Source organism: Porphyromonas levii DSM 23370, from assembly GCF_000379925.1.
Taxonomy (GTDB): Bacteria; Bacteroidota; Bacteroidia; order Bacteroidales; family Porphyromonadaceae; genus Porphyromonas_A; species Porphyromonas_A levii.
Genome location: NZ_KB904203.1, coordinates 1 through 57,671, shown reverse-complemented (window position 1 = coordinate 57,671; position 57,671 = coordinate 1). Strand labels below are relative to the sequence as shown.

Here is a 57,671-nt window from a genome sequence, read left to right as displayed (position 1 = left end):
GTAGACGAGAGAAGGTGGATGGTGGCATACACCAAGATGCACCACGAAAGAAAAGTGGTGGAGCGGCTCAAAGCTCAAGGGATTGAGTGTTTCGCTCCTATTACTCGAGAGGTACGGCAGTGGAGCGACCGTAAGAAGCTGGCAGAGCATTTGGTGGTGTCGATGACCATCTTTACTCGGGTCAATGAGGCAGAACGTCTGCTTGTGCTTCAGGATCCATCGGTGTCCTACTATATGATGGACAGAGCCACCAAAGGGTTGGCAGTGGTGCCGGAGGAACAAATTCGTGCCTTTCGACTGATGCTCGCCGGTAGTGAAGGTCCCGTGACCATAAACCCTAACTTGTTGGCTCCAGGAGACCTAGTGGAGGTGATGGAGGGTCCGCTTAAAGGGGTGGTAGGACAGTTCGCCAACTATAAAGGCAAAGGGGTACTCAGCATACATATTGAAGCACTTGGCTTCGCAAGCGTAGAGATTTCAGCAGAATTAGTAAGGAGTATAGGGAAGTGCCCTATCAGTGACTAAAGGAAAGACTATGGCTAATCAATCAAACAACGAAAAAAAGGGATTTAATAAGGTCTTGGGGAATCATGTTATCAATAGATTATACATTCTCCTAGCGGATGCTCTTCTCGGTCTCCTCGCAGGAGTCGTGTCCCTGTATGCGTTTGAGTTATCGACCTATTTAGTCGATACAACGCTGCACACCGTCTTATTAGTGGCTATATCCGGTTTCATTGCCACGTTGGTGTCCTCTTTCCTTTTTGGAACCTACCGCCAACTTATGAGGTACCAGGTGTTTGCGATTGGCAAAAGGGTGTTGCTGATGCTCCTACTTAATGCTCTGATTTTCGCTCTTATTGTTCTCGCTTACAATGCCGCTATGACGATGGGGTATAACGGGAAGATTCTCTTGACCTTGGCAGTAAATTACTTCGTCGTATTCTTTGTAGCGTATATTCTCTATCGCTCATTCATTATATTGGTAGCTCGTCGGTTGTGGTTCGAAGAAGAGCCGAAGGCAAACTCTAAGGAGCGACTCCTTATCTATGGGGTGGATATGTTGAGTAGTAGACTGGTTGCTCGTTTTGAAGGCGATCCCCACTATCAGCTCCTTGGATTCTGTAAGAAGCATAAGCAAGGGCGCACTAATGCTACTATTGGGGACTTTTCAGTCTACCAAGTAGATGATATGAAGGAGTTCTCTGCCCTAGTCAAGCGACTCAATATTGATGGTATTCTTTTTACTTCCAAGAGAGACCTTTTAAGAGAGCGCGATAGCTTCGTCTATGAACTAGCAGCTCTGGGGGTTAAGAGCTTGTACCTCCCTGAGATTGGCGAGCACTCAGCAACTGATATTGCGCGTGAGGCGGTGCAAAGGATCGAGATGGAGGATCTCCTACAGCGCGACGTGATCCGTCATGAGCAGGAGAAAGTCAATGCTATGTATCGAGGAAAGGTGGTTATGGTGACTGGAGCTGCAGGGAGTATTGGGTCGGAGCTGGTCATGCAGATTGCAGCTCTAGGCGTGAAGCAACTTCTCCTCCTGGACCTCGCCGAGACCCCTTTGCATAATGTGCGACTGAGACTCCAGCGGAAGTTCCCCAAACTTAACTTTGTGCCTATCCTTGGTGATGTACGTAGTCAGAAGCGCTTGGATGCTATATTTACGAAGTATAAACCGGAGATTGTGCTCCATGCTGCAGCCTACAAGCATGTGCCACTACTCGAGGAGAACCCTTGTGAAGGGGTGATGGCGAATGTGCAAGGCTCCAAAAATATGGCTGACTTGTGCCTCAAGTATGGGGTGGAACGTATGGTGATGGTATCTACCGATAAGGCGGTGAATCCTACTAATGTACTCGGCGCTTCTAAGAGAGCTGCGGAGATCTATGTGCAAGCACTGGGCAAGGCGGTGGAAGAAGGGAAGGTAGAAGGGAAGACCACCTTTATCACTACCCGTTTCGGTAATGTGCTTGGCTCTCAAGGCTCGGTGATACCCCTCTTTAGAGAGCAGATAGCTAAGGGCGGACCTATTACGGTTACAGACCCAGAGATTAACCGTTTCTTTATGAGTATACGTGAGGCTTGTTCACTCATCCTAGAGGCATCGTCTGTAGCGAAAGAGACGACCATCTTTGTCTTTGATATGGGCGAACCGCATAAGATTGTTGACTTGGCAGAGAATATGGTGCGCCTAGCGGGTCTGGAACCTTATAAGGATATTGATATTGTCTTTACGGGACTACGCCCTGGAGAGAAGCTCTATGAGGAGAAGTTGGCAGATGGTGAGAATACCATCCCTACCGATATCCCTAAGATACATATCGCTAGGGTGCGAGAGCACAACTATGCCGACCTCTACGATACCTATGAGCAACTGAGAGACCACGCGCGCAAGGTGCAAGTCACAGAGTGTGTCGCCCTCCTCAAAGCCCTTATCCCCGAATACATCTCCGCCCCCAACTCCCCTTTCGCCTCGCTAGATACCCACCGCATAACCTCGCACATTAATTGATTTCTACTTAATGTTTATATGGAATTAAAAATATCAGATTCAAGGGTGACTACTAGGGACTCCAATATGGAGTTGCTACGAATAATAGCAATGTTACTGATTTTATTAGTCCATGCAAGTTATTTTTCATTGGGGGCTCCTAAAGCAGAAAACATTACTCAATACCCTCTTGAGTCATTTGTTCGAATTCTTGTCCAAAGTATTGCAATAATATGTGTCAATTTATTTGTGTTGCTTTCAGGGTGGTTTGGAATTCGGACGAGTATCAAAAGCTTCTCCAATTTTATTTTCCAATGTCTCTTCTTTAGTATTTTAATCTACGCAATAGCACTGGTAACTAATATCTCTACGCTATCAATTAAAGGCGTTGCACAGGTCTTTTATGCAACAAAACTTAATTGGTTTATCAAGGCTTATATCGGACTCTATATTTTAGCCCCTGTACTAAATGCATTTATAGATAGTGCCAATGAGAAACTTTTTCGGCAAGTGCTTATATCATTTTTCCTTTTCCAAACGCTTTACGGATGGGCAACAGGTGCAGCATTTTTCTTTGAACAGGGCTATTCTACCATTTCTTTCTGTGGATTGTATTTATTGGCAAGGTATATAAGACTATATTCGCCCAAGTGGAGTCAGTTTTCTTCTAAAGTAGATTTGTCTATTTTTATTGCTCTAACAATAGTTACAGCGGTGGTACTCTTCTTTATTGGAAAGATTTCTGTCGATTTTCATCCGTTTGGAGATAAGACATTTCCTGGTATTCAATCACGTGTTTTATCCTATATTGCTCCAAATGTAATTGCTTGCTCTACGTTTTTCTTCTTGATATTTACTAAGTTTAGTTTTAAATCCAAATTAATTAATTGGATTGCGGCTTCATCCTTTGCCGCTTTTCTAATCCATGCTAATCCCAATCTCCTTAACTTCTATATTGAGGCATCGAACAAAATTTACAATGATGTATCCATATGGTTATGGTTTCCTGCTGTTATTTCTTTTGTGTTGTTGGTCTTCATTTTTTCAGTCATTGTTGACCAATTAAGGAAAGTGGTATGGACTGCTTTGTGGAATAGAATTAGTAAAACAATTTGATTTTTTCTTGATGCCCTCTAATTTAGGACACCGAAATAGTAAGCGGATAGCTAAGAATACAATCATTCTTTATATTAGGATGATTTTTGTTCTTGGAGTGGCATTGTACACCTCGCGAGTGCTATTGGATGTCTTAGGCGTAGAGGATTATGGTGTCTATAATGTTGTGGGTGGTGTTGTTACCATGCTTGGATTTTTTAATGGAGCTATGGTTTCATCAACTCAGCGCTTCTTCTCTTATGCCATAGGAAAAAATGATTTTCAGCAATTAAGTCAAAATTATTCCACCATCCTTGTGATACAGGGAGGCTTGGCTTTGTTGATTTTATTATTAGCAGAGACAGTAGGACTGTGGTTTGTTAATACACATTTGGTGATTCCATCTGAAAGGATGTATGCTGCTCAGTGGGTATTTCATTTGGCTGTGCTGACCTTTGTCCTCTCTATGATGCAGGTGCCCTTTACGGCAATGATCATTACTCATGAACGCATGAATGCCTATGCCTATATCAGTATTGCTGATGTATTGTTAAAGCTAATTGCGGTAATTGTAATTCCATGGGTGACCTATGATAAACTAATAATTTATGCTCTCTTTCTCTTTGGAATAGCTTTGTTTTCATTTTTAGCTTATGTCCTATATACTCGTATGCAATTTAAGTATGTGCAATACGTGAAAGAGAAAAACAAAGCTCTATTTAAGACCCTACTAAGCTATATGGGTTGGAATCTATGGGGAAATGCAGCTGCAGTTATCATGAATCAGGGTGTTAATATCCTTATTAACCTGTTCTTTGGACCAGCAGTTAATGCTGCTCGAGCAGTAGCCTATCAAGTACAAAGTGCGGTCAATCAGTTGGTCTCCAATTTCCAATTGGCCATGAATCCTCAGATTGTTAAGTCGTATGCCGCAGGTGATATGACTTATATGCATAATTTAGTAATAAGGGGGGCTAAATTGTCATTTTGTTTAGTGTTTGTCTTTGCTGTACCTGTAATAATAGAGTGTGAAACCCTATTGAATATTTGGCTGAGTAAGGTTCCAGAACATGCTGTTTTATTTACGCAGTTGATAATGGTTTTCATTGTTTTGGAAAGTTTATCGGGAACAATGATGATTTCTATACAGGCAACGGGAGATATTGGACTCTATCAAACGGTAGTAGGTGGGCTATTGATATTAAATTTACCAATTTCATATTTGTTCCTAAAGAATGGTGCAAATCCAGAAGTAACAGTTCTTGTTTCAATAATAATAAGTTTTATAGCATTTGTATTGCGTATTTTTATCGTTGCCCCGAAAATAGATATTAGTAGGCGCAAGTTATTTGGAGAATTATTTTTAAGACTAATCCTTGTAGGTATCCTTACTCTTACGATATCATACTTTATCCGTAGTATTGGCTTTGAAAAGTGGATGAGCCTTTTCATTACATTCTTCTCTTCCGTGCTTTTTACTAGTGTGTTTATGTATATCTTTGGTTTTAGTAAAGTAGAAAGGCAATTTATTGTAAGTTATATCCATAAGAATATTAGAAAAAATGAATAAATTTATAGTGATGTCTCAAATAAAGAAGATTGTCGGTCCGGCAGGGGTCAATTTTCTGAAGAAAATACGAGACTTCGTGAATTTTTATCGAGTTTATAGGCGTGATCGGCTAAAGTATCAAAAGCATTCTTCTGTGTATAATGTTGATACTTTTGAGAAGTTAGAAAGTGAAATAACCCTCTTATATCATGGTATTGAAAAGGGATTCTTGCATGATAATATCCGTCCATATTTTGCAAGAGCCAAGGTGATTAGTTTGCTTAAGTTAATTGATGATAGGCGAATAGATAATATAAGTTGGGAACGAAGCCACCTACAATCTGCTGCGGCTAACTTGTGTAATTACTATGAGTGGCATTCCTCTCATGGATACAATTTAGATTATTTCCCAGAGCAGATGTACATAGACTTGTGTCAGCATTTAGTCGAAAAACTTCCGAGCTTTATCCAGAGCAACAAAGAGGATTATTTTGCTCAAATAGAATCACCATTTTCAGAGTTTGCTAAATCAAGATCCAGTGTTCGTGAATTCTCAGATGAGATGGTATCTCGTGAGATTTTAGAGAAAGTTGTAGAATTAGCTAATACAGCACCAAGTGTATGTAACAGACAAGGGGTATCTGTAGTGGTTGTTGAGGATAAGAAGATAATTGAAAAGATACTGGATATTCAAAAAGGATTGGCTGGTTATACTTCTATTAATCAATTGATTGTGTTGACTGCTAATCGTAATTACTTTTATAGTGTTGGATAGAGAAACCAGTTATATGTCGATGGAGGTATCTATTTAATGAATTTATTGTATGCTCTTCATTCTTATGGAATTGCTGCCTGTACAGCACATTGGGGTTTGTTGAGTGATGCAGATAGTGCTATTGAAAAATTAATAGGTCTTCCTCCTGCTGCTCAAGTTATATGTATTGTTTCTTTTGGATATCCAAAAGAAATAGTAAAAAGGACACTCTCTTTGAGGAGAAAGGCAAATGAAAATTTGACTTTTATTGGAAACTAAGATGGCTAAAGTAGGTATACTGACACAACCACTTGGAACTAACTATGGTGGTATCTTACAAACATTTGCACTTCATCAGATTTGAACATTAATTTTAAGGATGTATAGTATGGCTAGGATTGGAATATTGACGATGCAGCTAAAAGAAAATATTGGAGGAATTTTGCAAGCATATGCCCTATATAGTTTAGTTGAGCAAATGGGGCATACACCTTATCTTTTTAGATTAAGTGTAGATGATTCTAAGTTAAAAGGGATAGTGAGGTCTCTTTTTCAGAAAAATCCCTTTTATAAGATATTGGATGTGAAAAAATTGGGGAATCGTTTTCAAAATAGTAGGAGCCTGAGAGATTTCGTAGATAAAGCTTTTCCGAATAAAACCAAAGAAGTAATATCACAAGAGGATTTTGAAATAATAGGTAATCAATTTGATGCAATTATTGTAGGTAGTGATCAAGTGTGGAGGTATGCGTATACTAGAGATGACATAGAGAAATATTTTCTGAAAGGTATAGATGATCATGTGACAAAGATCGCGTATGCTGCATCGTTTGGAGTTTCTGAATGGGAGTCTCAGGATAATATGCTAAATGAGAGGCTAAGTCAATTATTAAGTGACTTTGACTTCGTTTCAGTTAGAGAGCAATCCGGTTTGCATATTTTAGAATCTACGTTTGGATACAGCGAAGGAGTTGTGTGTCTTGACCCAACTCTTCTTCATGATAGTTTATTTTACTCAGACATTATAGTCCAGGATATCTGTAATTCCAAACAATCCATCCGTAACGATTATCTATTTGCTTATATTTTAGATCTTTCAGAAGAGAAAATAGAATGGATTAATGACTATGCAAAAAAGCGAAGTTTAGTACCAATTTTTGCAAGTATTCCAGCTCACCTGAATTCTCTAGCACCATTTGAGTGGATTCAATTTATAAGAGGAGCGAAGTATATTCTGACAGATTCTTTTCATGGAGCAGTTTTTTCGATCCTTTTTAAAAAACCTTTTACAGCAACTTTAAATATGTCGCGAGGTTCAACAAGGTTTGAAAATCTTTTTAGTTATGTTGGAAATAAGCGTTATGTTGAGCATTCATATATTGAAGTGATTCCTTCCGAAGCTGATTTGAAAAATATAAGATTGTTGGCAGTAGAGTCAAAGGAGTTGCTGTCAAAGCATCTTTCAAATATTATAAAAAAATAAAAGATATGAACAAAGCACCTGTAGTATCCGTTATTATTCCTGTTTATAATGCTGAAAAATTCCTTAGGAGATGTGTAAATAGTGTATTAAATCAAGAGTATAAGGATCTAGAGATTATCCTTGTAAATGATTGCTCAAATGACTCATCAAAAGATATTTGTGAGGAGCTACAAAAAGCACACATTAATATTACAACTCTTCATCACCGACAAAATAGAGGAGCTGCTGCTGCACGCAATTCGGGTCTCAAAATAGCAAGAGGCAACTATATAATTTTTGTGGATAGTGATGATTATTGGACAGACCAAGTTTATTTGACAAAATACATTGCTATTCTTGAGGATAATAAAGAGATTAATTTCATAGTTTGTGGATTATTTACATACTATCCTAATACTAATAAATACATAAAGTCTGTCGCCTATCCAGAAGTAGCTGTAGCACCATCGAGTAAATCTATAGACAAACAGAAGGCATTACTAAAGATTGGAAGTTTTCCTAATAGCCCATGTAATAAGATAATCTCGAAAGAGTTTTTATTAAAACATAACCTTTTCTTTAGAGAGGGCTATACAGGTGAGGATATTCTTTGGTATTTGCAAATGACTAAACATGCAAATAATTTTGTTTGTATTAATGATTATTATTATGTATACGATCAAGGAAATGATAACTCTGTTACAAAAAGGAAGGGCTCTATAAGTCTTCTAAAGATTGTGGTAGAGTTATCTGATAAATATAGATACGATACCTCCGAATTTGCAGTGGTTCTACTGGGGTATATGGCTTACGAATACCTCTTACTTTTAACTGATTTAAATTATTTTTCTGAGAAAGAAAAAAATACCATTTTGGAGTACGATTGGTTGCGAAAGTATGATACGAATAAAAAAGTTAGGCTCGCAAATTTATTTATAAGTATTTTCGGTAAGAAAAATGCGGTACGACTTATGAATTATTATAAGAGTAAAGTAAGAAAGAGATTCTATATTGCATAATCTTTTTTCTTATCCAAGAAGCCTATTTTTGAAGTGATAGTTGTTGTTTTTCTTTGCTTGTATTTAATTTTTTGGGGGGCTTTTTTTGACGTCTCGCAAATTGGTGAGATATACTCTATTATTGGAATTATTTTTATTTCCATAGTAGGGTTAGTATACTTGCTTAAGAAATATAGAACAAGTATTGTAATTGTTTTTTTTGTAGCTTATGTGCTACGTTTACTCTTATTGTTCTTAGATTATAGTGGTATTCCTATTATCCATAGTGGAGCAGATACAGAGACCTTCTATAGAATTGCAGTAAATAATATTAGTAGGTCATCGGGAAACCATTTGTATTTAACAAATTATACGGTGTTTCTAACTTATCTATTTAAATTAATTGGCCCTCAAAGGCTTTTTGCTCAGTATATTAATGTGGTTTTAGGAATAACAACGCTTGTATATACCTATAAAAGCATGAGGCTACTTGAAGTAGGAAAAAAGGGAGTTATCGCAGCAATGTGGATTTTAGCATTGATGCCCAACCAAGTGATTTTATCATCCATTCTATTGAGAGAGTCCATTATCATTTCAACCTTTACCATATCTATGTACTATCTTTTGAAATGGTTAAGGGAGGGAGAAACTTTGTCTATGGTACTCTCTCTATTTTTCATCGTACTTTCCTCTGTAATGCACTCGGGCATGCTGGGTGTAGCCCTCGGATTTATGATTGTATTTGCCTCTTATCAGCGATCTAGTGGAAAGTTAAAGTTTAGCAAAAGGCTCATAGTAGCTATCCCCCTTGCATTAGTTTTCTTTGTGGTATTAATCAGCTCTGGCATTGCCACTTCCTACCTCAACTTCCTACTTAATCCAGACAGCGTGAGTTCAACAGAGGCCCTGCTTGATAAAGCATCAATTGAATCATCTGACGCAGGTAGTGCTTATTTAGTTGGCGTCAATACAGATTCTATACCCAAACTACTACTATTCCTACCTCTAAAGATATTGTATTTTTTATTCTCTCCAATGCCATGGAATTGGAGGGGAATGGGAGATATTATTTCTTTCCTGTTGGACAGTGCTATCATTTTATGGATGTTTTGGGCAATATACTACCCAAGTAGTAAGAAGAGACCTAAAGCCAACCCTAGTAGTAGGAGTATTGTTCATATCATAATGCTAGGTGTGTGGATATCCATTGCAATGTATTCATTAGGCACCTCTACTGCTGGCACGGCAATGAGACACCGAGCCAATTTCATTCCTGCTATATTGGTGTGTTCAATACTATCATCCTACGAGAATAAGTCTAAAGCCAAAAAAGCATTAAGCTTTCCAACAAATCAGAAAACATCATAAGTCGATAGTCCAGTAATGGGAACCGAGAATAAAAATAACAAACTATTAAGAGTTGTTACGAGTGCAGGGACTTTTGGTCTCATCAAAGGACAGCTACGCTATTTAAGGGAGCATGGATATGAGGTCATAGGCATTTCAGGGGCACCTATAGAGCGGTCAAAAAAGGCATCCGAGACTGAAGGAATCAGGACAATCGTGGTACCTGACCTAGTTAGACCGATTAGTATTAGCAATGATCTTAAGGCTTTGCTTGAGTTCATCCGAGTGATACGAAAAGAACGGCCTGATATAGTACATGCCAATACTCCGAAAGGGTCACTCCTCGGAATGATGGCTGCGTGGTGGTGCAGGGTACCTCACCGCATCTACACAGTTACGGGGCTGAGATTTGAGACTGCTACTGGCACATTTAGGTGGCTACTCAAAACAATGGAACGCATTACTTGTGCCTGTGCTACTAAGGTGATCCCAGAGGGCGAGGGGGTTAAAAAGACATTGATTCGGGAGCAGATCACTAATAAGTCGCTACAAAAGATACATAATGGCAATATCAATGGAATAGACCTTGAATACTTTAATCGGACTCCAGAGATCCAAGGGACAGCTCAAGAACTAAGGGCTCAGATCGGTGGTGATTTCATATTTGTCTTCATAGGACGTATCGTTAGGGACAAGGGTATGATTGAGTTGGTGGATGCCTTCGAACGATTAAATCAAGAGCATCCCTCCTGTAGACTATTACTGGTTGGTTCTACGGAGCCTGAGCTAGACCCCCTACCCGATGCCACATCAGCAAAACTAGACTCCAACCCCAACATATACCAGGCTGGTTGGCAGACTGATGTTCGACCATGGCTGGTGGCTTCTGACGCCTTTGCCTTTGGTAGCTACCGAGAGGGGTTCCCCAACGTGGTGCTACAAGCTGGGGCAATGGGTCTTCCCTCAGTGGTGACCGACATCAATGGGTGCAATGAGATCATTATTGAAGGGAAAAATGGCTATATAGTACCGAAGCAAGATAGCGAAGCGCTCTACCAAGGGATGAAAAAGCTCTATGAAGATAGAGATAAGACAAAGGAGATGAGCGAAGTAGCCCGCGAGATGATCGCCACTAGGTACAAGCAAGAGGATGTCTGGCAAGCCACCCTTGAAATGTACCAGTCGCTACTAAAAGAAGATGCAAGTGCAGACGTGTAGTTTAGAAAATAACAGCATAGAAGCTCCGAACATAAGATCAGGAACTCCGAACATAAGAACATTCACGAAGAGGCTAATCACCCAAACCAAGCCTATAAGACGACAGAAAAAGGAATAAAACTAATTAAAGAGCGTATAGATGCTATATAGAGATTATATCAAACGGATATTGTCATTCAGTCGTCTCATTGGGAGGGGTTCGGACTTACAGCTGTGGAGGGTATGGCTGCGGGTAAGCCGGTCATCGCATCAAATGTATCCGGACTCGCCGAGATCGTAAAGGGATATGGACTTCTATTCGAAACGGGAGATGCTGACGAACTAGCCTCAAAGGTGTTGTCACTTCAAGATGATGACTTGTTTCAAGAGCTCTCTGAGCATAGTCTCCAAAGATGTCAGGACTTTAGTGTACAATCGATGGTCGATAATATGCTCAAACTCTATATTCATAAGTCGGAATAACAAAAAATGATGAATAAGACTATCGAACTGATACGCTCAGACTATCATCGCTATACGGGGGGAGGGTACAAACATTCATTCTTAAGGATAACCTTAACTGCTCTTATCGGCAGGTACAACGGCTTTACCTATACTTTTTGGATGCGGTTTGCAGCTCGCAGGGATTTCTTGTACCCTTTCTTTTTCTTTATAGTCTGGAGGCTACAGAAGCGCTACCATATTCAGATCAATCCAAAGGCGAGGATAGGTTATGGATTCTATATTGGGCATGGCGTAGGATTAGTTGTCAATTGGTCTGCCACCATTGGCAATAATGTAAATATGAGTCAGTTCTCAACTGTTGGAACAAACCGTGGCAAGGCGGCCACTATTGGAGACAATGTGTATGTCGGTCCATCTGTTTGCATCGTTGGAGGTGTTCACATTGGGAATAATTCTTCCATAGGAGCAGGCGCCGTTGTGGTAAAAGATGTGCCGGAGAATGCAACTGTAGGCGGTGTCCCTGCAAAGGTTCTCTCATATAATAATCCGGGGCAATACATAAACAATAGATGGGAGCATGGCGAAGAGTAAGCTGATTCGGTTGGCGACAGTGTCAGATTCGCTTTCCTTTTTAGAGGGACAACTGGGATTCTACAATAGAGTATATGAGGTGGTGGCTGTAGCCAGTGGCGCAGAGCGACTTCATGATGTAGCCGTGGCTGAGGGAGTGCGTACGCACGAGGTGAAGATGGCTCGTGCTATCTCTCTATGGCAGGACGTCAAGTCGCTTTTCTCTCTCATCACTTTCTTCGAAAAAGAAAAGCCACTCATCGTCCACTCTATGACCCCAAAGGCGGGTTTGCTCTCTATGATAGCAGCTTGGCTGACGGGAGTACCTATTCGCATACATACTTATACGGGGCTTATTTTCCCCACAGCCACAGGCTTTAAGCAGAAGGTGCTTATCCTGATGGATCGTATCCTATGCAGGTGTGCTACGCGCATTATCCCTGAGGGACAAGGTGTAAGAAAAGATCTTATCAATTACAATATCACTAAGAAGCCTCTTAGGGTCTTGCTCAATGGGAGTATAAAGGGATTAGATGAAGAGGTTTTTGATCCTAGTCGTTACAGCGTAGAGGCGCAAGAAACTTTCAGAGAGAGGTTTGGCATTTCTTCGGGTGATTTCGTATTCGTTTTTGTAGGGAGACTTAATCGAGATAAAGGAATCAACGAGCTTGTTCGAGCATTCAGAGCAGTGCAGGAAGTACGTCCTTGCAAGTTGCTCCTAGTGGGGGAAAGAGAAGATGACCAGAATCCGATACTCCCTGAGACCGCATCCGAGATAGAAAGAGGTGAAGGGATTATCTTTGTCGGGGCGCAAAATGATGTCCGACCTTTCTATGCGATGTCTGATGCCTTAGTATTCCCTAGTTATCGAGAAGGCTTCCCTAATGTGCCACTTGAAGCTGGAGCAATGGGGCTGCCAAGCATCGTGACAGACATCAATGGATCAAACGAAATCATTATAGAAGGCGAGAACGGAACCATCATCCCGCCACGCGATGCAGAAGCATTGGCAGGTGCGATGCGTAAGTTGCTGTTAGATCCTGACTATGTGGGACGCTTAGCTGGCAACGCTCGCCATCTGATTACCTCTCGCTACAATGCTCGTGACATCTGGGAGGCTACACTGGCACTCTATCGTGAAGCGGAGAAACGAGTAAATAGAAAATAGATGAATGTGAGTATGTATAGACGGTATATCAAGCAGGTGATGGATTTTGTGGCGGCATTGGTGGGGCTGGTAGTGCTGTCGCCGTTGCTCTTGGTGGTGTGGGTGTGGCTCACGATTGCCAATAAGGAGACTGTTGCACGGTGGCGAACTACTGCGTTACTTTCGACATTCGGCTTCGGTCACGTACGTGAGTACGCTCCCGTCAGCCTCAGTCTCAATGCCTTGTATTTCACCACCGTGCAACGTCTCAGCCGATTTGCTTGCAAATCGGCGAGAATGGCACTTCGTGCAACATTCTCTAAGGGAGCTAGATGCTTTTCCCTTGCTCTTAAATAGGAGTAGAAACGTTTGGAAATGGTATCTTTATATCCAGATTAAAAATCGATTGAATCTTGAAGATATGGCAGATAAGCTAAAATTGAAGCACCTCAACGTTAGTGGGTTTAAGTCGTTTTCTAATGATCAGGGTATTCACCTTGACTTAGGAGATGTCAATATCCTTATGGGAGCCAATGGTGCTGGTAAGAGCAATGTCGTCAGCTTCTTTAAGATGCTAAGCTTTATGATGTCTGGCAGCTTTCAGGAGTATGTGGCAAGAAATGGTTCTGCTCAAGTCTTCTTACATTATGGCTCCAAGGTGACAGATACTATAAAGGGTGACCTTTTTTGGAGTAATAAAGGAATAAGTGATAAGTACTCATTCTCTCTTTCCTATGCCTCTCCAGACAATCTCATTATTGTTTCGGAGGAATTGGAGTACACAAAAAAGGAAAGCGCTACGCCTTACAAAACTTCTCTAAAGGCAAAATTTCAAGAGTCTGCTCTTCTTGACACTACGGATAGGACGGCTATTGTTATCCGGAAGCTTCTTTCTGGCTGTAAGGTATACCAGTTTCACGATACCACCTCTACGGCTCCTATACGTCAAGCTGTACGTAAGGAGTTTTCAGATTATCTTCAGGCTCAAGGGAATAATCTGGCGGCATTCCTCTATAGACTAAAAGAGTTTTTCCCCGAGAACTATAAGAGAATTATCACATATGTGCGGAGTGTGGTACCGCAATTCTCGGATTTCTATTTAGCCCCGAACGATCAAGGCTACGTCCTCCTCAGGTGGCGAGATCAATCAGCAAATGATTACATCTTCTTTCCGGATCAGTTTTCTGACGGTTCTATTCGATTTATCGCATTGGCAACATTGTTGCTCCAGCCTCCGAAGATGATGCCTCCCATCATCATTGTTGATGAGCCTGAGTTAGGCCTGCACCCCTCTGCGATCGTTCAGCTATCAGAGATGATCAAAGATGCTTCGTTGCATGCACAAGTTTTGGTTGCAACGCAATCCCCTCTGCTCATGGATCAGTTCACTGCAGATGAAATTTCTATTGTAGAGTATGATGAGCACTCGCAATCGTCTGTTGTAACCAAGCTGAGTGAGGAGGGGCTCGGTGAGTGGCTGGAGCAATATACCCTGAGTGAGCTATGGGGGAAAAATGTTCTAGGAGGAAAACCGTAATGGGACAGATTGTATTGCATATCCTTTGTGAAGGACAAACTGAGGAACGGTTTGTTCAAACTGTTTTATCCCCATACTTAAGAAGGTTCAACATCGTAACTAAGACGATTGTGTTGACTACAAATCGCCGAAGTGGATGTGTCGGAGGGGCTATCTCTTTTGAGCAACTTAAGAATGAATTGAGGCTTGTTATAGCCCAGAATAGAAAGGATGGGTATCATACACACTACTACTCTATGATGGTAGACTACTATAAGCTACCGACGGATTACCCAGGCTTTGGGAAGTGTGCTCAAATACATGATCCTTATTTAGCGATTCAATGCCTAGAACAAAGCATTAGGGAGGCATTGGACTGCGGGTCCTTCATTCCATACATACAACTTCATGAGTTTGAAGCGTTAGTCTTGTGTGGACTACCTCTGCTTCTCAAAGAATACCCTGAGGCTAGAAGGGGTATTGAACAATTGCAACAGCAGTTAGAACAGTTGAATAATGAACCAGAAAAGGTTAATCAAGGGGAGGATACGGCTCCCTCTAAAAGGCTGATTAAGGCTTTTGAAGGGAAATATAGATACAATAAGCCACAAGTAGGAGCGCAAATTACCAGCTCTGTGGGGATAGACGAACTTAAAAAAAGATGCCCGCATTTCGGTCAATGGATAGAGACTTTAGAGCAGCTACAGTAAGGAGTGAGGGTGATAGGATCTTGCTTTTTCATATGATAGATAACAATAAAAGATGTATAGACGGTATATAAAGCGGGTGTTGGATTTTGTGGCGGCATTGGTGGGACTCGTGGTGCTGTCGCCGTTGCTCTTGGTGGTGTGGGTGTGGCTCACGATTGCCAATAAAGGGGCTGGAGCTATCTTCACACAGGAGCGTCCTGGTAAGGACGAGAAGATATTCAAGCTCTATAAGTTTAAGAGTATGACGGACGAAAGGGATGCAGAGGGCAATCTTCTGCCCGATGCTCAGCGCTTGACCAAGGTGGGACGCTTTGTCCGCAAGACTTCACTGGACGAACTTCCCCAGCTCTGGAATGTGCTTAAAGGAGATATGTCATTTATAGGTCCCCGTCCCCTCACACCTATATATCTTCGTCTATTCAACTCCGAGCAAAAAAGACGGCATGACGTTAGACCTGGTATAACAGGGTGGGCACAGGTACATGGTCGTAATCTCCTTAAGTTAAGTCGTAAGTTTGAACTTGATGTGTGGTATGTAGACCACTATTCTTTGGCTCTTGATGTAAAGATTGTTTGGCTCACCATTATGAAGGTATTCAAGAGAGACAATGTTGGCTCTGGACAAGGAGATATGAAAGATATAGACGATTTGGGCTTTCTGCCGAAAGTTCTCGAGATAATAAAAGAAGAGAAGAGATGAAAAAAGAAATAGGTAGCAACTTTTGGATAAATCCATCTGAGTTGATACAAGAGACTAAGCAGATTACCTTAAGCTCGTTTGGCTTATCTGATAGTGAATATGTTTGGTTATCTTCGGGCAGGAAGGCTATTGAGCTAATCCTTCGATCTAGTGCAATTGATGTGACTGATCGAAAGGTAGCTTTAGTCCCTTCTTTTACCTGTTGGTCTGTATTAGAGCCTTTTATAAAGACTGAATATAAGCTATATGGGTATGACGTAGATGAAAGCTTAACGACTACAGCTGACGACTTGATGGAAACTCTCACAAAGGTCAAGCCGTCTGTTTTTCTATTTCATCGATACTTTGGGTTCAATACCATTCAGGAGATAGATCAAGTGATTGATTTCGCACGAGAGCAAGGTGTCATCACAATAGAAGATTGCACTCAAACTTTGTATTCTAAGGAGAAAAGCAACGCAGACTTTCATATTGCAAGTATTAGAAAGTGGTGTGGTGTGCCAGATGGAGCTTTCTTGTCATATAGATCAAATAAGATACAGATTGAAAGACCTCAAGAAACCATATATGATACTACATTGGAGTCACTAAAAGTGCAAGCATCTCTATTAAAAAATAACTACATAGAGTGTGGAGAAGGTAATAAAAGTGACTTCTTAGAACTTTATCGCCAAGCTGAGGAGCGATTATCCTCTCAGCAATGTTTTTTTTCGATTACGCCAACTTCTCTAAAGATACAGTCCAACTTAGATATACTAGAGCTTATACGACGTAGGAGAAGCAACTATACTACGCTTCTTGAGGGACTAAAGAATATAACCTCTGTTGTCCCGCTATTCCTTATGCTCGCGGAAGGTGTTACACCTCTTTATCTCCCAGTATTATGTATTAAAGAGCGAGAGGCCGTACAAAAAACATTGGCGAATCACAATATCTTTGCCCCTATCGTATGGGCAAAGGCTCAAAATGCGCCAACAACAAGTAAAGCCGTAGACTTACTTTATAGTAATCTCTTGTGTATACCTATCGACCAGAGATATAGTACAGCAGAAATGGAACATATTATTAGCATCTTAGAGAGATTATGATGAACGAACAAAAATTACTTGAAGGCTGGATGAAATGGGACGAGATTGTACCCTATAAGCAACAGCTCATAGAAATGGAACGGGATTTGATGATTACGTATCACTATCCTGATTGGGATATACCTTGGTCTTTTGTTGAGTCAAAAGTCAATGAACTTGAGATACATCTTACTTCTGGTAACACATTCTTCTGGGGGCTCAGAGACGAAACCAAACTATATGGTTACTATTGGGGCTATATTTCTAACTTCATAAATAGGAAGAGATGGAACCTTCGTTCGATATATTTCTTGCAAGAAGCGAAAGGAAAAGGATTCGGAAAAAAATCTTTTGACGTTGCTGAAAGTAAAGCAAGAGAACTCAATTGCATTGAGATGGCTACACACTATGCGGTTTTCAATGAAGTGATGGAGCATACTCTTAAAACCTCGGGTTATACCCCCACAAGAATAGAAATGGTTAAATCACTGTGAGAATGAAAGTCTTTAACAATAAAAATCGAAAAGAGTGGGACGATATTGTTAAGTCCTTTGCTGTCTACGATGTCTATTATCTCTATGGTTACGTGGCTCCATTTGCTTTGCATGGCGATGGAGATCCAATGCTATTGTATTACCAGAGTGAGGGGCTGAGAGGTATATGTGTGCTGATGCTACGAGATATTGCTCAGATCCCTATCTTTGCGGAGCGATTACCCCAAGAGACTTACTTCGATGCCATCACTCCTTATGGTTATGGTGGATTTATTTTTGAGGGGGAGACCTCTAAAGAGCAACTTGATAAGTTTTATGCCGACTACATCGCTTGCCTTAAAGATCTGAAGGTCATATCTGTTTTCTATCGATATCATCCAATACTCCATAATGCCCACATCTTAGAGAATTACTCTACCATTATTGATTTGGGTAAAACGATCCATATAGACCTTACTACCGAGGAGGACATCTGGGATAATTTACTGGGAAAAAATAGGACTACAATCCGTAAAGCCATCAAAAGCGACGTTATCATAGAAGAGGGCAAAGGCAAAGAGCTGTTATCTGAGTTTAGATCCATCTATAGTAAGACGATGGATGGAGATAATGCTGATGAATATTACTACTTTTCGCCCGAGTTTTATGAAGCTCTTAACGATGAGCTAAGTGATAATTACACCATCTTTTATGCACTCAAGGATGGGCAGATTATCTCTATAGCTATCATCCTCTACGCCAATAGTCGGATGCACTACCACCTCTCCGGCTCAGTGTATGAGTATCGCTCTCTCAGTCCCTCCAACTTGCTTCTCTATACAGTAGCGTGTTGTGGCGCAGAGCGAGGCTTTAAGACCTTTCACTTGGGCGGAGGAGTCGGATCGGGTGAAGACCCCCTCTTTAAGTTCAAGCAAGCTTTCAATAAAAACTCAGCCAACCAATTTTCCATCGGTTACGATATTGTTGATCCAGAGATGTATCACAAGTTGGTGCGGCTAAGAAGTGAGGAAGACCCCGATTTTAATCAAAGCAGTACATTCTTTCCACTATATAGAGCTCAGTAGATTATGAAAATAGCAGTTCTTGGAGCAAACTACCAATACCTGACTTTTTACAAACAGGCGGTAGAAGACGGTCACACCATCATTGCCTTTGGTCGCGCAGAAGATGATCACATCGCAGCTGATCGGTACGCAGAGAAGTTTTACCCATATTCTTTTACCGAAAAAGACAAGATTTTGGAAATCTGTCGAAAAGAAGAGGTGCAAGGGGTTACTTCCTTTTTGATAGAGTCTGCACTGCCTTACGTCTACTACATTGCTCGTGGACTTGGCTTGCCCTGCAACTCTCCAGAGAGTGAGGCGTTGACCAAAAATAAATATACAATGCGTCATCGTATGAAAGAGGCAGGGCTCTCTATCCCTAAGTTTCAAATACTCTCAGAAAGTACAGCAACGGGAATTGATATTCCGCTACCAGTAATTGTTAAGCCAGTGGATAATGGCGGTAGTCGTGGAATTAACTTGGTGCATCAGCCCGAGGAGCTTCAAAAAGCACTTAAAGAGGCATACGAATGGTCGCCATCGAAAACGGCTATTGTGGAGCAGTTTATCGAGGGTAGAGAGTTTAGTGTGGAGACAATATCTTTTGAGGGTCAGCATTATCTCCTCCAGATTACCGACAAAGTAACGACCGGGGCTCCACACTTTGTAGAGTTGGAACACCACCAGCCGGCCGATCTAACTTCCACACAATGGGAGGCAATAAAGACGCTCACACTCGACACACTCTCTGCTCTACAGATTGGGTATGGGGCATGCCATACGGAAGTAAAGATGGATTCCGATGGGGTTCCGTATATCATAGAGGTAGGTCCCCGAATGGGAGGAGGTTTTATCAGTGCTGACCTTGTGCGACTTTCTACTGGTTACGACTTTGTCAATGCGGTTGTGGAAGTGGCATGCGGGCAATTTACGCCGCCTGTGGTTTCACAGCGGAAACATTCGGGTGTCTATTTTCTGTGCGAAGAGACCCGAGAAAGGGTCGAACCCATCGTATGCCACCCCTCAGATTATGATTTCGTGGTAGACGCAGATCTCTATGGAGCCATTCAACCTGTCACCAAAAACAGCGATCGAGGCGGTTACTTCATCTATCAGTCAGACCATAAAGTAATCGTCTAAATAGAAGCATTTAGAGACTAATATATCAGAAACCTCAAAAACGTATATACCTTTTCGCCAAAACGTATATAGTATTCGCTCAAAAGGTATATAGTATTTAGAAGCGAGAGGAAAGGGTTCTTTGGAAGTCATATTATACTCTTTTGATTCTCATACGAGATTCAATCGATTCTCATATGAAATTCTTTTGATTCTCATATGAGATTCTTTCGCCCCTCATATATAGCCGTGTGTTCAATTGAATCCAATAGGAGACTATTGCATAATGGCGAATTGTTGCGTTGCTTGCGGGATTCGGCTTGCCTATGGGCGACCTTCGGTTCGGTCACATACATAGGTATGCTCCCTTCAGACCTCACCCTTAGTGCCTTACACTTCATCCATTCTGCCCAGTCAAGACATTCTTGCTTGCTTTCGCTCGCAATCTTGTGAGACTGTTGACTTTTTCAACAGTCTCAATATATTTCGTACATTTGACTTATGATTGATTATATCGAAATATCTGGTTACAAATCGATCCGAGACTGTAAGCTGCAACTCGGTGCAGTCAATGTGCTTATCGGGGCGAATGGCTCAGGGAAAAGTAATTTTCTCTCATTCTTTGAGCTTATCCATTCTATTTACAATCAAAAGTTAGGATCATTCTCTGTTAAAAAGGGAGGAAGCAACCACTTACTTCACAAGAGCTCCAAACAGACGGATGCCATTAGAGGACAAATCGTTTTTAACGCAAGTAATGGTTTTGAATTTTCACTGGTTCCCACCGAACAAGGTAAGCTCAGCATCTCCGAAAGTCGAGTCTCTTGGAATTACGATAAGCCTATTGAAGATTTAAAGAACTGGAAGAGTTGGGAAGTAGACAAGGATGTATTGGAGTCTGACCTGAAAACAGGAAAGGGGCAGGCATCTGGAGTTAGAGATTATGTGAAGCGTTATCTTTCTAATTTCGGAGTCTACCATTTCCACGACACAAGTCCTAATAGTCCATTGCGATCATCAGCGAAAGTTAACGATAACGTCTTCCTTGATGCCGATGGAGGGAACCTCGCGGCATACCTATACCGGATTCAAGAAACAGCACCAAAGGATTTTATAAAAATTGAGGCCATTACTAAGCTCGTAGCTCCTTTTTTTCATTCCTTTCGTCTGATTCCGAATCGGCTCAATAAGGATCAAATATCTCTAGAGTGGGAAGCTCTGAACAGTGACGAGTACTTTGATGTCTCTGATTTTTCAGACGGCACACTCAGGTTTATTGCCTTAAGTACTTTACTTTTGCAGCCTGACCTCCCCGATGTCATTATGATAGATGAGCCAGAGTTAGGGCTACACCCCACAGCAGTAAAGATGCTCTACGAACTCATTCGGAAAGCCTCTTTTTCTTCTCAAATCATCATTGCCACTCAGTCTGTTAATCTCCTTAATCTCTTCGCCCCAGAAGAGATAATCACTGTAGATCAAATAGATGGAGAGAGCACATTCAATAAATTGGATGAGACAAAGCTCTCTAAATGGATTGAAGACTATGCTACGGGTGATCTCTGGGAAAAGCATATAATTGGAGGACAAGTAAGATGAAAAGACTCATGATTATATGCGAAGGGCAAAGTGAACAGTCCTTTGTGGAAAACGTGCTTAGTCTATACTTATATAATCAGGGGAATGTCTTCGATGTTAGAGGGACGCTCATACCCACAAGTAAGGGACACAAGGGAGGAAATGTTAGCTACGATAAGTTCATCAACAAAATAAACGAGGTTCTGAGGAATGAGAGTACAGACACGATAGTCAGTACGATGGTTGATTTCTTCAAGTTTCCCAAGGTTCCTAATCTCACGGCAAGCTATAATCAACTAAATGGAGATTTATCCAAGGTGTTAGCACTGGAGAAACATCTCGAAATGGCAATCAGAAACGATAGGTTTATTCCTTACATCCAACTTCACGAGTATGAGGCTCTTCTCTTTTCCAATAAACGTGGATTTGAGATGTATTTACAGGAGCAAGAAAGCAGAAAGCTTGGAGAATTATCAGACCTTTTTCCTAATCCAGAAGATATCAACTCCTCTCCTCAAAAGGCTCCATCTAAAAGAATATTAGGCATTTATCCTGAATACAGTAAAGTCGTTGACGGGTCTATCATAGCTATTGAGGTAGGAATTCAAGCGATGCTGACAAAGTGTCCTCATTTCAATAGTTGGGTAACCAGACTAAGAGAACGACTTACTCTCTCTAAGTAGAAACATCTCACACGGAAACATTCGGGCGTCTATTTTTCTGTGCGAAGAGACCCGAGAACGGGTCGAATCCATCGTACGCCACCCCTCAGATTATGATTTTGTGGTAGATGCAGACCTCTATGGAGCCATTCAACCTGTAACCAAAACAGTGATCGAGGCGGTTACTTCATCTACCAGTCTGATCATAAAGTGGATTTGTAAGAGTGTGTCTTGTATTTGCCATTACAATTGATAGCAGAACTGAAGTGTCTAATCATATTGGCGATTATGGCTTTGAGAGAATGGTGGGTGGAGAGGTAAGTCAAGGGCAAGGAGTTTACAAGTAGAATGACATAGATGAATTATGGTATATAAGTTTAAGATTCAAATTCTAGGGATTAAGAATCCCCCTGTGTGGCGTGAGGTATATGTCCCCAGCGATTATACTTTCATGGAGCTACACCACGTGATACAAGATGTTTTCGGATGGAGCGGTACACATCTTTATCGTTTTACGGACTCGCTGAAAAAGCCTACGATTGAGATTATGGAGGTCGATGAAGAGCGTGATCGTGAAGAAGACCTATTGATGAGTGAAGTACTACAAAGTATTAGAGTGGAGCTAGGTGGAGCCTTTGCAAAAAGAAGAGAAATGCACGAAGTGGAACCTCATAAGATAATACTTTCGGAGTACTTCAACGATGAAGCTGGAGGCAACATTCTTTATGAGTATGATTTTGGAGATAGCTGGATACATAGGGTGTCTCTCATGGCTATTTGTCCGGATAGTATTCTGAATTCGTCTGGCAAGTGGGTCTGTACGGGGCGGAAGGGGGTTAGCCCCCACACCCCCTAAAGGGGGCTTTCCTACGCTTACTCGCCCTGACACCCTATAGTAAAGGATCTCGTGAATGGTCACAGACATTAATATTTTGGTGTACGTATGGCAAACATAGATATATCAAAAATAATAGCAGAACTCAATTGTACTCAGGAGACTTCTAAACTTGAGGTCAAAAGGGGTAGTGAGGTGTCTAGAGCTACTATGGAGAGTGTATGTTCGTTTTCTAATGAACCTAATCTCAATGGTGGTATTATCCTCTTGGGTATTGACGAAATAGAAATTGATGGGTCTATTAAGTATGATATAGTGGGTATACGAGAGCCTGATAAACTTCAGAAAGATCTCACTACGAGCTGTGCGACAGTATTCAATATTCCTATACGCCCTCGCATTACTATACAAGACGTTCAGGGTAAAGAAGTCATTGCTATTGAGGTTGATGAGTTGCCATTATCAGCTAAGCCACTATATTTCAAAAAGAATGGTTTGCCTAGTGGCGCTTATCGTCGCGTTTCGTCTGCAGATATCAAGTGTACAGAAGAAGACTTGCCCGTCTTTTATGGTAATGAGACTAAGTATGACAGTACTCTTATCCAAGACTCTTCGCTTGCAGATATTAGCGATGAGGCTCTTAATAGATATAGGGTGTATAGGCGGGAAGTAAATCCAGATGCTGAAGAGCTAACCTATTCGGACGAAGATCTATTGTATGCATTAGGTTGTATCAATAAGGATGATCGAGGGGTATGGCGACTGACTGTCGCTGGTTTGATAGTCTTTGGTAGTAGTAAAGCCCTCCGTCGCTTGGCTCCGATGATACGTGTGGACTACATCTCTATCCCAACGACTGAGTGGGTGGAGGATCCAGACAATAGGTTTGAAACGATTGATATCAGACTTTCTGCTATAGAATTGATCTCTCGTGTCGTGAACTATATTATGGAGGGGCTTCCTAAAGCCTTTCAACTTCCAGAGGGAGAGGTGCAGGCTATTGCCAAGCCATCTATGCCACAACAAGTCATCAGAGAGGCTGTGGTAAATGCTATTATGCACCGGTCATACAAGGTAAATAGCCCCACACAAATATTGAGATATCCTAATCGTATTGAGATTAGAAATGCTGGATATTCTCTCAAGCCTGAGGAGGAAATCGGGAGACCTCTATCAATCAATAGAAATCCTCTAATAGCAGCTATCTTTCATGAGACAAATCTAGCCGAGACAAAGGGGTCTGGATTTCGCACGATGCAAAGATTGATGAAAGGGGAACAGATGCTACCGCCCCTCTTTGAGTCAAATAGAGAGAGTAATTCCTTTACATTGCGATTGATGATGCATAACCTATTATCTCCGATAGATATAGAGTGGCTTTCATTATTTATCAACTACGATTTGACGGACGCTCAGAAATTAGGATTGGTAGTGCTGAGAGAGATTGGAGCTTTGGATAACTCTACATACAGACAAGTGAGTGGAGTAAGTGTTGCTAAGGCATCTAGTGATCTGAAGAAGCTTTGTGATATGGGGCTACTCATATCAAAAGGAAAAAGTCGTGGGGTGTATTATCTACCATCTGACCAATTCACATCCGCTTGTGGTGCAAAACAATCTGCTGGGCTAAAGTTTGTAACTAGCATACCAGATAACGAGGCCAGCATACCAGATAACGAGGTCAGCATACCAGATAACGAGGCCAGCATACCAGATAACGGGGTTAGCATACCAGATAACGGGGTTAGCATACCAGATAGTATGGCGATAGATTTACTGCAGAGTCTGCCGATAAAACTTCAGTATCAGATAACAAACTTAAAGAAAAGGACGTCTCCTGACGAAGTGAAACAGATTATCCTGGATATGTGTGCGGAGAGGGCGTTTTCAGCTTATGAACTATCTCTGTTATTGAAAAGAGGAGACAAGTACATTCAGGATCAATATTTGAAGAGGCTTCTTGATTTGGGCTTGCTGGAGTACTCTTATCCTGATATGCCTAGACATCCAAAGCAATCATATAAAACAGTGATAAAGTGATAGAAATATGATGGAAAAGAAGAGAATATGGCTCTCGCTTGCTGAGATGGGCGGTAACGAGCAGAAGTATATAAAGGAGGCGTTTGACACTAATTGGGTGGTGCCATTGGGACCTAATGTGAATGCCTTTGAGGCAGATCTCAAGGCGTATTTAGCAGCCTCAGCCCCCCAGCCCCCTAAAGGGGGAGTATTGCACTCGGCTGATCTTGCGTATTATGATGAGTTAAAAAGGAGGGCTATATATCATAGGAATAACCCTACAGAGGCTGAAAGCATCATGTGGGAGCTATTGTCTGGTAAGCAACTAGGTGGTTATAAGTTTCGCCGTCAGCATATAATTGGTCGGTTTATCGTGGACTTCGTCTGCTTGGATAAAATGCTTATAATCGAGATAGATGGAGGGTACCACGAAGACTTGACCCAGCAGGAGAGTGATAAAACACGGGAAGAATGGCTTATGCAGCAAGGATACAGAGTCATCCGCTTCACTAACAAAGAAGTTCTCTCCAATCCCGCTCACGTATTATATACGATACTGACCGAAACTGGTGATGCCCCCTTTAGGGGGTTAGGGGGCTTGGTAGGGGGCTTATCTGTCGTTGCGCTTTCTGCCGGTACAGCGGCGCTACACTTGGCGCTGGTGATGCTTGGGGTAGGGGCTGGAGATGAGGTGATATGCCAAAGCTTTACCTTCTCGGCTAGCGCCAACCCAATAAAGTACCAGGGGGCCAAGCCCGTCTTTGTGGATAGTGAAGAGGGCACTTGGAATATGTGTCCCCCCGCTCTTCGTAGAGCGATAGAAGATCGTATCAAGGTAACAGGGAAGGTGCCTAAAGCCATTATCCCTGTACACCTCTATGGCATGCCTGCCAAGATGGATGAAATCCTAGCCGTGGCTGCTGAGTACGATATACCTGTTGTAGAAGATGCTGCAGAGGCACTCGGTTCGGTTTATAAGGGGCGCAAGTGCGGTACGCTTGGGAAGTATGGGGCGCTCTCATTTAATGGCAATAAGATTATCACCACTTCTGGTGGTGGAGCACTGGTCACTCATTCGGAAGAAGAGGCAAAGCGCGTGATGTTCTTCGCCACTCAAGCCCGTGAGAATGCTCCACACTATCAGCATGAGCACGTGGGTTATAATTACAGGCTCTCTAATATCAGCGCAGGGATCGGACGAGGTCAGATGGAGGTACTACAGGAGCATGTAGATGCTCGTAGGCATCATCATGCTTATTATCAGGAGCAACTCAAGGGCGTGCCTGGTATTACTGTGATGAGTGCTCCCTCAGAGGACTTTGATAGCAACTACTGGCTCACATGTATAACCATTGACAGCGAAGTGACAGGGTATGACCGTGAGGCATTACGCCTGAAGTTGGATGCCGAAAATATTGAGAGTCGTCCGCTATGGAAGCCCATGCACCTGCAGCCAGTATTCGCCGATTGTCCGTTTTATTCAGCAGATCAAAAAGCCCTCCAGCACCCTAAAGGAGGAGTTTATGGGTCGGTTTGTGAGTCGCTATTTGATCAAGGACTCTGCCTGCCATCGGGCTCCGCACTAACCACAGAGGATTTGGATAGGGTTATAGAGGTGATAAAAGGGAACTAAGCTCCTAATCCCTGAAGGAGGGAGTTGTTATTTTACACGAACGTAATAGTGGATGCTCCTCTGCCGAGAGTCATACGCTCTTCCTTAGGGAAGGGGTTGGCTCTCGGCAGAGGAGCTTTTATTTCTGTGTGAAGGAGGGTTGCTTGGGATCTATTCTATTAAGAGACCGTTGCACGGTGGCGAACTACTGCGTTACTTTTGACATTCGGCTTCGGTCACGTACGTGAGTACGCTCTCGTTAGCCTCAGTCTCAGTGCCTTGTATTTCACCACCGTGCAACGTCTCAGCCGGTTTGCTTGCAAATCGGCGAGAATGGCACTTCGTGCAACATTCTCATTAAAAGCCCCCAGCGCTATCCGTTTCAATCCCTCCCACGAGAGACTTCAGTCTCTCCCCATATAAACTCCAGTCCCTCGCGGGAGAGACTGAAGTCCCTATGGCGAGGGAATAGGGGTACGACTAGGGATTAGTTTGTAGAAACTGTGCTAGGCAATTCTCTTCCGGTAGCAAGGAGACGTGAGTTGATGCGGGAGAAGTTTCGAATTCTTGGTAGCTTTGCTTTTGGGGGAGAGTGAATGTTATTGATTCATAAAGTAAGGTAGATACACGTTGTTATGAGCGAAGAAAGAGTTCAGATTAGTATGTCTAATACTAAGAAGGAGATGCTGGATGCTTATGAGGCACTTCTAAAGGAGGTGACCGCTAAAAATCTAGAGCATCCGAAGGAGGAGCAAAAGAGAGTGGAACAGAAAAAGGTGGTGTCCAAGGCTGAAGCGTTGTCTATTGAGGAACTTGAGGGTTTTGCTCAGGAGGTGATGGGGGAATTTGGGAAGGCTGTTGCGGTGCTTCAGAGACAACTCAAGGAGGGCTTTGATAAGCTAAGTATCTTGAATGATACAATTAAGATAAAAGAGGAGTGGATAGAAGATTTGTATGCCATCCAAAGCAATGCGGACTCTCTATCTACACTCATATTGGCTCAAAAGAGGCGTAAGGAGGAAGTGCAGCAAGAGCTGGATGCGGAAAGAATGAAGCTGGAAGCTGAGATAGCAAATACTCGTGAGATCTGGAAGCGTGAGAAGGATACACATAATGAATCGCTGAAGCAGGAGAAAGCGGATATTGCGCTCCAGCGTAAGCGCGAAGAAGAAGAGTACAACTATACTACAAACCAGAGGAGAAGGGCTGAGGAGGATGAGTTTAGAGCTCGTCTATTGGCAGAGGAGAAGAGCTTGGAAGAGCGGAAGAAGGCTTTCGAGCGAGAGTATGCTGATCGGGAGAAGATACTGAAGGAGGCTGAAGTAGAGTTGTCTCAACTAAGAGAGTTGTCTGAGAGTTTGTCTGGAAAAATAGAGGAGGCTGAGACGAGGGCTATCGCCGTAACGGAGGAGAGGCTTAATAGAGAGCATCGCTTTGAGTTTGATCTTGCTAAGAAAGAGACAGAAGGACAACTTAAACTGAAGGATCAGCAGATAGAGCTGCTCCAACAAAAGATAAGTGAGATGGAGCTTCAGCTAAAAGAGGCTGGCGTGAAGGTGGCTAACTCTGAGGAGACTGTAAAGGATATCGCTTTCCGAGCCATAGAGTCATCGACACTTTCCCATCGGACATTTGCACGAGAGCAACGCCTTGCGACACTCAAAGGCGAAGGGGCTGAAGAGATTTGATAACTACCGAATATTAGTAGATGGGGTCAACCACACGATTAATGGATATTGCGCTCGATTGCTTTGAGCGTGGGATGTATGATGATGCTTCGATAGCAGAGAGCTTCGGCTTGGACGTCGTCCCTACAATGCTTGTCCGTGATAAGGCGCTGAGTAAGGGGAAGCATGGCGAGGGTGTGCTTAGGATTGGTTTTACCATTTCTTCTCGTAGGGGCAATGCTGGCTCTGCTCATAATGCCACAGCCATTGTGGATCTTGTGTTAGGGACGATCTATTTTGATACCATCATGGGCAGTAACCAGCTCGCCGCTGAGGTGGCTATGCTACGAGTACTCTCTATTATTTCTTCATTTGATGGTGAGCATTATGTGCACCCTACGAGCTGGAAGGCCCCTATAGCCAATAGAATACGGCAGTGTATACCTCTACCAGCTTCTATGCAGATGGATGCTAATCTGAGACGACTATTTGCCACAGATGAAGAGCTGATGGGAGGTCATGAGTATGTAATTGAGTACAGTTCCATCAATCTTCATAGGTGTTATGTGATGGCGAGAGTTACTTCCAAGACCGCCTCTCCTATGCTGGTAGTGTTGGAAGTTAATGATTATAGCCGTGTTATAAAATTCTCATGCCGAGGGAACGATGTCGAAGCACACAAACAGGGTGCTATTGCCTTTTACCCTCAGGTAAGGGCACTTCTGAAGCATATAGCGGAGCATGTGACACCACGATTTTTCGATTATGATTATCTAGAGCAAGAGTTCTTAAGGGACAAACTTGATCAGCTACATGTTAAAGGACGGAAGCGGGAACGAGCCGAACTGGTGGCGGATAGTGAGGAGGGGTATACGGTCCTCATCCCTGATGTGCCGGTACTCGATAAACCAAGTGAAACCCTCTATCAACTTGGGCTATCAGACCAGATGCTACAGCCACAGAAGATATTGCCAGCAGGCAATAAAGCCAATCGATTCCAATTGATATTCCTCATACGTGAATGGAATAGTTATTATTCAGATAGCTTAACCTTGGGTTATCCTCTACCACATAGAGGGAAATTGAATAAAAATGGCTCGCTGTCTAAGTCGGTCATGAGGCTCTCCGCCGATAAGCTGATCACCCAGCATGAGGCGTTTACCAATGACGAAATAGTGGATGTAGGCGACTATTTGGGGTACACCAATTCCTTTTTAGATAGTTATTTGGTCGCTTACCCCAGCGATGAAGAGATTGAGGCATTTGCTAAAGTGATGCCTATCCTCCAGCGCAATTCACTGTATTTGCTTGCCGAGGAATTGCCTATGGAGACGAGAGCGAAGTACGCTCTTGCGCCACTTTCTCCTACAGAGGTGATGAGTCCGCGGGCAGAGGTGGTGATTCGTATAGAGCGTGAGGAGCCGGAGGAAAGAGGCGATCGCCCTACGATTAAGCTCTCTGGCTCGCTTCGTCTCGCAGATAAGCTAATAAAGCTGAGCGATAGCGCCATTAAGTTCAATCGAGCCTTTGTGCTGTATGAGTACCAACAACTCTATCTCTTTCGGTCGGCAGCAGATTTTCAGATGCTCTATTACCTTTGGGGTGTTGAAAACAAACGTATCGAGCCTATACGCTATCCCTTGGAGGCACTCCCTAGGCTCTATGAAGAGGTTATTAAGCCCCTTGGGCAACGGTTTGAGGTGCGGTCGGAGCTTCATAAGGTGCGACCAATCAATGAAGAGCATGTGGTAGGGCAGCTCTTTATCAACGATACAGATGAGGGTGGCGTATTGCTGACTCCTGCAATGCAGTATGGTGAGCAATCGGTACCCCTGCACGATAAGACTCCTTTTTACGATGCAGATACGCTTACGCTCCTTGATCGAGACTGGGATAAGGAAGAGGAGTTTTTGGAACTGCTCCGAGGGTTACACCCCGACTTTGAGAACGCTCAGGATAGCTTTGTGCTCCGTGGTGAGCAGCTGATAGAGAATAACTGGTTGATAGAGGCTTCGGAGAAGCTTCGTCAGGAGGGTATACAGATATTTGGAACACAGCAACTTAAGAATTTCAAGTTTAACCTCCATACTCCTACCTTCAATATTTCTACCTCTAGTGGTATAGACTGGTTCGACCTGAAGGTAGAGATCAAGTTCGGTAAGGAAGTGGTATCACTCCGAGAGGTGCGCAAGAGTATTATCAATAAGAGTAAATATGTGATGCTCTCGGATGGGACTATTGGTATCCTGCCAGAGGATTGGCTAGAGCGGTATGCTAAGTATTTCCAAGTGGGTACGGTGAAGAAGGATAGGTTGGAAATTTCTAACTACCAATTTAATATCATAGACCAGCTCTATGAGGATCTTTCCCAGCGTCCTAAGTATATAGAGGAGATGATGGAACGGAAGAGACGCCTTCAAAACCTCTCCGAAATCGAGCCCCATCCTGTCCCCAAGGGTATTCAGGCAGAATTGAGGCATTATCAACAGGCTGGATTTGATTGGTTACTCTTCCTTAATGAAAATGGGCTTGGAGGCTGTCTCGCCGATGATATGGGTTTGGGTAAGACCCTACAAGTGATTACCCTCCTTCAACACCTCAAGGAACAAAAGAAAAAGGTATTGCCTCATCTGATAGTGGTTCCAACTTCATTGCTATTCAATTGGCAACAAGAGCTAGAGAAGTTCGCCCCAGGTCTTTCTCGCCTTGTCTACCGTGGAGCGGAGCGAGCTGATATGCGAGGATTATTCTCTCAGTATGATATCATCCTATCGACCTATGGCGTGGTGGCGAACGATATTGAGCAGCTCTCCGAGACACTCTTCGGATATCTGATACTAGACGAGAGCCAAGCAATCAAGAATCCTTTCTCAAAGCGCTATAAGGCGGTACGAGCGCTTCGCTCTGAGAATAAACTTGCCCTCACGGGTACGCCTATCGAGAATAATACCTTTGATCTCTACTCCCAAATGAATTTCCTCAACCCAGGTATCTTCGGTAGTATGGATCACTTCCGTGAGGAGTTCGCCAATGCTATTGACAAGCGGAGGGACCAAAAGTCGATGGAGTTATTGAGGGATATGACTCAGCCTTTCTTATTGCGCCGTACTAAGAAACAGGTCGCTACTGAGCTCCCCGATAAGACAGAGTCTGTCCTCTACTGCGAGATGAAGGAGGAGCAGCGACGGGTGTATGATACTTTCAAGGAGTACTACCGTCAAATGCTTCTCGATGAGATGACAGAGAAGGGCGAAGGAGAAGCACAGATGATGGTGCTGCAAGCGCTTATGAAGTTGAGACAAATTTGTAATTCACCAGAACTCATTGGCACAGAGCAAGAGGACTATGGTAAGCAGTCCATTAAGCTAGATCTCCTTACCCGTAACCTCAGAGAGGTAGTCGATGAGCACAAAGTGTTGGTTTTCTCTCAGTTTACTTCTATGCTGGCACTTATAAAAAAGCGCTTAGAAGCAGAGGGTATACGGTATGTCTATTTGGACGGTGCTACGGTAGACCGACAGCAGGTGGTGAACGAGTTTCAGAATGATGACAGTGTGCGTGTCTTCCTTATCTCGCTCAAAGCAGGAGGCATGGGACTCAATCTTACGGCGGCCGACTATGTGTTCTTGGTGGATCCTTGGTGGAATCCGGCAGTAGAGAGTCAAGCCATTGACCGTTCTTATCGTATCGGTCAGGAGAAGCATGTCAATGCTTACCGAATGGTGTGTAAAGATACCATTGAGGAGAAGATACTTCAGTTGCAGGATAAGAAACGGTTTATTTCTGACGAGATTATACAGATTGATCAGGTCGATAAAACTTTCTCTCGGGAAGATATTGCCAACTTATTTAAGTGATGGAGTTATGTCTTTGTATTATCTATTTAGGGTGAATTTTATCTTCCACCTATCTGTAATAGAGCTAAAGTGCATTGATATTCTTATAAAATGATTACCTTTGTGCCGAATATACATAAATATTATGCAGTTATGGATCGGGTGACTAAGATGTTGTGGGGGAGTTTTACTCTCGTTTTGGTGTTAATGGTGACGGGTTGCGCTACGTCTAAGGATATTGCTTACTTACAGTATGCAGAGGGTAAAATGCAGACGGAAGCTCGTGCGCTTCAGGATGCTAAGATTATGCCAAAGGATATTCTTACGGTGAATATCCAGGCTTCCAAGCCAGATCTGGTAGCCGCATTTAATGGCCTCTATTGGAGTCCACAGCAGCAGTATAGTTCAATGCAAAGTGGTATGCGTACCTTCCTCGTAGATAATGATGGTACTGTAGATTTGCCTATTATGGGGCGTACAACCCTAGGTGGGCTTACACTCAGAGAGGCGGAACAGACAGTGCGTAAGTCCCTTGAGAGTTATCTTAGCGAAACACCTAGTGTGAATATCCAAATTCAGAATTATCGGTATTCTGTGCTTGGAGAGGTAGCACGACCTGGTTCATTCGTATCACAGAATGGTAAGGTGAGCATCTTCGAGGCTTTGGCCAATGCTGGCGACTTGACCATATATGGTGTGCGTGATGATGTACGACTGGTTCGTGAGAATCGTGATGGTTCGGTAACGATGGTCAAGCTTAATCTGAAAGATACTAATATTGTCGATTCTCCTTACTACTATCTGCAGCAAGGGGATGTAATCTATGTGATGCCTAATAACGCCATCGCTGCTTCGTCAAAGATTAGTTCAGGTACTACGATATGGATTAGTGTGGCTTCTATAGCATTGACCGTAACGAACTTATTGATTACAGTTCTGAGAAAATAACACTTATGAACAGCAACTATAATACACAAAATGATGCGCCCGGATTAGAGGGTGCACCTCGTGCTAATGATTCTTTTAGCAATGAGGAGGAGATTGATCTTACTGCGATACTTAAGGATTACCTCAGGTTTTGGCCGATATACCTTATTGTTGTTACTCTTTGTTTGGGCTTCGCATGGCTTTATATTACTGTGCAAAAGCCGAAGTATCAAGTGAAGGCATCTACCCTATTTATCGATGAGAAGGACAATAAGTCTCCTAAGATAGAGGGTATCGACTTTTCCGAACTCGGTATGGGGGTTTCCAATGTAAATGTGGACAACGAGCTAGAGATATTGCGCTCTCGTGAAATCTTGAAAAAGGCTCTCGAAGAGAGTTCAGAGTATGTGGAGGTGACAAGCAAGAAAGGGTTGCGGACTATTGTATGGTACGATAACCTCCCCTTTATGATTTCTATGGACCCTGTAGGGCTTAGTAAGATAGAGCGTCCTATTTACTTCGAGGTTCAGCCTTTGGAAGAAGGTCGTTATAGAATACACCAAGAGGACGTCGACGATATTGTGATAGATTCTCTTCCAGCAACTTTTGCCTTGGGACACGGGATTGTCTCTATGACTAAGCGTACCCCTAGGGAAGAAGGTGTAGAGATGCCAAGTAGTTTTAGTGTTACCCTTAGCTCTCCGCTCAGACAAGCCATCTACTACTCAGAGAAAGGCGGATTGACAGCAGAGCGAGCCAACAAGCAGAGTTCGGTAGCGGTGCTTACCATTCAGTCGGTGAATAGGGAGAAAGGCGAGGCCTTTTTGTCTAAGCTGATGGAAGTGTATAACCGCGAACGTGCCATTGATAAGGATGCTGCAGCACAAAAGACTTATAACTTCATCAATGAGCGTATCAAACTTATTGGTGATGAACTTAGTGAGACTGAAGCTCAGCTAGAGTCGGTCAAGAAATCGCAAGGTATAACCAGTTATCAAGACCTAGGTATTGTCGTGCAAGGGACTGCAACAATGGATGTGCAGAGGTCTGAGGCTGAGACCCAACTCAAGTTGGTGAGTTTCTTGATTGGTGACCTTGAGAATAAACAGGGTAAGTATGAGATTATCCCAGGGAACTTAGGCTTTGCTGATGGTACCTTGAATACAGCTGTAGAGCTGTACAACCAAATGGTATTTGAGCGTAATAGTCTTATGGAGGCTGCCAATGCAGAGCATCCAAGGGTGGTAGCGCTCTCTAATAATATCGATGTGGCTAGGGCTAATATCTTGGAGGCAGCGAGTGTGGCAAAGCAAGGTTTGGAGATACAGCTTCATGGATTGAAGAACCTAGAGAAACGTTATACCTCTAAGATTGCTGAGGCGCCTACTTTCGAACGTATCAGTACAGATATTGAGCGTCAGCGCTCAATTCGCTCTAATCTCTATTTGATGTTATTGACACGTAGAGAGGAGACTTCGATAAAGTTGGCCGCATCACTTGAGAGTGCTCGTATTATTGATACCCCTCTCGCGGCTAATGTGCCTTCGTCCCCCAAGAAACCTATCATTTATCTCGCTGGATTGCTACTAGGTCTTATCCTGCCTACTGCGGGTGTATTCCTATGGAAACTCTTGAGAAATAAGATCGTCGTAGAGGATGATATTCGTGCGCTCACCACTTTGCCTATTGCTGGTACAGTGCCAAGAAGTCAAGAAGAGGCTCCTGATCCAAAACGTCCAGAGTTGGTTGTGAAGGTTAATGGTAATAGCCAAATGACTGAGGTATTCCGTGCCATTCGTACCAACCTAAGCTTCCTAACGCAGAATAAACGTCCATTGGTAGTCATGGGTACCTCTACAGTGAGTGGAGAAGGTAAGACTTTTGTTATCAGTAACCTTGCTATTTCTCTTGCTGCACTGGATCAGAAGGTGTTGCTTGTCGGTTTGGATATCCGTAACCCACAGCTAAAACGTACGTTCGGCATTGGGAATAGTTCGACTGTTGGGATGTCCGATTTGCTTAATGATAGTTCTCTTAATCCGTTGGATTATCTGCAACATCCGAAGGGATTCCCTAATCTGTCTATTATTAACGCGGGTACCATCCCACCTAGTCCTCCAGAGCTTTTGGCGCGACCAAGACTTGATGAACTCTTTAATATCTTCCGCCAGAACTTCGACTATATTATCGTAGATACTGCACCTGTAGGTCCAGTAGTAGATAGTTTGGTTCTGAATAGAGTGGTAGATCATACAATCTATGTAGTGCGCTCCGGAAAGACAGAGAAGAGAGACTTTGACTACATTAATTATCTCAGCCACAATAAGAAGCTGAAGAATGTAAGTATTGTGCTCAATGATGTTTATATCAAAGACTCCTTGCTTGTTAAGAGCTATGGCTATGGCTATGGCTATGGTTACGGCTATGGCTATGGGCGAGAGCACGATAAGAAAAAGAAGAATAAGAAATAAACTTGTTGGTCAACTTCAAAGACTTCTCTCCCCATGCCAAGAGCTATAGGGGAGAGAAGTTGTTTGTTATAAGACCGTAAGAGACTGTTGCACGGTGGCGAACTACTGCGTTACTTTCGACATTCGGCTTCGGTCACGTACGAGAGTACGCTCCCGTCAGCTTAGTCTCAGTCTCAGTGCCTTGTATTTCACCACCGTGCAACGTCTAAGCCGATTTGATTGCAAATCGGCGAGAATGGTACTTCGTGCAACATTCGCATTTTGGGACTTCTTGCCCACATTCGCTGAAATTGCGGGCGTAAAGACTCCTGCCAATATCGATGGGATCTCCATGCTGCCTACGTTGCTAGGTGAGGAAGCGATGCAGAAGCAGCACAGCTACCTATATTGGGAGTTTTATGAGCTAGGTGGGTGCCAAGCTATCTGCGTGGGAGATTGGAAGCTTATCCGTCTCAATGCTAAGCAACCAAAGGAAAGCAAGCTCGAACTGTATAACCTACGTCATGACCCTGGAGAGCTATTCGATTTGTCGCAACAATATCCTGAGGTAGTGGCGTCGCTACAAGTTCAATTGGATTCAGCTCGTACACCGAGTGAAGTGTTCAAGTGGTGATGACTCGATAATATCCGCATACCATAATCTGTGTGTCATAACGAAATAGTGAAGTCAAAAAATACCTCTCTTGGGCGTATGTGGAATATGGAGTAAATATCTGTAGTCGATGTCTGCCACCTCCTCTGATATTGATTGTTCCCAAAGATGTTTCTGCAGGAGAGTCTGAATTCGTATCTATCCTTCTTGTAGCTAACGTGTGCATCAGTGAATACATTGCCTTGTATGCTCTTGTCAGTGTAATGGTAAAATTCGCTCTTACTCCCCAGTTCTAGATTCTTTAGCGGGAAAATAAATAATTCGAGTGCATGCGAGAAGGAAGTGATGCGGGGGTTAGCGATAGACCGATCCGCTTTATTGGCCTGTTTATAGCTCATCATCTTACTGGTTACTTCGTAAGAAATGACCTTCGATGGTTGCATAGAGACGGCAAGGCTAAGTTCGCTATTCTGCATTTGCCAAGGCTCTTTCTTATCCCTCATCAGTAGGTAGTAATCACTCCAAAGCTGTCGTCCCTTGAGGGTAATTAACGTCCTCCATCTAAAGAACGACTTTGCCAAGTTCGCACTTAGTAAGTAGCTAGAAGCGTCGTACCGTTGTTCAGTAGGTGTTTGTCTATATATGGAGGATTGTAGAGTACTATGGTATAGCACCTCATTCGTTCGCCTATTCCACGAAGCATTGATACTTGCAAAATACCCCTTGATAGGACGTTGATACTTAAGCCCTAGAGCTACTGCGTGATTACCTCTATGCTCCAAACTCCCAGTATGAGCTGTGACCACTCTATAAGAAGTGTATATAGGTGTGCGGTAGATAGATGTAAGACCATCGGGATACTCGAAGTAATTATAGGAGAGTGAGGCAGTAGAGTTGGCACTGTACTCATACTGTATGAATAGGCTAGGCTGAAATGTAAACCTTCTCTTCTTCGTTGCTCCATACTTTTGCCATAAGAGATCGCCCTTTAACGTTGCTCTTAGAGCCAGTGCATCCTTTCGGTAGTTCACACCTGTCGAGATATACCAATTCTGCTGGGTATACCTTTCTTTGCTATCTACCTCAGGGTACTGTACGTCTATCTCTTGGTGCTTCAGTTGGTACCCTATGCGTTGGTTTAGCATAAAACCTTTAATGGAGTGGTTGAATGCTACATAATTATCCGAGCTAAATGCCGATATCTTCAGGTGCTCACTAAACCCCTGCGCAGTCAGTAACTGCCCGGGGAGAGAACTATAGGTACTAAGAGAAGCCCCCTCGATGGTATTTCCATTCTTTAGGCGATGTATGATCTCAAAGTCCTCCGTAACATAATATTTCTTGAGTACTACATTCTGCTCTACCTGTTTTTGTTGCAAAAGAGAGGTTCCCTCGCTCCTGTCTACTGTAAAGCTGCCATTTATGCGGTTGTTGATATAGTTCCGCTCCTTATTAATTTTGTAGGTCAGTTCCCCTTCCAACCTTTTTACCCTCGAGCCTACACTACTCTCCTCAGAAAGGATGCTTCCCTCATGTTCCAGATACTTCGTTACTTGAGAAGAGTTACCTCTTTCTTTATCCCAAAAGTAGGAGAGTTGAAAGCGGAGATCATTATCATTCTTAGTCTTTATTAGATGGTTGGTAGTGACGAGATGTGATTGATTAAAAGTAGAGCGTCCCCTTTCTATCTCTGCTGCGGGAGCTACTAGCCTTCTCAGTAGACCTGCCTCCTTCTGATTCCCCCGTAGTTCCGTCACTAGGTCATGGACCTCTCTTGTGATGTCTTTTCCAGTGTTATCATACTTGTACATAGAGAGGTTCTGCATTTGCCGTCCAAATATCATCCCCATCAGACGCCCGCTGTAGAGCATCTCTTTTTCTCCTTGTGCTGTGCTCCCTATCCCTGCATTCAGAATCCCCGTCCACGCATTCTTTACCTCGTCCTTTAATATAATGTTGAGGGCTGCTTGTTCACTAAATTGTACACCCTTTAGACTCCTTATCGGCTGGTGGTTTTGCAGTATTTGCACATCCTGAATCTTGTCAGCGCTTAAGTTCTCACTCGCTTGTGCATATTTAGATCCGAGTAAGTCAAGCCCCTCAATATAGAATTTATTGATTGGCTTCCCTTCAAAGGTAATTTGTCCATCTGTGCGAACAGATAACCCTGGCATCTTTTTTATCACATCGGCAATACTCCTGTCCTGACTAAGCTTAAAGTTGGACACACTGTATACCAGTGTATCTTGCTTCTGCCTAACTCTCTCGGGAGTGACATTCACTTCACGGAGCTCAAAAGTGGTACTCTGTAGCTTAATATCCATCCCACTCCTAAACTCTTCTATCTTTATGCGTCTCGTCTCGTACCCCAGCAACATAAATCCTATTGCTATTGGGTTTGCAGCCTTTTTCGTCGTTATCTGGAACCTCCCGTCTACCCCAGTAAAAGCATATCCTACCAGGGTCGACTCCGTACGATAGAGCATGACATTGACATCTTGTATAGGCACCCCTTTTTCATCCACTACTCGTGCACTGTATATAGTTTGTGCGCTAGAGCTAATGGAAATCAGTGATAGTACTATCGCTAGATAAAATGGGAGCAAACGCATACCGTCTAGGATTACTCTTTTTCTAAAAATAGTGTCACCCTCTCTGGATAGGTAATGTCATTGCCGAACCTATCTTTCCCTCGAGTCTTAAATCCGGTCAACTTCTCAAATAGCGCATCAGGCGATTTCCATAATAGCTTCATAAGTTCACGGTATTCCTGTTTGCTGCAATCCACGTATTTTCCCTTGGGATAGAAGAGGGTTTCATTCTCCACTCGCTCTATCTGTGTGCACGTAAAGGCGAATAGACCTTCGCTCTCCTCTGCATGCAGAATAAGCCCAGGCAATCCGGTAAGCAGCCAAGGACCATCGCTATAAGGTATCTCGGTAGTAAACCAAACCGTCCAATGCCGACCTCGGAAGTCGGTCTCGGCTTGCTGACAGTGGTAGTCTGCGATGATACTATCCTTGGGCACCAAAGTCCATTCTGGCTTGCTCATCGGCTCTGTATAGCGCAGATGCTTAAAGGTTTTCTCGGTAAAGGTAAGCCGATTAGTCGTAGGATAGTTTCTCCAAACCTGATAATTCAGGTTTGTCCTTGGGTAGCCAGCCCGCTCGCAGGCATTCATCACATCTCCCGAACTACCTCCTTGTGCCAAAACCTGTTCCTTAATCAACTCCCTTTGGACATTATTAAGTCCATAGAAGTGGGAGATCTTGCCACCGATATCCAAGATGGCTTCATCCTCAAGAGCTTGTTTCTGCCCTTCAAATTGGTGGTACTTGGTAGAGTAGTGGACTCTAATCTGCACCTTCTCTTTTCCCTCTCCCTTTGCAGTGTAGGATGTACATACCATTGTGGAGAGAAGTACTAATCCGAAAATAACTCTATCTATTCCCATAGGTAATTTGTTATAAAATGAATTAATAGGGAGAAGGGATAGGGCGGAAATCACACCCCTTCTCCCTTTCCTCACTTTTGAGTACACACAGCAAATGAAATTGTGTGTTAAGGTCTTGTTAAAGTCCCTTGATTACTTGTACGATGTGCCGCAGTCGATGTTCGAATAAACATCGATATAGTCACAAGCGTCTCCAGGGGTAGCATTGTCAGGAATCTGACGTACAGTGCCACAGTCAGTAATGATATACTGTGGTGTTGCTGAGGCTAAAGCGGCAGAAGCAAATAAAGCAACTGCTGAACACAATAAAAACTTTTTCATGATTTTTAGTTGATATTACTTCCTACTCTATAAGCTTTTCGGATTCCGCTCCTTTTAGCAGTATGGTCTGTTTGTCATGTGACTAGCTAGATGTTAATCTCTACAATTTTATGTTTCAAAGAACTTTGCTCCATAATTTATGTGTTGTCCCTGCAAATGTAGTAATTACAAAGCATTAAAACCACATTGCTCTAAATTTTAACTATTATTTTATTAAACTTCTCTGCCGCTTCACTCTAGGTGGGGAAGTATATGCTGAGGGCTTTGGTGCTCCTCGTCCTTATTGAGACGCTTTAGGCGATTTTGAATACGACGAATCAAGCGCTGCGAAAGTAACCGAGGAGCGTCACGTAGAAAACTATCTATGTGGCGCTTCTTTTTGTCTGGAGTAATCTCCTCTATCGGTACTAGGATACACGCCTCCAGAGCATTGCCAAAGAATGGATTGTAGCTCGTACCGAATACAATTAATCGGTCTGTAAGACTGATATAGGCATTGACCAAGGGCGGAATGGCTGTCCCCATTTCCCTAATCGCTTTGTTCATAGCCTTGTAGTCTGCTTTGGCATCCTTCCCCTTGATAATCTCCTCAAGTTCTGTGGTTGGTGTTTGGTAGGGGATTGGGAACTTCATCCTAACCAGTTGTTCACGTGGCTTGAAGTAAGTGGCAAGATAATAGTAGATGAGATCCCGAGCCTTGATATTGTAATTCTCGTACATTGTCATCTTGCCAAAGAAGTACTGGCAATCATCGTGCAGTAACGTGAGCGCTCCCAGTCCGTCCCAAAGATTATCGAGCGTAAAGATAGACCTAGGTATCTTGCCTTTCCCCGTATTCTGTAAGTCATTACGTACGAAGCTACGCCCTAGCTCTATTGTTTTGGGGAGATACTCATCGATAAAAATATCGGTAAATTCGAATAGTTCGCTACTCGATAAGTGCACAGAGCGAGTGCCGTCGGGAGACGTCTCTATTGCATGATCGCAGACAATGTAACGATACCCACCTAATATCTCCTGAGCATGCGGATCCCATACGATGAGTTGCTTGTATCCATCGGGCTCGATATCGTACTCATCTATATCTGCAGCCTTCCCCGAACCCGCCCCAGCAGGGCGGAAAGCCGCCTCCCTTAGTCGCCCTATCTCTAGCATCGTATTGGGCGCTTCGTGGGCGTGAAAAGCGTACAGCTCGTTTCCAGCACGGTTAGTCTTTCGGAGCAATAAGTCCTTATTCAGTTCGCTCCTAATAATTCTTGGGTCTATTGGTGGTATGATATCGGCCTGTTTCATACGCTGTCTCTTGTCACTCGTTCAACATCTTATTTATCTATACCTCTCGGGGAAATCGTAGAGGCTATCTCTAAGTTTATTGGCGTACTCAGCCCCATGATCTAGCGGCAACTCCTCAGGTGCCATTGGCTCTCCTACGATAATCTTAAAGTGCTTGCCCTTGGATCTAAACATCTCGTCGGGCAGCAAGATAAGTTCTAGTGGAAACTTTAGCCCTGCCTTGATTCGTCTTCTAGCCCACTTATAAAAGCGAGGGCTATTCTCTCCTTCGAAGAATAGTGGGGTCACGCTGCGGTTACTTTGCTTCGCCATTCGGATAAAACTAGGTTGCCAATCGAGGTCGTATACTTCCCCCTTATTATTGGTTCTACTTACCATGCCCGAAGCAAAGGTGAGCACCTGATCTTCGCTAGCCAGAGCTTCATTGATTTGGCGTATCGAGCTCCGCGCTTGCTTGCCATATTTATTCACCGGTAAGAAGATATCTCCAAACTGGTAGACCGACATCAAGACATCATTTACAGGAATCTTTAGTCGTCCATCGTATATATCCCCAAGCATAGCGCAGTAGATGATACCATCTACCCCACCTAAGGGGTGGTTGCTGACAAATAAGGTCCGTTCGTGAGGTGCAGGGAGTCGCTCTGAGCCGATGATTTCGCAAGAGATACCGAGGTAATCCATGATGCGATGCCCCATAGATACGCCATCCACCTCCTCCTGCAGCTCCATCATCTTATTGAGTTCGTCCTCATGTACTAGTCGCTCCAATCTCTTTAGCGCACACTCGGGAACCCAGCCCTTGTACTTACTCCTAACTGCCGCCCGAACGTCTATCCTTTTCATAATGCCAAGGGATGTGTCCTAAAGAAGTGAAGCGTGGATTCAGCATCTCTTTTGAGCTGAGCTTCTAGTGCTTCCAGTCCTTCAAACTTCTGGTCGGGGCGGAGAAAGCGCCTAAAGGCAATCTCTAGCTCCTCCTCATATAAGTTCCCCTTGAACCCAAATAAGTACGCCTCAATCCTATAGTGCACTGCTCCATTAGGGATTATGGTAGGGGTGGAGCCGTAGTAAGACATTGCAGGGAATACCTGATTACCTCGCTTCACCTCCGAGATATAAACCCCCACTTCGGGTAGTGTTACCTTATCGTCGTGGGGTACTATATTGGCAGTAGGGTAGCCGATTGTCCGCCCTATCTGTCGTCCCGTTTGCACCATGCCTACTATGCTATAAGGTCTGCCGAATAGGCGCTCCGCTTCCTCAAAGTTGGCATTGGCTATGAGCGCTCTAATACGAGAAGAGCTTACCGTCTCGCCCTCCACCATAAAGGGTTCCACCCTACGGATTGTAAGCCCTAAAGCTTCCAAGCGAGCGTCAAAGCCCTCTCGCACCTCCCCTTCTATCCGTTTGCCAAATCGATTGTCGTACCCCAGCATCATGCCTTCTAGACCTGCTGAGATAAGAGGGCGGATAAACTCCTCTGCCGATAACTGAGAGAGCTCTCGGGTAAAGGGTAGAACCAATAGGTGGTCTATGCCCAACCGTTTCAGCTGATCGATTTTCTGGTGGAGGGAGATGAGTGTACGGGGTTGGGGGGTATCGGGACGCAGCACCGACAAAGGGTGCTCAGCCATAGTAATAACTAGGCTCTCCGCACCAAACTCACGTGCCATATCTCGTGTTGCGCGCACCAAGTGCTGATGCCCTAAGTGCACCCCGTCGAATAACCCCAAGGTCGCTACAAGTTTATTCCCTTGGGGAAGCTCATCTATAGAGTGGTATAATTTCATCTTCTAATCCATTGCTCGGGGTTAAGTTTGGTACGCTCCTTCCATACTTGGAAATGTAATTGCGTTATCCCTCCTCTGTCTGGATCGGCATATATCTTACCAAGTGCCTGTCCTGTCTTCACCTTACTACCTTTAGTTACATATACACTCGTGAGATTGCTATAGACCGTGAGGTAATTACCATGGCGCACAATCACACTATTATTGTAGCCCTCCAGCGCAAATATTGTGGTTACTACACCATCAAATACAGCCCTAGCTTCAGCGCCACTAGCCCCTTGGATATCGATCCCATTATTCTGTACTTGCACATGGCGAAGCCCAGAATGTTGTTGTACTCCGTAGTGCCCTACCACGTGTCCGCTTCCTGAGATTGGCCAAGGGAGCTTCCCTCTGTTGTCTGCGAAGTTGGCGGAGAGCTTTGTCTCCTCTGCCGTCATCGCATAGCCCCCCTTTGTCGCTGCCTTGCGCTTTGGCGCCTTAGTCTGTTGGGCTGCTTCAGCTTTGCGCCTAGCCTCCTCCGCCTCGCGTATCTCCTTGGCGATTTGTGCCTCTATCTGTCTATTGAGCGCCTGAGCCTTTCTTTGCTGATTGGCTAGTTCCTTCCTGAGTTTCCCTTCTTGCCCCTTCAGAGCCTTAACCTTAGTGGCTACCTTCGATTTATCAGCCTCTATGCTTCTTTGCTCCTGCTCTCTATCCTGCAGTAGCGTAGCTTTTTGCTGGCGCTGTAGTTCTAGTTCGGTCTTCTGCTTATCCAGCTTCTGGCGAAGCTCCTTTAGCTTCAAGCCCTCCTGTCTCTGCCAAGTGGCATACTCCTTGAGGTACCTTGCCCTTCGTAGTCCTTGGGCGAAGTCCTCTGCTGCCAGTATAAAGAGCAACTGATCCTTCACGCTACTTCCCCGCTGTAGCGCCCTTAGCGACTCCACATAAGCCTCTTGCCTTTTATCGAACTGTGCTTGTAGCTTTGTAATCTCCTGCTCTAGCTGGTAGAGCCTATGGTCGGTCGCCTTTATCTCACTGCCCAAAGCATCAATCACCCCTTGGCGCGACTTTATCTGCCCTTCTAGGAGCGTGAGTTGCTGTAGCTGCTCCTTTACGGACGAAGCGGTACGCTGTAGCTCCTTATCTACCCGAGCTATCTCGGCTTGCAGCTTCTTGCGCCTCTCCTCCAGTCTTTGTACCTCTTTTGACTTCTGCTGTGCAGCAACCCCTAGAGGCATAGCCCCCAGAAGTAGTGCTACGATTATCCATCTCCAAAGTCCTTTCATAATTTGCTCAGAATATTGATGATATCCTCTAGCGTCACATTATTGTAGCCACTTGGAGGAGTCGTAGAGACCTCCTGTGCTTTTGTCGTATCTATACGCTCAAGCGAGAAGTGTATCATCGCGTGTTTTGCAGATGCTCCTGTGCTCTTTACCTCCATCTGAATTGTAGAGGGGATAGGGCGCATCCCCTTCCGCTCGCCTACGGTGACAAAGTCGGAATAGGTCATTAGAGCCTCTCCTTTGCCTGGGATCACTACCGAGGTGGATACTAGGTTGAGTCCCGCATCAAAGTGGTGGGTAATGCTATTGCCACCAGGGCGAAGCTCGTCCTTAAACGTGTATCCGCCCTCATTACGGGTGAAGCGCATCCGCTCGAGTGCTGAGGCACCACTCTCTACAAACCCAAAGGGACGGTGCTGTATCGCTGACTCTACCATCTTGAGATCGAGCCCTACAGAGGAGACAAGGCTCCCTAGGTTACGACGGACGCCTCGCTGGTGGTAGTACATTTGGTTCATCCTGTCCACGAGCAGTACCTCATCCTGAGCTACGGAGAGTCTGCCAGCTTCCATAAAGGAGAGCGGGCGTACCGATACTTCGAAACCCTTATCACGCTCGAGATACCACCGCATACCTATACCAGAGAGGTTAAGCTCCTTTTCTCCATAGTCGACATACAGAGAGATAGCTCCCTTGGCATTGATGATAGGGTACTCCGTCATCGCCTTGTAGGCTTGGATAAACTGCCTTTGGGTAAGCTGTCCGCTACCTACTGTGGATATGCTTCTCATAGAGGTGCCACAGCTAGCGAGACCTATGGTGAGCACTAGGCATAGTACCGAGATATATCTACTTCTCCTCATTTTGTGCCTCCTTTATCTTCTTAATCATTCCCTCGATTGTCGCCACCTCTCCGCCATTCTCTAGAGCCATGCGCAGCGCTTCTAGTGCCTTATCGTACTCCCCGAGAGCTGTCAGGATATCGGCGTAGTGCTGGAAGTAAAGGGCATCGGGTGCTTCTGCCTTCTCCAGAGCACGCTCCATGTAGATGCGTGCTAGAGGATATGCCTTCTTGAGGTAAAGTATCCAAGCGTAAGTGTCTAGGAACGATGAGTTTTCACTATCATTCTTCACCGCTTCACTGGCCATCTCCTCTGCTCTATTGAGGTCTTCGGGTGTGCCATGGGTAGTCAGAGCATAGGCATAGTTGTTGTATGCTGAAGGGATGCCCTTAGCCACGGCTATTTCAAAGTACTTCACCGCACGCTCCCAATCTTTATCGTACTCCATGGCTAGTTCTGCTCCCATAAGAGCTAATTGCCCATAGAAGCGATCTTCCTCTGGTACCACCTTTAGCGCTTTCTGGATGCGTTTATTACTTGAGATGGTGTCGCCATTATTGATATCTAGAAGGGCAGAATAGAGGTGCACGAGTCCGTCTGTAGGGATAGCCTTCAGCCCCTTATCCGTAACCTTGCGCAGTCCTACTGAATCCTCTACCGAGGCATAGCGCTCGATAAAGTAGTAGTAGGGCGAAGGGAGTTGAGTCCCGTTCTCCACCAACTTCATCAGTAGTTTCTCGCCCTTGATACTGTCGGAAAGGAGGAAGTGATCATTGGCTTCGGCAAGTACCAGCTGATCCACTTCGGGGTAAATCTTCTGCAGTTCTTGCTCTATCTCTATTAGGGTAGGGAGTAGGGCAGTGAGGTTATTCGTCATACTCCTCGCACTAGATAGGAGCTGTTGGGCGCCCACGGGGTCACCGCCTTCGAGGGTAGCGATACGTAGAATCTCCGACTTGATTGCTTCATTGCGCCCTAGGTTGGCATTGATGCTTACAAAGAGCTCCGAGAGCTGGATGTTTTCTGGGCTAAGCTTTTGAGCTTTTTCGAGTAGAGCCAAAGCCTTCTCTTCCTTGCCGGCATCGGCATAGATACTTACCAGCATCACTGCGGCTATAGGCTCACCTGGGTGAACTGCTAGGTAGGTCTCCAGTAATTGCTCTGCCTCTACTTCCCTGTGGAGTTGAAGGAGCATTTGTGACTCCTTAAATATAACTGCGACATCTCGTTCGTCACCCTGTATTTTCTGTATTGTAGCGAGCGCTTTTTCTACTTGTCCCGACTCCTCATAGACCGATATAAGCGTACGGATTAGGAGCTTATCATTGGGCTTGAGCTCTAAGAGCTTATCGGCAACGCGCTCAGCCTGTTCCCACTCTTTATAGTAAAGAGCTTGGCGTAAGAGCCCCATGCCTGTCTGGTAGTCATAGCCAGAGAGGCGGAAGCTCTCCTCCATTACTTGAAATCCCCATTTACGGTCTACGTAGGTGATGAGTGGCGCCAAGTCCTCAAGGACTGCGGGCTGGGACGGATCCACTAAATAGGCCATCCACAGGTGGTTAAAGCGCTCCGATTGCATTGGCGCCCCTGATACTTGGAGCGCTCTCGAGAAGAGACGATTGCTCACCACCTCATCTTTGGAGAGCTTATCTTGTGCTGCTAATGGTATTGCGCTCAGAAGAATAAACGCTGTCCACGCTGCCCTCTTTATATTCATAACTAATCCTTTTTCCATATCCCAAAGTCGGCAAGGAATAGACCTCGCCATAATAACTCGGTAAATATACCAATTTTCCCCCTATAGTGCCTGCAGGAGACTCCCTTGTGACTGGAAGAGAAGTCCTAAAGACTAGTGTGTCGGATTCGGTGTAGCATGAGATTTGTGTCTTGAGGTCTAGCTTATTCTTCGTTTTTCGCATCTTCCTGTAAATTAACTCGATGCGCTTCTCTCTATATACCCTTGAAAACGGCTCAGGCGAGCGCCCGTTTTGTCTCGCCTGAGCAACGAAATTTATTCCTAGGAATAAATTTATTTATCTGTACAAATAAAAATATTTATTCCTAGGAATAAATTTCGTTGCTCGCCTTAGTCGCAAAGGGTGCATTAGGGTCTTCAAAAAAGGGAGAACGTAATCAATCCTTTTATTCGCATTGACTACGTTTTCCTTCGATGTATGATAGGATAGGCGGATGAACTACATATAATGATTTTTAGAGCGGAAGTACAAAAAATGGGAAGGGATGTTGTCTATTTCGTAATAATTCTGTAACTTGGGCAATCGAAGCTAGGAACCGGTAGCGATTGGCTACTTAGCTCGATAATTGATATGCAGAGAAAACAAAACGAATAACAAACCACTAAAGACTGAAGACATGAAGGTATATCAAACAAATGAGATTAGGAACATCGCCCTCCTTGGTAGCTCCAGGTCGGGCAAGACCACTCTTGCTGAGGCGATGCTCTATGAGGCAGGCGCTATCCAACGCCGCGGTACAGTAGAGGCAGGTAATACAGTAAGTGATTATTTCCCAGTGGAGAAGGATTACGGGTACTCAGTATTTTCTACCATCTTCTCTGTACCGTGGCAAGATAAGAAACTCAATTTTATAGACTGTCCAGGGTCGGACGACTTCGTAGGGGCTACCGTGAGTGCATTGCACGTAACGGACTGTGCGCTGATGGTGATCAATGCCCAGTATGGACTAGAGGTGGGTACTATCAATCAGTTTAGATATACCCGTAAGTTCAAAAAACCAGTAATCTATATCGTCAATCAGCTGGATCACGAGAAGGCAGACTTCGATAGCTGCTATGCTCAGCTACAAGACCACTACGGTACCAAGGTGGTAGCAGTACAATTCCCTGTAAATTCGGGTAGTGCATTTAACCAAGTGGTGGATGTACTGAAGATGAAGCTCTATCAGTGGGGTCCTAATGGCGGTAAGCCTGAAGTGCTGGAAATCCCTGCCGAGCTGATGGATAAGGCAATGGAGTACCACCAAGCACTAGTGGAGGCTGCTGCCGAAAATGATGAGGTACTGATGGAGAAGTTCTTCGAAGCTGGTACACTTTCTGAAGATGAGATGCGTGCCGGTATTCGCCAAGGTCTCATCAATAGAGATATGTATCCGGTATTCTGCGTGAGCGCGGCTAAGGATATGTGTGTGCGGAGGACGATGGAGTTCCTCGGCAATGTGGTACCTACAACAGACTTACTGCCTCCGTTTGTTGCTAATGGTGATATTAAGGTAGAGGCGGATAGCTCTGCACCTGTGAGCCTCTATTTCTTCAAGAGTGCAATGGAGCCCCATATCGGTCAGGTAGACTACTTCAAGGTAGTGAGCGGTACCCTTACAGAGGGTATGGATCTGATTAATCTGGATAGGAATGAGTCTAAGGAGCGTATCACACAGTTCTTTGTCCCTCAGGGCGCTAATCGCGAGAAGATTTCTGAGATGCACGCTGGTGACATTGGCGCTGTGGTAAAGATGAAGGATGTACGGGTTGGCAATGCCCTAAATGCTAAGGATTGCACCTATACTTACCCTGCTATCGAGTATCCTGCACCTAAGTTCCGTCGTGCTATTAAGGCAGTGAATGAGTCGGAGTCGGAGAAGATGACTGAGGCACTCCACCGTATGCACTCCGAGGATCCTACTTGGATTATTGAGCATAGTAAGGAGCTGAGACAATTGATTGTGCATGGTCAGGGAGAGTTCCACCTACGTACGCTGAAGTGGCGTTTGGAGCACAATGATAAGATACAGATAGAATTTGTAGAACCTCGTATCCCTTACCGTGAGACGATTACTAAGATGGCGAGGGCAGACTACCGCCACAAGAAGCAATCGGGTGGCGCTGGGCAGTTCGGTGAAGTGCACCTTATTGTGGAGCCTTATGTAGAGGGTATGCCGCTGCAGAGTAGCTATAAGTTTGGCGGACAGGAGTACAAGATCAATGCTAAGGATACTCAGGAAATCCAACTAGACTGGGGCGGTAAGCTCGTCTTTGTGAATAGTATTGTGGGTGGTAGTATCGATGCCCGCTTTATGCCTGCTATCTTGAAGGGTATTATGTCTCGTATGGAGCAAGGACCACTTACTGGATCGTATGCTCGTGATGTACGTGTCATTGTATATGATGGTAAGATGCACCCTGTAGATAGTAATGAGGTCTCCTTCATGTTGGCTGGACGTAATGCCTTTAGTGAGGCGTTCCGCAACGCTGCTCCTAAGGTGTTGGAGCCTGTATATGATGTGACGGTGGCTGTGCCTGCCGATTATATGGGCGATGTAATGAGCGACATGCAGGGTAGGCGTGGTATCATCATGGGTATGGAGAGCCAAGCCGACTATGAGGAGCTTAAGGCAAAGGTGCCTCTAAAAGAGCTATCTAGCTACTCTACGGCACTAAGTTCGCTTACTGGTGGACGCGCTTCTTTCACTATGGCGTTTGCTAGCTATGAGTTGGTACCTGGCGATATTCAGGAAGCACTTATCGCAGCTCATGATGTAGAGGATGCTGAGGAGTAAGGCCCTCTTTCCCTATTCAATAAAAGACGGCTACGCAGCACCCAAGAAGGGACTGCGTAGCCGTCTTTATCTGTATGTACTGGCTTCTTCTTTACTTAGTGGCTAGTAACCCTAGTGTTAATGCCGCAAAGGAGAGCACCACGGAGAGTAGGGGGTAGAGGAAAGCGGTGAGGTATTGCCCCTCAGATAGCACTCGGAAGAGATCGAGGCTAAAGGTGCTAAAGGTGGTGAAGCCACCGCAGAAGCCTGTGATAAGAAGTAGGCTCCAAAGGCTATTACCCAAGCCATGTCGCTGTAGATAGCCGTAGAATAGCCCGATGAGTAGACTACCGACAATATTGACTAGTAAGGTGCTTCCCCAAGAAGGAGCATTGGTATGCTGTGCGAGTAGTAGCGAGACGCAGTAGCGCGCTACTGCGCCAATGCCACCACCAAGAGCTACGTAAAGGAAGGTCATGAAGCGGTAGAGGTGGTATGGGGCTCTATGAGCCGACTCTTAGCGAGGTAGGTAGGGTCTTCGGCGTAGATGAAGAGTAGGCTCCCGCCTTTGATAGCGTCGATGATAGGCTTATTTAGTGCCTCAGGGAGGGCAGGGCAACCGAAGCTCCGCCCTAGTCTATTCCCGCCATGGCATACCGTAGGATTAGCGTATCTAGCGCCGTGGATTACTATCGCACGTGAGCGAGCATTGTCGTTGAGCCCACTCTCTAGTCCATCGAGACGAAGCGAGTAGCCGTTATTGCCTTGGTAGGTTTCGGCTGTCAGGTAAAAGCCCAGGGAGCTTTGGTGGCTATTGGGTTTATTGGAGAAGGTGGTAGCATAGAGCTCTCCGCTCCCTCGTCCGTGGGCAACTACGCTCTCGAAGAGGAGTTTCTTCTGTTTCATGTCTATCACATAGAGCCTTTTCTCATTGGAAGGCTTGGTGAAGTCAATAAGGGTGAGGACATCGCGCTTGCGCCCTTCTATCTGTTGGTATCCACTGAAGGCGGTACGGAATATCTCTTCATTTATCTTCCCCTCAAGACCTAAGCCTTCGTAGAGGAGGCAACAACTGTCTACGGACACCGTCTCTTGGTCGGGTGTCACTGGCTCTCCTTCCTTAACCGGTGTAGCACTAGCTATTAGGAAGAGTGCTCCTATGCATAGGGGTAGTATATGTCTCTTCATTCGTTTATCTCCAGAGTTGTGATGGAATATCAGATAAGTGAGTGGCTACCTGTACAGGGTAGCGTAGTTCTGCTTGGGGCATAGGAAGGTTCGATGGGTTGAACCATATACTTGGCAACTTGGCATTCTGTGCCCCTTGGATATCGGCATCCCAACTATCGCCTACCATGATGGCTTCGTCTCGGCGTGTATGGGTCTTACTCAGAGCGTAGTCAAATATCTCTTTGTAGGGCTTACTGACTCCTATCTGTTCGCTCAGTACGACCTGGTCAATGTAGGGCGCTAGCCCCGATACCTCCAGCTTACAGTGCTGCACCTCTATGAAACCATTGGAAATGATCACCACTTGGTAGAGCGTCTTGAGGTATTTCAGTAGTTCAATAGCACCATCAATAAGACCGGTCTTATGTGAGGAGAGGTGCAGAAAGTGCTTGTTGAGCTCTAGTATCTCGTCCTCACTGTAGGATCTGAACCCTACAAGCGGTTGGGTAAAGCGCCGCAGTGTAAGCTCGTGCTTGGTGATAGCTCCATGGCGGTAGAGCCGCCATAGCTCCTCATTGTTGGGGTAGTACTGCTGCCAGAAATCATCAAAAGAGGCATATCCACTGCTCCACCCCTCAGAGTGGTAGAGCTCGTGGATTGCCTCTTTATTGTTTTGCTGGGTAGCCCAGAGCGTATCGTCTAGGTCTATCAGTATGGTCTTGTACACTACAAGATAACCTCTACTACAAGGTTCTTACCACGACTCCAGAAGCTCTCAGTATTTTTAATCTTGAGGATAAGGTTCTTATTACCGTCCTTGATGAGCTCGTATGAGCTACTTGGGTGGTCTGTGAGGAGCTTCGCCTTAGGTGCGAATAGAGGAATCTCGTCTACCTCACGGATGTCGATGCGCATCATGTAGTCTTTGTTGTAACCCTCAGGGAGTACCTCTGTGCGGCTAAATAGACCACCACCCTTGATGATACCCTGCTCCTTAAGCTCGGCATTGGTGCCGAAGCAGTAGTAGGCAGTGTGGAGACGCTTGTCTTGGCTCGCAATGGTGCGATCCTGAAGCGCAATAGTTGTCTCCTGCATCCCCTTGGTCTCGTTTAGGTCACTAATCTGAGCGCCTTGTACGTTTATCAAAGAGTCGCGAGATGCAAGTGCAGCAGTCATTTGGGCAATGGTATTCTCCTTCTGCACTATTTGCTGCTGTAACTGGCTAATCTTCTTATTGAGGCTACTGATATTGATATCCTTCTTCTTTAGCTCATCGAGCTTCTTCGCTAGCTCACTCTTGCTCTCCTCTAGAGAAGAGGTCATAGAGCGAATGTCGTCGAGCAATTGCTGACGATCGTTCTCGGAGAACTCTCCTCTGGCCTGTCCCATACGAAGTTTGTTCTCCGCTGCATTTACCTTGTTTATCTCAGTCTCCACATCCATGATGAGCCCGAGTACACCCTCTAGCTCTTGCTGGCTGCGAGTGTTTTGTACCAATAGAGAGTCGTAGCTTGCTTGTAGCTTGCTATACGAAGACCCTTTACCATCACAGGCGGTAAAGCCCAATACCATAGTCGAAGTGACGGCCACTAATGTTATGATACGTTTCATGTTCAATTTTCTTTAAAATTGTTCTTATACTTGTTTTGGTGCACCCGCTCCTCCTTAGTCTTAGGAGCGACCAACACCACTATTTCTCCTAATGGTTCATGCTCACTATAGTAGGTCAGTACCTCTGCTACGCTACCTCTCTGAAACTCCTCGTAACGTTTGCTTATCTCTCGAGCTACTGCCACTACTCTCTCCTCTCCCAGTATTTCCTTTATCTCCCCCAGTAGTTTTACTAGTCGCTTAGGCGATTCGTAAAAAATAGTCGTCACCTCCCGCTCTAATAGTCCCTCAATTCGGCTCTGGCGTCCTTTCTTATTCGGGAGAAAGCCCTCGAAGAAGAAACGTTCACTTGGAAGCCCCGATGCCACTAGTGCGGGGACAAACGCTGTTGCCCCTGGCAAGCAGGTTACTTCCAAAGCTCTCTCAAGGCAAGCCCGTACCGCCATAAAGCCCGGATCCGATATCCCAGGTGTGCCAGCGTCCGATACCAAAGCTACTCTTTCGCCTTGCTCCACTCGGTTGGCTACCTCCGTAGCCATGTTGTGTTCATTATGAATATGAAAACTTCGTAATGGGGTTGTTATCTCATATTCTTGAAAGACCCTCGCTGTAGTACGTGTATCCTCGGCATAGACGATATCTGCTTCTTTCAGTAGTCGAATGGCACGGAGCGTAATATCCTCCAGATTGCCTACCGGTGTAGGTATGACTACGAGTGGATGTGGCATACCTTTATCGGCCGTGTTCCTGTATGAAAGTCGCTAGCAACTTTGCCGACTCTTCGTCTTTCCCAAAGCCACGTACGTCATATAGGTAGTGCTCCACCTGGCTCCAGCTACTCATTCTCTCTACCTCCTCAAGCATTTCTATGAGGTCTGCCTGATTGCCAAAGAAAAGTTCGTTGGCAAAAAGGTACTTGTCAGCAATCGTAAGGTTGTCAATGAGGTCGAAGTGAAGTGCAGGCTCGAAAGCCGACTCCAATACTTCCTCTGAGCCACGCGCTACAAATAGTTCGTCTATCTTCGCTTCAGGATGAGTTTTCGCTATGAAATCCAATATTGGCTCCTCGCTAGGTGCCTCCATAGGTTGCTCTTCTCCTCTCACAAAGTCGAGCGTATTAAGCTCTTCAAGGCTAGAAATCCCTGAAAGGGAGGGGTTGGACTTCGCTAGAGACTCCAGCTCTGCGGCAGTCTTCTCACGGGCAGCAACGGCGACCTTAGTTGCGGTTGTCGCAGACGCCGCTTTTGCATTTGCCTCCGTCTCTCGCACGAGTAAGTCAGCGACCTCCCGACGTAGTAACTGCAGCTCCTCCATCATCTGATCTATCCTCTGGAGTAACCCTTGTTGTTCTCTACCGTTCTGCATACCTCCAAGTTTGTTCACTCAACCTTATTATTGCCCTATTGTGCAAAAGTACTAATAATTTCCTAATCTCCAATACAGAGCTCTTGGCATGGCGGCTGTATTGAAAATAAAGTAAAGGCAAGCAAGCCGTTTGGCTTACCTGCCTTACTGTCTATCTCAGTATAAGAGACTGGATTAGTCTTGGTTGAGGTTGAAGCGCTTGAAGGTAGTTACGCTAAGGGTCTTAGACGCTGCCTTTAGTGCATCTCCTACATTCTTCTTATCCTCGGCGAATACGAACTCCTGCTTTAGGAGGGTATTCTCCTTGTAGTACTTCTCTAGGCTACCCTGAGCGATACGCTCTAGTAGGTTCTCTGGCTTACCTGCCTCACGAGCCTTATCCATAGCAATCTGAAGCTCCTGCTGCTTGATGTTCTCTGGTACACCAGCCTCGTCTACTGCTACTGGGTTCATAGAAGCGATCTGCATCGCAATCTCCTTAGCAAACTCCTCGTTGACAGCCTCATTGAAGCCTACAATTACTCCTAGTTTGTTACCAGCGTGTACGTAAGATGAAACTACAGGAGCGGTGAACTGCTCGTATGAGCCAATCTCCATCTTCTCACCAGTTACACCAGAGCGCTCAGTGATATGAGCCTCAATAGTGAGACCATTGATCTGAAGTGAGAGTAGTGCCTCAAGATTAGCTGGCTTCTCTGCTACCGCCTTGTCTAGGATCTCCTGAGTAAGCTTGATAAAGTCCTCGTTCTTAGCTACGAAGTCGGTCTCGCACTTGAGTGCTACCATCGTAGCTACGCCATTCTCTGCATGCGTAAGTACGCATCCCTCAGATGCCTCACGGTCAGAGCGCTTAGCTGCGATAGCCTGACCCTTCTTGCGGAGAATCTCCATTGCTTTCTCCTGGTCGCCAGCTGCCTCTTCAAGAGCCTTTTTTACGTCCATCATACCCGCACCAGTGAGGTCACGTAGGTGCTTGATGTCTTGCATTGATACTGCCATAATTCTTTCCTATATATATGTGTGTTACAAATCAAACTTGAAAGCACCTCCTTGTCCCAAGGAGTATCGCTCCAGTAGGGCAAAAAGGTGCTTTATCCTTGTGCATCCAAATTCCTTAGCTCTTTATTGCTATATCCATTTGGTATTGCCTACTGTGCCTAGCTTACTTCTCGTCTTCGTCCTCACTAGCGAACTTGCCAGCAAGACGAGCGTTCATGGCATCGTTGTCCTCACGCTTGATGCGCTCGCGACGAACGCCCTTGCCACCACGGCGACGACCTTCGCCTTCGCCCTCACCTTCAGCCTGCTGAGCTGCTGCTCTCTCATCGGCTACAGCAATCTTACGCTCCATAGAGCCTTCCTTGATTGCCTCAGCCATTGCACCTACGATAACATCAATAGATGTAGTTGCATCGTCGTTAGCTGGGATTACGAAGTCGATATCCTTAGGGTTGGCATTGGTATCGCACATAGCGAAGATTGGAATACCTAGGCGAAGTGCCTCGCGGATAGCGATATGCTCGTTGCATACGTCTACTACGAAGATAGCAGAAGGGATTGCCTTCATGTTCTTGATAGAACCGAAGTTGGTCTCTAGCTTCTCACGCTGACGAGTGATCTGTAGCTTCTCGCGCTTAGAGAGGTTCTCAAATGTGCCATCGGTCATCATCTTATCGATGCTGTCCATCTTGCTTACAGTCTTGCGGATAGTAGGGAAGTTGGTGAGCATACCACCGGGCCAGCGCTCGGTTACGTATGGCATACCTGCTTCCTTCATGTGCTCTGCGATGACATCCTTAGCCTGCTTCTTAGTACCTACGAATAGGATGGTCTTGCCCTGCTGAGCCATCTTCTTGATAGCCTCTGCAGCTTCCTCTACCTTAGCCACAGTCTTGTGGAGGTCGATGATATGAATGCCATTGCGCTCCATAAAGATGTAAGGAGCCATAGCAGGGTTCCACCTACGGGTGAGGTGACCGAAGTGCGATCCAGCCTCTAGGAGCTGATCAAATGTTACCTTTGTAGACATTTCTTTTTTTTCTTTCTTTTTAATTGTTTAGTTCCTCAATCGTCTTGAACCCAGCTTCGGAAGTAGGGCTATGCAGAGTGCATGAACCATCTTCCGAGCTTAGAATCTAAACGAGTATCTCTTGCCGAGTACCAGTACCAGCGATTAACGCTTAGAGAACTGGAATCTACGACGTGCACCTGGCTGACCTGGCTTCTTACGCTCTACAGAACGTGAGTCGCGAGTCATGAAGCCCTCTGCCTTGAGTGCAGCCTTATCCTCTGGGTTGATCTTGACTAGTGCGCGAGCGATACCTAGGCGAGCTGCCTCGCTCTGACCGGTATAGCCACCGCCCTTAAGGTTGATCTTGATGTCGTAGTTGCCTTCTACACCTAGCTTAGCGAGTGGCTGACGTACTACGAACTGTAGGAGTGGATTAGGGAAATAACCCTCAATCTCCTTGCCATTGATAGTGATCTTACCGCTACCAGCACGTAGATAGACACGTGCTACAGCCGCTTTTCTTCTGCCTAAAGCATTGATAATTTCCATGTCTTGTTCTTTCTACTTATCTGGTTTTGATTTCGATAGTACGTGGCTGCTGTGCCTCGTGCTTGTGCTCTGCACCCTCATAGATATAGAGGTTCTTGAGTAGCTGTGCGCTGAGCTTATTCTTTGGTAGCATACCCTTTACTACCTTGCGGTAGAGCGCGTCCCAACCGCGAACCTTCACCATACGCTCTGGGCTCATCTCCTTCTGACCACCAGGGTAGAGAGAGTAGCTGAGGTACTTGCGCTCGGTCCACTTGGTACCAGTAAGTACTGCCTTCTCGGCATTGATAATGATCACGTTGTCGCCACAGTCTACGTGAGGAGTGAAGCTAGCCTTGTGCTTGCCTCTTAGAATCTTAGCTACCTCACTAGCCAAACGACCTAGTGAATGTCCTGTAGCATCCACTACTACCCATTCCTTCTGCGCAGTTGCCTTGTTAGCAGAAATGGTCTTATAACTCAAAGTATCCACTATTATTTACTTTGTTATTTTGTTTTACAATCAAACTGGAAGTGAACTACTTAGCCAACGGTAAGGGCGTGAGTGCTAATCGACTCCTTGTATTTGTTAGGAGTGGGTACCCGAACCAAGTCCAAGCCAATACTTCTCTCTTGATAATAATCGGCTTGCAAAGATACCAATATTTCGCTAAGTACCAAAGGTATGTGTTGCACCTTGCTTGTGTCGTTTTCGGTTGTTGGGCTTCGGGAGGTGTGTAGTACCTAGTCTTCCATTTTTCCCTCCCCTGAGGGACTTAAGTCCCTCAAGGGAGAAACTCCAGTCCCTCAGGGGAGAAACTCCAGTCCCTCGCAGGAGAAACTTTCTTCGCTCACGGGAGTACCCAAATGGAATTGCGCTATTGTTCATGAATTATAGGGCTCTTCACTTCGAGCTAGATTAATAGAGTTTGATGCATGAAAGTAAACTACAGCGTTGCCTTAGGTATTTAGGCTTGCTTCCGTACCAAAGGGTTACTCCCGCTGTCCTCAGTCTAAGCGCTTTGTATGTTACCTCTTTGCATAGCAATATCCACTATAATTAGCTTCCGAAAGATGGATAATCCTTGCGGTAATTCATTAATTTTGCGGAGGAAAAAATGCCAAGTTGTTATTCTTCTATTCCTCCCGTGCCCAATACGATCTGGTCGGGATTAAGCATAGGTATCTATATTAACGTGAGTTCGACCTAAGAAAAGAGACAAAAACGAGAGGCAAAAATTTGCTCTAATGGACTAAAATAGAGGTGATTATATTAGGAAAAGTGGTGAATTATCTGTATCTTTATAGTTGATAATCAAGAAGATAAACAAACAAAACACCACTTTTATGTTCACAAATATAGTCGAAGTTTTTTGCATTATAGATGATTTCTCCAAAATGTTTGATCAGGCAATGACAGCTCATTCGATCGAAAACGGGCAGGCAAAGACAAGGAGAAATAGAAAGTTCAAGATGTCAGACAGTGAGGTGATGACCATTCTCGTNATGTTTCACCACTCTCATTATCGTGATCTGAAGTCCTTCTATCTGAAATACATTTGTACACAGTGTCA

General features: G+C 44.6%; 49 protein-coding genes and 3 pseudogenes (1 of these 52 running past the window's edge). 33 read left to right on the top strand and 19 right to left on the bottom strand.

What is annotated here, in order from left to right:
- The 31 genes and pseudogenes from A3GG_RS0100250 to A3GG_RS13670 all read left to right on the top strand — a co-directional run.
- A protein-coding gene (locus A3GG_RS0100250; protein ID WP_018357340.1) for a UpxY family transcription antiterminator crosses the window boundary here: on the top strand, positions 1-525 show its 3' portion. 3 nt of this gene lie to the left of the window's left edge; the window shows 525 of its 528 coding nt (coding positions 4-528); its start codon lies off the left edge, out of view; it ends in the stop codon at positions 523-525.
- Positions 526-535: 10 nt separating this feature from the next.
- Entirely contained in the window at positions 536-2,518 is a 1,983-nt protein-coding gene (locus A3GG_RS0100245) for a UDP-N-acetylglucosamine 4,6-dehydratase family protein (RefSeq protein ID WP_018357339.1), read from the top strand.
- Positions 2,519-2,536: 18 nt separating this feature from the next.
- Positions 2,537-3,613, top strand: coding sequence for an acyltransferase family protein (locus A3GG_RS0100240; RefSeq protein WP_026215495.1), 1,077 nt, complete (start codon positions 2,537-2,539; stop codon positions 3,611-3,613).
- A gap of 79 nt (positions 3,614-3,692) precedes the next feature.
- A complete protein-coding gene (locus tag A3GG_RS0100235; RefSeq protein ID WP_211205862.1) occupies positions 3,693-5,162 on the top strand; it encodes a lipopolysaccharide biosynthesis protein in 1,470 nt (489 codons plus the stop codon).
- The gene (locus A3GG_RS0100230) at positions 5,155-5,916 is read left to right on the top strand and encodes a nitroreductase family protein (protein ID WP_018357336.1); all 762 of its coding nucleotides are present in this window, start codon (positions 5,155-5,157) and stop codon (positions 5,914-5,916) included. The genes A3GG_RS0100235 and A3GG_RS0100230 overlap by 8 nt, the downstream gene beginning before the upstream one ends.
- Positions 5,917-5,940: 24 nt before the next feature.
- Positions 5,941-6,174, top strand: a pseudogene (locus tag A3GG_RS11465) (nitroreductase family protein); the annotation flags it as partial.
- A gap of 109 nt (positions 6,175-6,283) precedes the next feature.
- Positions 6,284-7,378, top strand: coding sequence for a polysaccharide pyruvyl transferase family protein (locus A3GG_RS12690; protein ID WP_018357334.1), 1,095 nt, complete (start codon positions 6,284-6,286; stop codon positions 7,376-7,378).
- 5 nt (positions 7,379-7,383) lie between these two features.
- Positions 7,384-8,376 (top strand): glycosyltransferase family 2 protein, encoded by a 993-nt coding sequence (locus tag A3GG_RS0100220; protein WP_018357333.1) that lies wholly within the window; start codon positions 7,384-7,386, stop codon positions 8,374-8,376.
- 33 nt (positions 8,377-8,409) lie between these two features.
- Positions 8,410-9,723, top strand: coding sequence for a hypothetical protein (locus tag A3GG_RS0100215; protein ID WP_018357332.1), 1,314 nt, complete (start codon positions 8,410-8,412; stop codon positions 9,721-9,723).
- A 15-nt stretch (positions 9,724-9,738) separates the two neighbouring features.
- On the top strand, positions 9,739-10,920 hold the full coding sequence (locus A3GG_RS0100210; protein WP_018357331.1) for a glycosyltransferase family 4 protein: 1,182 nt from the start codon (positions 9,739-9,741) through the stop codon (positions 10,918-10,920).
- A gap of 165 nt (positions 10,921-11,085) precedes the next feature.
- Positions 11,086-11,382, top strand: a pseudogene (locus tag A3GG_RS0100205) (glycosyltransferase); the annotation flags it as partial.
- Between the two features lie 6 nt (positions 11,383-11,388).
- Positions 11,389-11,955 (top strand): serine O-acetyltransferase, encoded by a 567-nt coding sequence (locus tag A3GG_RS0100200; protein WP_018357329.1) that lies wholly within the window; start codon positions 11,389-11,391, stop codon positions 11,953-11,955.
- Positions 11,942-13,102 carry a glycosyltransferase family 4 protein gene (locus A3GG_RS0100195; protein WP_018357328.1) on the top strand — a complete coding sequence of 387 codons (1,161 nt, stop codon included), beginning with the start codon at positions 11,942-11,944 and terminating at the stop codon, positions 13,100-13,102. Before A3GG_RS0100200 ends, A3GG_RS0100195 begins: the two co-directional genes overlap by 14 nt.
- A gap of 12 nt (positions 13,103-13,114) precedes the next feature.
- Positions 13,115-13,438 (top strand): hypothetical protein, encoded by a 324-nt coding sequence (locus A3GG_RS13675; RefSeq protein ID WP_211205861.1) that lies wholly within the window; start codon positions 13,115-13,117, stop codon positions 13,436-13,438.
- A gap of 64 nt (positions 13,439-13,502) precedes the next feature.
- Positions 13,503-14,618 carry an AAA family ATPase gene (locus A3GG_RS0100185; protein ID WP_018357327.1) on the top strand — a complete coding sequence of 372 codons (1,116 nt, stop codon included), beginning with the start codon at positions 13,503-13,505 and terminating at the stop codon, positions 14,616-14,618.
- On the top strand, positions 14,618-15,307 hold the full coding sequence (locus tag A3GG_RS0100180; RefSeq protein ID WP_018357326.1) for a DUF4276 family protein: 690 nt from the start codon (positions 14,618-14,620) through the stop codon (positions 15,305-15,307). Before A3GG_RS0100185 ends, A3GG_RS0100180 begins: the two co-directional genes overlap by 1 nt.
- Positions 15,308-15,359: 52 nt before the next feature.
- Entirely contained in the window at positions 15,360-16,007 is a 648-nt protein-coding gene (locus tag A3GG_RS0100175) for a sugar transferase (RefSeq protein ID WP_018357325.1), read from the top strand.
- Positions 16,004-17,095: an aminotransferase class V-fold PLP-dependent enzyme gene (locus A3GG_RS0100170; protein WP_018357324.1), complete on the top strand. Its 1,092-nt coding sequence runs from the start codon at positions 16,004-16,006 to the stop codon at positions 17,093-17,095. The genes A3GG_RS0100175 and A3GG_RS0100170 overlap by 4 nt, the downstream gene beginning before the upstream one ends.
- Entirely contained in the window at positions 17,092-17,568 is a 477-nt protein-coding gene (locus A3GG_RS0100165) for a GNAT family N-acetyltransferase (RefSeq protein ID WP_018357323.1), read from the top strand. The genes A3GG_RS0100170 and A3GG_RS0100165 overlap by 4 nt, the downstream gene beginning before the upstream one ends.
- A gap of 2 nt (positions 17,569-17,570) precedes the next feature.
- Complete coding sequence (locus tag A3GG_RS0100160; protein ID WP_018357322.1) at positions 17,571-18,632, top strand: lipid II:glycine glycyltransferase FemX; 1,062 nt, start codon at positions 17,571-17,573, stop codon at positions 18,630-18,632.
- A gap of 3 nt (positions 18,633-18,635) precedes the next feature.
- Positions 18,636-19,751: an ATP-grasp domain-containing protein gene (locus A3GG_RS0100155; protein WP_018357321.1), complete on the top strand. Its 1,116-nt coding sequence runs from the start codon at positions 18,636-18,638 to the stop codon at positions 19,749-19,751.
- Positions 19,752-20,231: 480 nt separating this feature from the next.
- Positions 20,232-21,329: an AAA family ATPase gene (locus A3GG_RS0100150; RefSeq protein WP_018357320.1), complete on the top strand. Its 1,098-nt coding sequence runs from the start codon at positions 20,232-20,234 to the stop codon at positions 21,327-21,329.
- Positions 21,326-21,991: a DUF4276 family protein gene (locus tag A3GG_RS0100145; protein WP_018357319.1), complete on the top strand. Its 666-nt coding sequence runs from the start codon at positions 21,326-21,328 to the stop codon at positions 21,989-21,991. Before A3GG_RS0100150 ends, A3GG_RS0100145 begins: the two co-directional genes overlap by 4 nt.
- Before the next feature lie 343 nt (positions 21,992-22,334).
- Complete coding sequence (locus A3GG_RS0100140; RefSeq protein ID WP_018357318.1) at positions 22,335-22,826, top strand: plasmid pRiA4b ORF-3 family protein; 492 nt, start codon at positions 22,335-22,337, stop codon at positions 22,824-22,826.
- An 87-nt stretch (positions 22,827-22,913) separates the two neighbouring features.
- On the top strand, positions 22,914-24,845 hold the full coding sequence (locus tag A3GG_RS0100135) for an ATP-binding protein (RefSeq protein ID WP_018357317.1): 1,932 nt from the start codon (positions 22,914-22,916) through the stop codon (positions 24,843-24,845).
- Positions 24,846-24,852: 7 nt separating this feature from the next.
- Positions 24,853-26,457, top strand: coding sequence for a DegT/DnrJ/EryC1/StrS family aminotransferase (locus A3GG_RS13980; protein ID WP_018357316.1), 1,605 nt, complete (start codon positions 24,853-24,855; stop codon positions 26,455-26,457).
- A gap of 614 nt (positions 26,458-27,071) precedes the next feature.
- Positions 27,072-28,124, top strand: coding sequence for a coiled-coil domain-containing protein (locus tag A3GG_RS0100125; RefSeq protein WP_026215491.1), 1,053 nt, complete (start codon positions 27,072-27,074; stop codon positions 28,122-28,124).
- 20 nt (positions 28,125-28,144) lie between these two features.
- On the top strand, positions 28,145-31,960 hold the full coding sequence (locus A3GG_RS12685) for a DEAD/DEAH box helicase (protein ID WP_156808617.1): 3,816 nt from the start codon (positions 28,145-28,147) through the stop codon (positions 31,958-31,960).
- A gap of 132 nt (positions 31,961-32,092) precedes the next feature.
- Positions 32,093-32,887 (top strand): polysaccharide biosynthesis/export family protein, encoded by a 795-nt coding sequence (locus A3GG_RS0100115; RefSeq protein ID WP_026215490.1) that lies wholly within the window; start codon positions 32,093-32,095, stop codon positions 32,885-32,887.
- A 5-nt stretch (positions 32,888-32,892) separates the two neighbouring features.
- Positions 32,893-35,337 (top strand): GumC family protein, encoded by a 2,445-nt coding sequence (locus A3GG_RS0100110; RefSeq protein WP_018357312.1) that lies wholly within the window; start codon positions 32,893-32,895, stop codon positions 35,335-35,337.
- A gap of 94 nt (positions 35,338-35,431) precedes the next feature.
- A complete protein-coding gene (locus A3GG_RS13670) occupies positions 35,432-35,950 on the top strand; it encodes a sulfatase/phosphatase domain-containing protein (protein ID WP_156808616.1) in 519 nt (172 codons plus the stop codon).
- Positions 35,951-35,985: 35 nt separating this feature from the next.
- On the opposite strand, the gene A3GG_RS0100100 is transcribed toward A3GG_RS13670, so the two are convergent.
- From A3GG_RS0100100 to A3GG_RS0100065, 9 genes are all read right to left on the bottom strand, one after another.
- Positions 35,986-38,541, bottom strand: a complete 2,556-nt coding sequence (locus A3GG_RS0100100; protein ID WP_018357310.1) for a TonB-dependent receptor — start codon at positions 38,539-38,541, stop codon at positions 35,986-35,988.
- 11 nt (positions 38,542-38,552) lie between these two features.
- Entirely contained in the window at positions 38,553-39,383 is an 831-nt protein-coding gene (locus A3GG_RS0100095; protein WP_033407986.1) for a GLPGLI family protein, read from the bottom strand.
- A 132-nt stretch (positions 39,384-39,515) separates the two neighbouring features.
- Positions 39,516-39,704, bottom strand: coding sequence for a hypothetical protein (locus A3GG_RS13545; protein WP_169333135.1), 189 nt, complete (start codon positions 39,702-39,704; stop codon positions 39,516-39,518).
- A 231-nt stretch (positions 39,705-39,935) separates the two neighbouring features.
- A complete protein-coding gene (gene glsB / locus A3GG_RS11445) occupies positions 39,936-40,997 on the bottom strand; it encodes a glycine N(alpha)-acyltransferase GlsB (protein WP_018357308.1) in 1,062 nt (353 codons plus the stop codon).
- A gap of 33 nt (positions 40,998-41,030) precedes the next feature.
- On the bottom strand, positions 41,031-41,843 hold the full coding sequence (gene glsA / locus A3GG_RS0100085; protein ID WP_018357307.1) for a 1-acyl-sn-glycerol-3-phosphate acyltransferase: 813 nt from the start codon (positions 41,841-41,843) through the stop codon (positions 41,031-41,033).
- Positions 41,840-42,790: a riboflavin biosynthesis protein RibF gene (gene ribF, locus A3GG_RS0100080; RefSeq protein ID WP_018357306.1), complete on the bottom strand. Its 951-nt coding sequence runs from the start codon at positions 42,788-42,790 to the stop codon at positions 41,840-41,842. Before ribF ends, glsA begins: the two co-directional genes overlap by 4 nt.
- Entirely contained in the window at positions 42,787-44,058 is a 1,272-nt protein-coding gene (locus tag A3GG_RS0100075) for a murein hydrolase activator EnvC family protein (protein ID WP_018357305.1), read from the bottom strand. Before A3GG_RS0100075 ends, ribF begins: the two co-directional genes overlap by 4 nt.
- Positions 44,055-44,921, bottom strand: a complete 867-nt coding sequence (locus A3GG_RS0100070) for a DUF4292 domain-containing protein (RefSeq protein WP_018357304.1) — start codon at positions 44,919-44,921, stop codon at positions 44,055-44,057. The genes A3GG_RS0100075 and A3GG_RS0100070 overlap by 4 nt, the downstream gene beginning before the upstream one ends.
- The gene (locus A3GG_RS0100065) at positions 44,908-46,617 is read right to left on the bottom strand and encodes a tetratricopeptide repeat protein (RefSeq protein ID WP_018357303.1); all 1,710 of its coding nucleotides are present in this window, start codon (positions 46,615-46,617) and stop codon (positions 44,908-44,910) included. The genes A3GG_RS0100070 and A3GG_RS0100065 overlap by 14 nt, the downstream gene beginning before the upstream one ends.
- Before the next feature lie 656 nt (positions 46,618-47,273).
- Here A3GG_RS0100065 and A3GG_RS0100060 point away from each other — a divergent pair.
- A complete protein-coding gene (locus A3GG_RS0100060) occupies positions 47,274-49,433 on the top strand; it encodes an elongation factor G (RefSeq protein ID WP_018357302.1) in 2,160 nt (719 codons plus the stop codon).
- A 91-nt stretch (positions 49,434-49,524) separates the two neighbouring features.
- On the opposite strand, the gene crcB is transcribed toward A3GG_RS0100060, so the two are convergent.
- From crcB to rplM, 10 genes are all read right to left on the bottom strand, one after another.
- Positions 49,525-49,890, bottom strand: a complete 366-nt coding sequence (gene crcB, locus A3GG_RS0100055; protein ID WP_018357301.1) for a fluoride efflux transporter CrcB — start codon at positions 49,888-49,890, stop codon at positions 49,525-49,527.
- Positions 49,887-50,600 (bottom strand): murein L,D-transpeptidase catalytic domain family protein, encoded by a 714-nt coding sequence (locus A3GG_RS0100050; protein WP_018357300.1) that lies wholly within the window; start codon positions 50,598-50,600, stop codon positions 49,887-49,889. The genes crcB and A3GG_RS0100050 overlap by 4 nt, the downstream gene beginning before the upstream one ends.
- 4 nt (positions 50,601-50,604) lie before the next feature.
- Positions 50,605-51,309, bottom strand: a complete 705-nt coding sequence (locus A3GG_RS0100045) for a YjjG family noncanonical pyrimidine nucleotidase (protein ID WP_018357299.1) — start codon at positions 51,307-51,309, stop codon at positions 50,605-50,607.
- Positions 51,309-52,193 carry a Cbp1 family collagen-binding glycoprotein adhesin gene (locus A3GG_RS0100040; RefSeq protein ID WP_018357298.1) on the bottom strand — a complete coding sequence of 295 codons (885 nt, stop codon included), beginning with the start codon at positions 52,191-52,193 and terminating at the stop codon, positions 51,309-51,311. Before A3GG_RS0100040 ends, A3GG_RS0100045 begins: the two co-directional genes overlap by 1 nt.
- A gap of 2 nt (positions 52,194-52,195) precedes the next feature.
- Complete coding sequence (gene rsmI, locus A3GG_RS0100035; RefSeq protein WP_018357297.1) at positions 52,196-52,921, bottom strand: 16S rRNA (cytidine(1402)-2'-O)-methyltransferase; 726 nt, start codon at positions 52,919-52,921, stop codon at positions 52,196-52,198.
- A gap of 4 nt (positions 52,922-52,925) precedes the next feature.
- Entirely contained in the window at positions 52,926-53,558 is a 633-nt protein-coding gene (locus A3GG_RS0100030; protein ID WP_018357296.1) for a hypothetical protein, read from the bottom strand.
- Positions 53,559-53,732: 174 nt separating this feature from the next.
- Positions 53,733-54,557, bottom strand: coding sequence for a translation elongation factor Ts (gene tsf / locus A3GG_RS0100025; RefSeq protein WP_018357295.1), 825 nt, complete (start codon positions 54,555-54,557; stop codon positions 53,733-53,735).
- 163 nt (positions 54,558-54,720) lie between these two features.
- A complete protein-coding gene (gene rpsB / locus A3GG_RS0100020) occupies positions 54,721-55,587 on the bottom strand; it encodes a 30S ribosomal protein S2 (protein ID WP_018357294.1) in 867 nt (288 codons plus the stop codon).
- Between the two features lie 144 nt (positions 55,588-55,731).
- A complete protein-coding gene (gene rpsI / locus A3GG_RS0100015; RefSeq protein ID WP_018357293.1) occupies positions 55,732-56,118 on the bottom strand; it encodes a 30S ribosomal protein S9 in 387 nt (128 codons plus the stop codon).
- Positions 56,119-56,134: 16 nt separating this feature from the next.
- Positions 56,135-56,590: a 50S ribosomal protein L13 gene (gene rplM / locus A3GG_RS0100010; RefSeq protein WP_018357292.1), complete on the bottom strand. Its 456-nt coding sequence runs from the start codon at positions 56,588-56,590 to the stop codon at positions 56,135-56,137.
- Positions 56,591-57,444: 854 nt separating this feature from the next.
- Between rplM and A3GG_RS13805 the strand changes: the two are divergent.
- Positions 57,445-57,671, top strand: a pseudogene (locus tag A3GG_RS13805) (IS982 family transposase); the annotation flags it as partial.

Coding starts and splice junctions, on each gene's coding strand:
- A3GG_RS0100185 (WP_018357327.1), top strand. CDS start 13,503: ATGGCAGATAAGCTAAAATTGAAGCACCTCAACGTTAGTGGGTTTAAG.
- A3GG_RS0100160 (WP_018357322.1), top strand. CDS start 17,571: ATGAAAGTCTTTAACAATAAAAATCGAAAAGAGTGGGACGATATTGTT.
- A3GG_RS0100030 (WP_018357296.1), bottom strand. CDS start 53,558: ATGCAGAACGGTAGAGAACAACAAGGGTTACTCCAGAGGATAGATCAG.
- A3GG_RS0100200 (WP_018357329.1), top strand. CDS start 11,389: ATGATGAATAAGACTATCGAACTGATACGCTCAGACTATCATCGCTAT.
- A3GG_RS0100240 (WP_026215495.1), top strand. CDS start 2,537: ATGGAATTAAAAATATCAGATTCAAGGGTGACTACTAGGGACTCCAAT.
- A3GG_RS0100075 (WP_018357305.1), bottom strand. CDS start 44,058: ATGAAAGGACTTTGGAGATGGATAATCGTAGCACTACTTCTGGGGGCT.
- tsf (WP_018357295.1), bottom strand. CDS start 54,557: ATGGCAGTATCAATGCAAGACATCAAGCACCTACGTGACCTCACTGGT.
- A3GG_RS0100245 (WP_018357339.1), top strand. CDS start 536: ATGGCTAATCAATCAAACAACGAAAAAAAGGGATTTAATAAGGTCTTG.
- A3GG_RS0100060 (WP_018357302.1), top strand. CDS start 47,274: ATGAAGGTATATCAAACAAATGAGATTAGGAACATCGCCCTCCTTGGT.
- A3GG_RS13980 (WP_018357316.1), top strand. CDS start 24,853: ATGATGGAAAAGAAGAGAATATGGCTCTCGCTTGCTGAGATGGGCGGT.
- A3GG_RS0100100 (WP_018357310.1), bottom strand. CDS start 38,541: ATGCGTTTGCTCCCATTTTATCTAGCGATAGTACTATCACTGATTTCC.
- A3GG_RS0100150 (WP_018357320.1), top strand. CDS start 20,232: ATGATTGATTATATCGAAATATCTGGTTACAAATCGATCCGAGACTGT.
- A3GG_RS0100230 (WP_018357336.1), top strand. CDS start 5,155: ATGAATAAATTTATAGTGATGTCTCAAATAAAGAAGATTGTCGGTCCG.
- A3GG_RS0100110 (WP_018357312.1), top strand. CDS start 32,893: ATGAACAGCAACTATAATACACAAAATGATGCGCCCGGATTAGAGGGT.
- A3GG_RS0100135 (WP_018357317.1), top strand. CDS start 22,914: ATGGCAAACATAGATATATCAAAAATAATAGCAGAACTCAATTGTACT.
- A3GG_RS0100195 (WP_018357328.1), top strand. CDS start 11,942: ATGGCGAAGAGTAAGCTGATTCGGTTGGCGACAGTGTCAGATTCGCTT.
- A3GG_RS13675 (WP_211205861.1), top strand. CDS start 13,115: ATGTATAGACGGTATATCAAGCAGGTGATGGATTTTGTGGCGGCATTG.
- A3GG_RS0100170 (WP_018357324.1), top strand. CDS start 16,004: ATGAAAAAAGAAATAGGTAGCAACTTTTGGATAAATCCATCTGAGTTG.
- A3GG_RS0100065 (WP_018357303.1), bottom strand. CDS start 46,617: ATGAATATAAAGAGGGCAGCGTGGACAGCGTTTATTCTTCTGAGCGCA.
- A3GG_RS0100165 (WP_018357323.1), top strand. CDS start 17,092: ATGATGAACGAACAAAAATTACTTGAAGGCTGGATGAAATGGGACGAG.
- crcB (WP_018357301.1), bottom strand. CDS start 49,890: ATGACCTTCCTTTACGTAGCTCTTGGTGGTGGCATTGGCGCAGTAGCG.
- A3GG_RS0100210 (WP_018357331.1), top strand. CDS start 9,739: ATGGGAACCGAGAATAAAAATAACAAACTATTAAGAGTTGTTACGAGT.
- A3GG_RS0100175 (WP_018357325.1), top strand. CDS start 15,360: ATGTATAGACGGTATATAAAGCGGGTGTTGGATTTTGTGGCGGCATTG.
- glsB (WP_018357308.1), bottom strand. CDS start 40,997: ATGAAACAGGCCGATATCATACCACCAATAGACCCAAGAATTATTAGG.
- rpsB (WP_018357294.1), bottom strand. CDS start 55,587: ATGTCTACAAAGGTAACATTTGATCAGCTCCTAGAGGCTGGATCGCAC.
- A3GG_RS0100115 (WP_026215490.1), top strand. CDS start 32,093: ATGGATCGGGTGACTAAGATGTTGTGGGGGAGTTTTACTCTCGTTTTG.
- A3GG_RS0100140 (WP_018357318.1), top strand. CDS start 22,335: ATGGTATATAAGTTTAAGATTCAAATTCTAGGGATTAAGAATCCCCCT.
- A3GG_RS0100095 (WP_033407986.1), bottom strand. CDS start 39,383: ATGGGAATAGATAGAGTTATTTTCGGATTAGTACTTCTCTCCACAATG.
- A3GG_RS0100070 (WP_018357304.1), bottom strand. CDS start 44,921: ATGAGGAGAAGTAGATATATCTCGGTACTATGCCTAGTGCTCACCATA.
- A3GG_RS0100145 (WP_018357319.1), top strand. CDS start 21,326: ATGAAAAGACTCATGATTATATGCGAAGGGCAAAGTGAACAGTCCTTT.
- A3GG_RS0100180 (WP_018357326.1), top strand. CDS start 14,618: ATGGGACAGATTGTATTGCATATCCTTTGTGAAGGACAAACTGAGGAA.
- ribF (WP_018357306.1), bottom strand. CDS start 42,790: ATGAAATTATACCACTCTATAGATGAGCTTCCCCAAGGGAATAAACTT.
- A3GG_RS0100050 (WP_018357300.1), bottom strand. CDS start 50,600: ATGAAGAGACATATACTACCCCTATGCATAGGAGCACTCTTCCTAATA.
- A3GG_RS12690 (WP_018357334.1), top strand. CDS start 6,284: ATGGCTAGGATTGGAATATTGACGATGCAGCTAAAAGAAAATATTGGA.
- A3GG_RS0100125 (WP_026215491.1), top strand. CDS start 27,072: ATGAGCGAAGAAAGAGTTCAGATTAGTATGTCTAATACTAAGAAGGAG.
- A3GG_RS0100040 (WP_018357298.1), bottom strand. CDS start 52,193: ATGAAACGTATCATAACATTAGTGGCCGTCACTTCGACTATGGTATTG.
- A3GG_RS0100155 (WP_018357321.1), top strand. CDS start 18,636: ATGAAAATAGCAGTTCTTGGAGCAAACTACCAATACCTGACTTTTTAC.
- A3GG_RS13545 (WP_169333135.1), bottom strand. CDS start 39,704: ATGAAAAAGTTTTTATTGTGTTCAGCAGTTGCTTTATTTGCTTCTGCC.
- rsmI (WP_018357297.1), bottom strand. CDS start 52,921: ATGCCACATCCACTCGTAGTCATACCTACACCGGTAGGCAATCTGGAG.
- A3GG_RS0100235 (WP_211205862.1), top strand. CDS start 3,693: ATGATTTTTGTTCTTGGAGTGGCATTGTACACCTCGCGAGTGCTATTG.
- glsA (WP_018357307.1), bottom strand. CDS start 41,843: ATGAAAAGGATAGACGTTCGGGCGGCAGTTAGGAGTAAGTACAAGGGC.
- A3GG_RS0100220 (WP_018357333.1), top strand. CDS start 7,384: ATGAACAAAGCACCTGTAGTATCCGTTATTATTCCTGTTTATAATGCT.
- A3GG_RS12685 (WP_156808617.1), top strand. CDS start 28,145: ATGGGGTCAACCACACGATTAATGGATATTGCGCTCGATTGCTTTGAG.
- rpsI (WP_018357293.1), bottom strand. CDS start 56,118: ATGGAAATTATCAATGCTTTAGGCAGAAGAAAAGCGGCTGTAGCACGT.